The sequence below is a fragment of the Streptomyces anandii JCM 4720 genome (assembly GCF_014650655.1).
Lineage (GTDB): Bacteria > Actinomycetota > Actinomycetes > Streptomycetales > Streptomycetaceae > Streptomyces > Streptomyces anandii.
In genome coordinates, this window is the sequence record NZ_BMVJ01000013.1 from 138,259 (window position 1) to 186,259 (window position 48,001).

General features: G+C 73.3%; 41 protein-coding genes and 2 pseudogenes. 23 read left to right on the forward strand and 20 right to left on the reverse strand.

All coding sequences use genetic code 11. The annotated features are described in order from the left end of the window. On the forward strand, window positions 1-1,526 hold a 1,526-nt coding region (locus IE249_RS38265), incomplete at its 5' end, for an ATP-binding SpoIIE family protein phosphatase (RefSeq protein WP_229859087.1). A gap of 40 nt (window positions 1,527-1,566) precedes the next feature. Here the strand turns inward: IE249_RS38265 and IE249_RS23330 are convergent. The 3 genes and pseudogenes from IE249_RS23330 to IE249_RS40085 form a co-directional block, all read right to left on the reverse strand. After that, window positions 1,567-1,758: pseudogene (locus IE249_RS23330) on the reverse strand (condensation domain-containing protein); the annotation flags it as partial. Between the two features lie 6 nt (window positions 1,759-1,764). Next, window positions 1,765-2,535 (reverse strand): hypothetical protein, encoded by a 771-nt coding sequence (locus tag IE249_RS23335; RefSeq protein WP_229859095.1) that lies wholly within the window; start codon window positions 2,533-2,535, stop codon window positions 1,765-1,767. A gap of 102 nt (window positions 2,536-2,637) precedes the next feature. Further along, window positions 2,638-2,964 (reverse strand): MFS transporter, encoded by a 327-nt coding sequence (locus IE249_RS40085; protein WP_373304432.1) that lies wholly within the window; start codon window positions 2,962-2,964, stop codon window positions 2,638-2,640. A 229-nt stretch (window positions 2,965-3,193) separates the two neighbouring features. On the opposite strand from IE249_RS40085, the pseudogene IE249_RS38270 reads away from it, so the two are divergent. The 4 genes and pseudogenes from IE249_RS38270 to IE249_RS23355 form a co-directional block, all read left to right on the forward strand. Then, window positions 3,194-3,334 (forward strand): annotated as a pseudogene (locus tag IE249_RS38270) (LysR family transcriptional regulator); the annotation flags it as partial. Between the two features lie 152 nt (window positions 3,335-3,486). Beyond that, window positions 3,487-5,166 (forward strand): aa3-type cytochrome oxidase subunit I, encoded by a 1,680-nt coding sequence (gene ctaD, locus IE249_RS23345; protein WP_189707512.1) that lies wholly within the window; start codon window positions 3,487-3,489, stop codon window positions 5,164-5,166. After that, window positions 5,163-5,537, forward strand: coding sequence for a cytochrome C oxidase subunit I (locus IE249_RS23350; RefSeq protein ID WP_189707514.1), 375 nt, complete (start codon window positions 5,163-5,165; stop codon window positions 5,535-5,537). Before ctaD ends, IE249_RS23350 begins: the two co-directional genes overlap by 4 nt. A gap of 187 nt (window positions 5,538-5,724) precedes the next feature. Then, window positions 5,725-5,961, forward strand: coding sequence for a response regulator transcription factor (locus IE249_RS23355; protein WP_229859097.1), 237 nt, complete (start codon window positions 5,725-5,727; stop codon window positions 5,959-5,961). On the opposite strand, the gene IE249_RS23360 is transcribed toward IE249_RS23355, so the two are convergent. Next, window positions 5,962-6,429 (reverse strand): hypothetical protein, encoded by a 468-nt coding sequence (locus tag IE249_RS23360; RefSeq protein WP_189707516.1) that lies wholly within the window; start codon window positions 6,427-6,429, stop codon window positions 5,962-5,964. It abuts the gene before it with no gap. 95 nt (window positions 6,430-6,524) lie between these two features. Here IE249_RS23360 and IE249_RS23365 point away from each other — a divergent pair, with 95 nt between their 5' ends. Beyond that, a complete protein-coding gene (locus tag IE249_RS23365) occupies window positions 6,525-7,232 on the forward strand; it encodes a GPR1/FUN34/YaaH family transporter (RefSeq protein ID WP_189707518.1) in 708 nt (235 codons plus the stop codon). A 35-nt stretch (window positions 7,233-7,267) separates the two neighbouring features. On the opposite strand, the gene IE249_RS23370 is transcribed toward IE249_RS23365, so the two are convergent. The 3 genes from IE249_RS23370 to IE249_RS23380 form a co-directional block, all read right to left on the reverse strand. Further along, on the reverse strand, window positions 7,268-7,462 hold the full coding sequence (locus IE249_RS23370; protein WP_189707520.1) for an antitoxin: 195 nt from the start codon (window positions 7,460-7,462) through the stop codon (window positions 7,268-7,270). Between the two features lie 89 nt (window positions 7,463-7,551). Then, window positions 7,552-8,127, reverse strand: coding sequence for a TetR/AcrR family transcriptional regulator (locus tag IE249_RS23375; RefSeq protein WP_189707522.1), 576 nt, complete (start codon window positions 8,125-8,127; stop codon window positions 7,552-7,554). A gap of 95 nt (window positions 8,128-8,222) precedes the next feature. Beyond that, window positions 8,223-11,126, reverse strand: coding sequence for an ATP-binding protein (locus IE249_RS23380; protein ID WP_229859099.1), 2,904 nt, complete (start codon window positions 11,124-11,126; stop codon window positions 8,223-8,225). Window positions 11,127-11,350: 224 nt separating this feature from the next. On the opposite strand from IE249_RS23380, the gene IE249_RS23385 reads away from it, so the two are divergent. Beyond that, window positions 11,351-12,025 (forward strand): hypothetical protein, encoded by a 675-nt coding sequence (locus IE249_RS23385; RefSeq protein WP_189707524.1) that lies wholly within the window; start codon window positions 11,351-11,353, stop codon window positions 12,023-12,025. Window positions 12,026-12,042: 17 nt separating this feature from the next. Here IE249_RS23385 and IE249_RS23390 read toward each other — a convergent pair whose 3' ends face one another. Beyond that, entirely contained in the window at window positions 12,043-12,582 is a 540-nt protein-coding gene (locus IE249_RS23390; RefSeq protein ID WP_189707526.1) for a copper-binding protein, read from the reverse strand. 195 nt (window positions 12,583-12,777) lie between these two features. Here IE249_RS23390 and IE249_RS23395 point away from each other — a divergent pair, with 195 nt between their 5' ends. The 4 genes from IE249_RS23395 (at window position 12,778) to IE249_RS23410 (ending at window position 19,600) form a co-directional block, all read left to right on the forward strand. Then, on the forward strand, window positions 12,778-16,077 hold the full coding sequence (locus IE249_RS23395; protein WP_189707528.1) for an AfsR/SARP family transcriptional regulator: 3,300 nt from the start codon (window positions 12,778-12,780) through the stop codon (window positions 16,075-16,077). A gap of 127 nt (window positions 16,078-16,204) precedes the next feature. After that, window positions 16,205-17,617: an FAD-binding oxidoreductase gene (locus IE249_RS23400; RefSeq protein WP_189707530.1), complete on the forward strand. Its 1,413-nt coding sequence runs from the start codon at window positions 16,205-16,207 to the stop codon at window positions 17,615-17,617. A gap of 63 nt (window positions 17,618-17,680) precedes the next feature. Next, window positions 17,681-18,130, forward strand: coding sequence for a hypothetical protein (locus IE249_RS23405; protein WP_189707532.1), 450 nt, complete (start codon window positions 17,681-17,683; stop codon window positions 18,128-18,130). Window positions 18,131-18,349: 219 nt separating this feature from the next. After that, window positions 18,350-19,600 carry a PP2C family protein-serine/threonine phosphatase gene (locus tag IE249_RS23410; protein ID WP_189707534.1) on the forward strand — a complete coding sequence of 417 codons (1,251 nt, stop codon included), beginning with the start codon at window positions 18,350-18,352 and terminating at the stop codon, window positions 19,598-19,600. Window positions 19,601-19,633: 33 nt separating this feature from the next. Here IE249_RS23410 and IE249_RS23415 read toward each other — a convergent pair whose 3' ends face one another. Continuing rightward, window positions 19,634-20,428 (reverse strand): polysaccharide deacetylase family protein, encoded by a 795-nt coding sequence (locus tag IE249_RS23415; protein ID WP_189707536.1) that lies wholly within the window; start codon window positions 20,426-20,428, stop codon window positions 19,634-19,636. A gap of 263 nt (window positions 20,429-20,691) precedes the next feature. On the opposite strand from IE249_RS23415, the gene IE249_RS23420 reads away from it, so the two are divergent. From IE249_RS23420 to IE249_RS23440, 5 genes are all read left to right on the forward strand, one after another. After that, complete coding sequence (locus tag IE249_RS23420) at window positions 20,692-24,066, forward strand: pyruvate carboxylase (RefSeq protein WP_189707538.1); 3,375 nt, start codon at window positions 20,692-20,694, stop codon at window positions 24,064-24,066. Window positions 24,067-24,127: 61 nt separating this feature from the next. Continuing rightward, a complete protein-coding gene (locus IE249_RS23425) occupies window positions 24,128-24,394 on the forward strand; it encodes a hypothetical protein (RefSeq protein ID WP_189707540.1) in 267 nt (88 codons plus the stop codon). 160 nt (window positions 24,395-24,554) lie between these two features. Beyond that, window positions 24,555-24,998: a Fur family transcriptional regulator gene (locus IE249_RS23430; protein WP_189707542.1), complete on the forward strand. Its 444-nt coding sequence runs from the start codon at window positions 24,555-24,557 to the stop codon at window positions 24,996-24,998. 24 nt (window positions 24,999-25,022) lie between these two features. Next, window positions 25,023-27,254: a catalase/peroxidase HPI gene (katG, locus tag IE249_RS23435; RefSeq protein WP_189707544.1), complete on the forward strand. Its 2,232-nt coding sequence runs from the start codon at window positions 25,023-25,025 to the stop codon at window positions 27,252-27,254. Window positions 27,255-27,355: 101 nt separating this feature from the next. Then, the gene (locus tag IE249_RS23440) at window positions 27,356-28,741 is read left to right on the forward strand and encodes a hypothetical protein (protein WP_189707546.1); all 1,386 of its coding nucleotides are present in this window, start codon (window positions 27,356-27,358) and stop codon (window positions 28,739-28,741) included. A gap of 18 nt (window positions 28,742-28,759) precedes the next feature. On the opposite strand, the gene IE249_RS23445 is transcribed toward IE249_RS23440, so the two are convergent. The 7 genes from IE249_RS23445 to IE249_RS23475 form a co-directional block, all read right to left on the reverse strand. Then, a complete protein-coding gene (locus IE249_RS23445) occupies window positions 28,760-29,431 on the reverse strand; it encodes a potassium-transporting ATPase subunit C (RefSeq protein ID WP_189707638.1) in 672 nt (223 codons plus the stop codon). A 21-nt stretch (window positions 29,432-29,452) separates the two neighbouring features. Then, a complete protein-coding gene (gene kdpB, locus IE249_RS23450; RefSeq protein WP_189707640.1) occupies window positions 29,453-31,552 on the reverse strand; it encodes a potassium-transporting ATPase subunit KdpB in 2,100 nt (699 codons plus the stop codon). Window positions 31,553-31,581: 29 nt separating this feature from the next. Further along, window positions 31,582-33,246 carry a potassium-transporting ATPase subunit KdpA gene (gene kdpA / locus IE249_RS23455; RefSeq protein ID WP_189707548.1) on the reverse strand — a complete coding sequence of 555 codons (1,665 nt, stop codon included), beginning with the start codon at window positions 33,244-33,246 and terminating at the stop codon, window positions 31,582-31,584. A gap of 9 nt (window positions 33,247-33,255) precedes the next feature. Beyond that, the gene (kdpF, locus tag IE249_RS23460) at window positions 33,256-33,345 is read right to left on the reverse strand and encodes a K(+)-transporting ATPase subunit F (RefSeq protein WP_009326374.1); all 90 of its coding nucleotides are present in this window, start codon (window positions 33,343-33,345) and stop codon (window positions 33,256-33,258) included. 178 nt (window positions 33,346-33,523) lie between these two features. Further along, on the reverse strand, window positions 33,524-34,447 hold the full coding sequence (locus IE249_RS23465; protein WP_189707550.1) for an oxygenase MpaB family protein: 924 nt from the start codon (window positions 34,445-34,447) through the stop codon (window positions 33,524-33,526). A 109-nt stretch (window positions 34,448-34,556) separates the two neighbouring features. Further along, window positions 34,557-35,210: an acetate uptake transporter gene (locus IE249_RS23470; protein WP_189707552.1), complete on the reverse strand. Its 654-nt coding sequence runs from the start codon at window positions 35,208-35,210 to the stop codon at window positions 34,557-34,559. A 158-nt stretch (window positions 35,211-35,368) separates the two neighbouring features. Then, window positions 35,369-35,524, reverse strand: coding sequence for a DUF6131 family protein (locus IE249_RS23475; RefSeq protein ID WP_189707554.1), 156 nt, complete (start codon window positions 35,522-35,524; stop codon window positions 35,369-35,371). A gap of 205 nt (window positions 35,525-35,729) precedes the next feature. Between IE249_RS23475 and IE249_RS23480 the strand changes: the two genes are divergently transcribed. Continuing rightward, window positions 35,730-36,506, forward strand: a complete 777-nt coding sequence (locus IE249_RS23480) for a polysaccharide lyase family 7 protein (RefSeq protein ID WP_189707556.1) — start codon at window positions 35,730-35,732, stop codon at window positions 36,504-36,506. Between the two features lie 19 nt (window positions 36,507-36,525). Here IE249_RS23480 and IE249_RS23485 read toward each other — a convergent pair whose 3' ends face one another. Next, a complete protein-coding gene (locus IE249_RS23485) occupies window positions 36,526-37,422 on the reverse strand; it encodes a YhjD/YihY/BrkB family envelope integrity protein (RefSeq protein ID WP_189707558.1) in 897 nt (298 codons plus the stop codon). Between the two features lie 84 nt (window positions 37,423-37,506). Between IE249_RS23485 and IE249_RS23490 the strand changes: the two genes are divergently transcribed. Continuing rightward, a complete protein-coding gene (locus IE249_RS23490; RefSeq protein WP_189707560.1) occupies window positions 37,507-38,358 on the forward strand; it encodes a DMT family transporter in 852 nt (283 codons plus the stop codon). Between the two features lie 29 nt (window positions 38,359-38,387). After that, the gene (locus tag IE249_RS23495; protein ID WP_189707562.1) at window positions 38,388-38,774 is read left to right on the forward strand and encodes a nuclear transport factor 2 family protein; all 387 of its coding nucleotides are present in this window, start codon (window positions 38,388-38,390) and stop codon (window positions 38,772-38,774) included. A gap of 29 nt (window positions 38,775-38,803) precedes the next feature. Here IE249_RS23495 and IE249_RS23500 read toward each other — a convergent pair whose 3' ends face one another. The 3 genes from IE249_RS23500 to IE249_RS23510 form a co-directional block, all read right to left on the reverse strand. Further along, window positions 38,804-40,132 carry an MFS transporter gene (locus IE249_RS23500; RefSeq protein WP_189707563.1) on the reverse strand — a complete coding sequence of 443 codons (1,329 nt, stop codon included), beginning with the start codon at window positions 40,130-40,132 and terminating at the stop codon, window positions 38,804-38,806. Window positions 40,133-40,188: 56 nt separating this feature from the next. Beyond that, window positions 40,189-40,827 carry an ArsR/SmtB family transcription factor gene (locus IE249_RS23505; protein WP_189707565.1) on the reverse strand — a complete coding sequence of 213 codons (639 nt, stop codon included), beginning with the start codon at window positions 40,825-40,827 and terminating at the stop codon, window positions 40,189-40,191. A gap of 113 nt (window positions 40,828-40,940) precedes the next feature. Continuing rightward, window positions 40,941-43,295: a GH92 family glycosyl hydrolase gene (locus IE249_RS23510; RefSeq protein ID WP_189707567.1), complete on the reverse strand. Its 2,355-nt coding sequence runs from the start codon at window positions 43,293-43,295 to the stop codon at window positions 40,941-40,943. A 200-nt stretch (window positions 43,296-43,495) separates the two neighbouring features. Between IE249_RS23510 and IE249_RS23515 the strand changes: the two genes are divergently transcribed. The 4 genes from IE249_RS23515 to IE249_RS38275 form a co-directional block, all read left to right on the forward strand. Next, complete coding sequence (locus IE249_RS23515) at window positions 43,496-44,938, forward strand: chloride channel protein (RefSeq protein ID WP_189707570.1); 1,443 nt, start codon at window positions 43,496-43,498, stop codon at window positions 44,936-44,938. A gap of 277 nt (window positions 44,939-45,215) precedes the next feature. Next, on the forward strand, window positions 45,216-46,010 hold the full coding sequence (locus IE249_RS23520; RefSeq protein WP_189707642.1) for an SDR family oxidoreductase: 795 nt from the start codon (window positions 45,216-45,218) through the stop codon (window positions 46,008-46,010). Window positions 46,011-46,053: 43 nt separating this feature from the next. Further along, window positions 46,054-47,538: a cytochrome ubiquinol oxidase subunit I gene (locus IE249_RS23525; protein ID WP_189707572.1), complete on the forward strand. Its 1,485-nt coding sequence runs from the start codon at window positions 46,054-46,056 to the stop codon at window positions 47,536-47,538. Beyond that, on the forward strand, window positions 47,535-48,001 hold a 467-nt coding region (locus tag IE249_RS38275), incomplete at its 3' end, for a cytochrome d ubiquinol oxidase subunit II (protein ID WP_229859101.1). The genes IE249_RS23525 and IE249_RS38275, both read left to right, overlap by 4 nt.

The following is a 48,001-nucleotide window of genomic DNA, read 5'->3' on the forward strand; positions in this document are numbered from 1 at the left end:
GCGGAGTGCGCGACGACCACCCGCTCTACGAGAAGGGCCGGCTGATCGACTTCCTGCCCTCCACCCCCCAGGCCCGCGGCTACGGCACCGGACGCTCCGAACTCGTCACCGACCTCTCCAGCGCCACCGGCTGGCACGCCCAGGACCCCGAACGCGCCGGACGGATCGTGGACTACGGCATCCACTCCCTCATCTCCGCCCCGATCAAGGCCCGTGGAGCGGTCCTCGGCGTCGCCAACTTCTGGCGCACCAAGGAACACGGCCCCTTCGACGAGGAGGAGCTGTCGCTGGCCGAGGAACTGGTCGCCCGGGCCGCGGTCAGCATCGACAACGCCCGCCGGTACGCCCGCGAGCACGCCACGGCCGTCACCCTGCAGCGCAGCCTGCTCCCGCGCGCCCTGCCCGAGCAGGGCGCCCTCGAGGTCGGCTACCGGTACCTGCCCGCCCAGTCCGGCGTCAGCGGGGACTGGTTCGACGTGATTCCGCTGCCCGGCGGCCGGGTCGCCCTGGTCGTCGGGGACGTCGTGGGTCACGGTCTGCACGCCGCCGCCACCATGGGCCGGCTGCGCACCGCGGTGCACAACTTCTCCACCCTCGACCTGCCGCCCGACGAACTGCTCAGCCACCTCGACGACCTGGTCGGCCGCATCGACCAGGACGAGGCCTGCACCGAGGTCGCCGCGGCCATCGTCGGCGCCACCTGCCTGTACGCGATCTACGACCCCGTGACCCGCCGCTGCGTCATGGCCCGCGCCGGGCACCTCGCCCCCGCCCTGGTCAGCCCCGACGGCGACGTCGCCTTCCCTGACCTGCCCTTCGGGCCGCCGCTCGGCCTCGGCGGGATGCCCTTCCGCTCGGCCGAGCTGGACATCCCCGAGGGCACCCAGCTCGTGCTCTACACCGACGGGCTCATCGAGGACCGCGACCGCGACCTCGACGAGGGCATGGAACTGCTGCGCCAGTCGCTCGCCGGCCATCCCGACCGGCCGCCCGAGCAGAGCTGCCAGGCCGTGCTGGACACGCTGCTGCCCGCGCGCCCCAAGGACGACGTGGCCCTGCTGATCGCCCGCACCCGGCCGCTGCCGCCCGACCGCATCGCCGACTGGGACGTGCCCTCCGACCCGGCGGCCGTCGCCCGGATGCGCGACGCCGCGTGCCGCAAGCTCGACGAGTGGGACCTGTCCGAGCTGTCCTTCAGCCTGGAACTGGTGCTCAGCGAACTCGTCACCAACGCCATCCGCTACGGCTCCGAGCCGATCCACGTCCGCCTCATCCTCGACCGCACCCTGATCTGCGAGGTGGCCGACGGCAGCAGCACCTCCCCCCACCTGCGCTACGCCGCCACCACCGAGGAGGGCGGCCGCGGCCTGTTCCTCGTGGCGCAGATGACCGAACGCTGGGGCACCCGCTACACCCCCACCGGCAAGGTCATCTGGGCGGAGCTGCCCCTGTCGGAGTGCTCCGGGGAGAAGGCCCTGACCCTGGCCCTCGCCGACGCGGACCTCGATCTCGACCTCGGCCTGTAGCGCCCGCGTCGCCTCAGCGCCGGGCCACTCTCACGCTCGGCCGGAGCATCCAGCCGCGCAGCGCCTCCTGCAGCACGTCGAGGTCGAGCCGGCCCGGATGTCGAACGCTGTGCCCGGCCAGGTCGGCACGAACAGGACGCCCTCGCACCGTCCGGACAGCCGCCGGATCGAGCGTCCACTCGACGAGCGGGCCGGGCCGGACCTCGCGGCGCTGGATGTCGGTCATGCGCAAGGACGGTCACCGTATGGACAACCGGTCGTAGGTGCGGAAGGTGTACGAGGCGTCGTAGCTCAGCAGGTTCCCGGCCGGTGCGGGCAGGCCGAGCCGCCGGTTCAGCGGGCCCGTCAGGGGGCCGCAGTCCTTGGCGGCGGGCGCGGTGAAGACGTCGTCGTAGGCGGAGAACTCGATGACGGGCGGGTCGGTGGAGATCCAGCGGGAGGGGCCCGAGCGTTTCAGCGCGAAGTCGACCGGGGTGTCCGACCCGACCAGGCAAGTGCGCGGCAGCAGGGGGTTCAGCAGCCGGAAGCGCAGGCTGAACCGGCCGGTGTAGAAGTCGGACCGGCCGCCGTACTCCGGCAGCAGGGCCAGCGCGAGGGGTCCCCTGCCGGCCGGCGCCCGGCCGGTGAGACCGCCCGGAACCGCGGTCGGTGTGGTGTGCATCGCGCCCCACACCTGCCCGGCGGTGCCGTCGGGGAGCGTGCCCTCGGCGTGGGTCATGGTGATCGGCGCGAGCGTGACCGTGACGGCCCCCATGGTCAACCGCGGGGCGGCGGTGTGCACTTCGCATCTCCAGCGGGCCGGGTCGGCTCCGGCGGGCAGGGTTGGGCAGTCCTCGAAACCGGCCGGGAGGCCGCCGGCGGACGCGCTCCCCGCGGAGGCGTCCCGCGCCGAGGCGGCCGGGACTCCCACCAGCCCTGCCAGGACGGCGCCTCCGGCGAGGGCGAGGGCCGTGCGGCGGGCGAGGCGGGCGAGGGAGGAACGGGACGGGCTGGTGCTGGTGTTCGGCATGGGACCAGACTGCCGAACGGCACGGGGACGTCACCATCGGTGACGTCCCCGGCTCGACCCCGAGCGGACCCTGACGCGGTGTCAGGGTCCGTCCCGCAGGCGCTACTCGAAGGCCGCCGGTACGCTCCCCGCGGCGCGCGGCAATGTCAGCACGGCGAGGAAGCCGAGGACCGCGACCGCGGCGAAGAAGCAGAAGCCCCAGGGTTGGCCGATGCCGGCGGTGACCAGGGCGCCGGTGATGGACGGTCCGACGATGGAGCCGATCCGGCCGATGCCCGAGGCCGGCCCGAGCGCGGTACCGCGCACGGAGGCGGGGTAGTAGTGCGTCACGTAGGCGTAGACCAGCACCTGGGCCGAGAAGACGAACACGCCGGTGAAGAAGACCACGATGTCGGCATGAGGTCGCTGTGCATCTTCACGCTCAGGCACGCCGGCATCAGCACCGAGACGCCGAACCAGCCGAGCGTGGTGCCCTTGATGCCTCTGCGGTCGGCGACGAAGCCGCCGAGCACCAGTCAGGCGACGCCGCCGACGTTGAGGATGTGCCGTAGACCAGGAGCAGTCCCACGAAGGAGGCGACCCGGACGCCGATGCCCGCGCGCAGGTAGGCCGGCTCGAGCAGTCGGGTGAACGCGACCCGGCGGACCTCGGGGGCCTGCTGCCGTTCGACACCGAGCCGATCGAAGTGGCGCTCTACGCCCGGCACGAGTCCTCGCGCAGTCCCTCCCAGCGCCGGCTGGTGCGGTTCATGACCGAGGTCCTGGGCGAGCGGGTGAGCCCCGCCCAGCTCCCGCCTACGCCGATCGGGTGCATTGAGCGCGCCGTTGCTCCATACCGGCTAAGCGAGCCGTCACTCCGGGTGCGTCAGGCGCAAGGATGGTGCCGAGCCCTGCGGGACACCGCGTGGAACTCACGTACCCATCTCTTGAGAGAAAGCGTGTGACGGGCCGCATGACAGACGTTCAGCACATCACTCGGGAGACCGCCGCCCCCCGGCGACCGCTGCGACCCGGCGCCGTGGTGGTGAACTGGGTGACGACCACCGACCACAAGAAGATCGGTTCGCTCTACCTGACCACCTCCTTCGCCTTCTTCCTCTTCGGCGGCATCCTGGCGCTGGTGATGCGGGCGGAGCTGGCCCGTCCGGGTCTGCAGATCGTGTCCACCGAGCAGTACAACCAGGCGTTCACGATGCACGGCACGGTCATGCTGCTGATGTTCGCCACCCCGCTGTTCGCCGGCTTCACCAACTGGATCATGCCGCTGCAGATCGGCGCCCCGGACGTGGCCTTCCCGCGGCTCAACATGCTGGCCTACTGGCTGTACCTGTTCGGCTCGCTGATCGCGGTGGCCGGCTTCCTCACCCCCCAGGGAGCGGCCGACTTCGGCTGGTTCGCCTACACCCCGCTGTCCGATGCGGAGCACTCGCCGGGGCTCGGTCCCAGCCTGTGGATCATGGGCCTGGCCTTCTCGGGATTCGGTACGATCCTCGGCTCGGTCAACTTCATCACCACGATCATCACCATGCGCGCACCGGGCATGACCATGTTCCGCATGCCGATCTTCACCTGGAACGTGCTGCTCACCAGCGTGCTGGCGATCATGGTCTTCCCGGTGCTGGCCGCCGCGCTGTTCGCGTTGCAGGTGGACCGCATGTGGGGCGCCCACATCTACGACGCCGCGAACGGCGGTCCGCTGCTGTGGCAGCACCTGTTCTGGTTCTTCGGCCATCCCGAGGTCTACATCATCGCGCTGCCTTTCTTCGGGATCATCACCGAGATCATCCCGGTCTTCGCGCGCAAGCCGGTCTTCGGCTACATGGGCCTGGTCGGCGCCACCATCTCCATTGCGGGGCTCTCCGCGACGGTGTGGGCGCACCACATGTTCGTCACCGGCGGGGTGCTGCTGCCGTTCTTCTCCTTCATGACGTTCCTGATCGCGGTGCCGACCGGGGTGAAGTTCTTCAACTGGATCGGCACGATGTGGAAGGGCTCGCTGTCCTTCGAGACACCGATGCTGTGGGCGGCGGGCTTTCTCGTCACTTTCCTCTTCGGCGGCCTGACCGGAGTCATCCTGGCCTCGCCGCCGCTGGACTTCCATGTCTCCGACAGCTACTTCGTGGTGGCCCACTTCCACTACGTCGTCTTCGGCACGGTCGTCTTCGCGATGTTCGCGGGCTTCCACTTCTGGTGGCCCAAGTGGACCGGAAAGATGCTGGACGAGCGGCTGGGCAAGATCACGTTCTGGACCCTCTTCGTGGGCTTCCACACCACGTTCCTGGTCCAGCACTGGCTGGGCGCCGAGGGCATGCCCCGGCGGTACGCCGACTACCTCGCCGCGGACGGCTTCACGACCCTCAACATGGTCTCCACCATCGGCTCCTTCCTGCTGGGCCTGTCGATGCTGCCCTTCCTCTACAACGTCTGGAAGACCGCCAAGTACGGACCCAAGGTGGAGACCGACGACCCCTGGGGCTACGGCCGCTCGCTGGAGTGGGCGACCTCCTGCCCGCCGCCGCGGCACAACTACGTGACCCTGCCCATGATCCGCAGCGAGTCCCCGGCGTTCGACATGCACCATCCGGAGGTCTCGCTGACGGACAAGCGGGAGAACCTGGGCCTGCCGGGATGACGGGCGCGGCGGGGCACCGCGACGGCAGGCCCGCCGGGGCCGCGGACGTGGTCAACCAGGTCGAGGGCTACCTGCTGTGGCAGGCCCGCGTCGCCGAGGCCGAGGAGCGGGCCCGGGCCTTCACCGAGCCGATGGAGTGGCTGACCGGCGCGCAGCGCGAGGAGATCGAGGAGCACTACACGCGCGACTGCCTGCTGCGGGCGCGGTCCGACCTGCAGCGGGTCGCCGACCGGTGCCGGGCGCTGCGCGGCGAGTACGAGGAGCGGTACCGCAGGCTGCGCGCACGCTGCTTCGCCTGCGTCCTGGCCGCCCTGGCCCTCCTGGCCGCCACCGCCGTCGCCACCCTGGCCGTCGCCTCCACCCGGCTCTGACCGCCGGGCAGCCGTCGGCTGTCGGCTGTCGCTGGGACGGTCCTGTGACATTCGGAGGACATCGCTGTGAAGCGGTGGGGTCAGGCTTATTGGAAACGGACATACCGAACCTTTCGGGTCATCCGTTCCGCTGCTTCCGAGGGTGCGAGCAGACACGACCGGGCCGATCTCGCCGGAGGAGAAACCCATGAGCCTGACTCTCACCCTCGCCACGCCGTCCACCGACACCGAGGCCCCCGCGCTGGCCCCGCGCGAGCGCGAGACGCTGCGGCACATCGCCGCCGGCCGCACCTACGTGCAGACGGCCCGGCACATGGGCCTGTCCCGCCACACGGTCGACGAGTACCTGCGCCGCATCCGCGCCAAGTTCAACATCACCAGCACGGCGGAGCTGACCCGGGTCGCCATCGCCCTGGGCCTGTGATCAGGCCCGGCGGGCCGCCGCCTGGACCACCCCGTAGGTCGCCAGACCGTACAGCACATGCGGCACCGCGTCAGACGCCCAGTCCTGCGCCGACCACTGCCTGGGGTCGCTGACACCCATCCGCGCCATGGGCAGGTCCGTGGCCGCCATGGCCAGGGCGCCGGTGACCACACCGCCCGGCAACCACGGCATCCGGAAGCCGGCGCGGTGCAGCACGGACACCGCGACGCCGATGCCGCAGCCGACCGCGATCCCCGACAGCGCCCCGAGCCCGGAGAGCCGGTTCTCGCGCTTCTCACCGGAACCGGGCACCGGATGACCGGCGGCCTTGGTCATCTTGTCCACGGCCTCGGCCGGAGTCCCGCTCGACGGCCTGCCGCGCAGCGCCATGTCGGCGTAGGTGGCGGCGTTCAGTACGGCGGTCCCCGCGGCGCCTGCCACGCCACCGCGTACGAGGGTCTGGATCATGCCGGGACGGGTTCCCGCGGGCGCCCGCCCGAATCACCGGCGCCCCCCAAGGTCACCCTCCGTTTCCGGCACCCGCCCACGGGTACGCGGCACCCATGTCGGGCACGCCCTCCGCCGGCGCGGACAGAACCGGGGACCGGTCCGGCAGGGAGACGGCGACGGTCGTGGTCCGGCCGTACGCCAACCCCCTGCCGCTGGGCTTCTTCTCCTTCGGCATCGGCATGGCCCTGCTGGCCGGCATCGGATTCGGAGCGGTCGACGGCGGGCAGGTGCGCGCGGCGGGCGTCCTGCTGGCGGTGTTCGTCTTCCCGCTGGAGTTCCTGGCCGCGGTGATGGCGTTCCTGACCCGCGACACCGGCGCGGCGGCCGCGCTCGGGCTGTTCGCCACCTCCTGGGCCGCCCTCGGGGCCCTGCACATCGTCAGCCCCGCGCGGCAAACCAGCGTCGCCGTGGGCATCTACCTCGCCGCGTTCGCCCTGATGCTCGTGCCCATCGCGGCCACGGCGTTCCTGGGCAAGCGCCTGCTCGGGCTCGTCCTGACGGTGTCCATCGTGCGAGCCGCGTTCGCGGCGGCGTACCAGCTCGGCGCGCCGGGGGCGCTGGAGACGGCCGACGCGGCGGCCGCGCTGCTACTGGTGGCGCTGGCCCTCTACGCCGGTACGGCCTTCCTCGTGGAGGACCTGCGCCGGCGCACCGTGCTGCCTCTGCTGCGGCGCGGTGACGCCAGGCAGGCCGTCGAGGACGACCTCGGCGGGCAGGGCGACGTGCTCCCCCGGGAACCGGGCGTCCGCCGGCAGCTGTGACCGTGCGCGGGCGGAAGCCGTTGGTCCGGGCGGTGTCACCGGGGCGGCTCGTCCTGGCCGCGGTCCATGGAGTCCATCTCGTCCCTGAGCCGTTGCTGAGCGGTGTCGACCTGGCCGCTGTACTTGTCCTGCGTGCGCTGGTCGACGTAGTCCCCGCCCTTGTCGATGCCCTTGCCGGCCTGCTCCTCGTGGCCCTTCAGCAGCCCCTTGATCTTGTCCATCATGCTCATCGCGTACTCCTTCGCGCGTTGTCCTCCCCCTCAGAATCACCGACCCCCCTGCGGCCTGCATCCGCAACGGCGCGGCGGCGGAGCGCAGGTCACGGCGCGGGCGCGGGCCAGTCGCGCAGCAGGGCGTCGAGGGCGTCGACGATCCGGACCCAGCTCGTCCCCGGGTCGGGGGCGCTGTGGCTGAAGCCGCCCGCCAGCTCCAGGCTGACGTAGCCGTGGAAGACGCTGCCCAGCAGCCGGACCGCGTGGGTCTGGTCCGGCTCGGCGAGGTCGTAACCGCGCAGGATCGCCCGGATCATCAGGGCCTGCCGCACCCCCGCGCTGGCCGCCGCGGTCTCCGGGTCGAGCCTGAACCGGGCCGCGGCGTAACGGCCGGGGTGCTCACGGGCGTAGTCGCGGTAGACGTCCGCGAAGGCGGCCAGGGCGTCCTTGCCGGCCCGGCCGGCCAGCGCGTCGGCGGCCCGGTCGGCGAGTTCCTCCAGGGCCAGCAGGGCGATCCTGGTCTTCAGATCCTGGGAGCTCTTGAGATGCGAGTACAGGCTCGCGACCTTCACGTCGAAGCGGCGGGCGAGCGCGGAGACGGTCACCTGGTCGAAGCCGACCTCGTCGGCGAGCTCCGCGCCCGCCCGTGTCAGACGCTCCACCGACAGCCCTGCGCGCGGCATGCCTCTCCCTCCCCTTCCGGTGCACCGATTATGTGGATGCCTAAACCCCTTAGGCAAATGCCACGCCGGCTCACCGCCCCCGGCCACGGGCGCCGCTACGGGCTCCCGTTCCCGGCGCGGGCCATGAAACCGGCCAGCGCCGAACGCGAGGGCACGGACAGCTTGCGGTAGACCGAGGACAGGTGGGTCTCGACGGTGCGGCGGCTGAGGTGGAGCCGGGCCGCGATGTCCTGGTTGCTCAGGCCCTGCGCCACCAGCCCCGCCACCTCCCGCTCCCGGACCGTCAGTTCGGCCAGCTCGGCCGGCACCCTCGGGCCCTCGGCCGATGCCTCCGGCCGGATCAGCTCCGCCAGGTCCACCAGCAGCCGGGCGCCGCCGTCCACGGCGAGCCGGTGCGCGCGGTGCCACATCGCGGCGGCCCGCGGACCCTGCCCGGCCCGCCGGGTCAGCGGCGCGGCCCGCAGCAGGGAGTACGCCTCCCACAGGGTCTGTCCGCAACGGGCGTACTCCTCGGCGGCCGACTCCAGCAGACGTACGGCGCGTGCCGTGTCGCCGCGGTGCTCGGCGAGCGCGGCCTGCGCCCGCAGGGCCGCGGCGCGCTGGCCCCGCAGGCCCAGCCGACCCGCCTCGCGCGTGGCCTGCGCGACCCAGCGCGCGGCCCGGTCGGGCTCGCCGGCGGCGAGGGCCGCGCTCGCCAGGGTGTCCAACTGCCCTGGGCGGATGGACGGTTGAAGCAGCGGCAGATCGGGGCCGCCGCCGGCGGTCGTGATGGCCTCCTGCGCGCGGTGCGGATCACCGTCCACGAAGGCGGCGTGCCCGAGCATGCACCAGGCCAGCGCCGACCACCAGCCCCGGCTCCCGCTCGCCGCCGCGACGGCCTCCTCGCCGGTGGCGAGCGCGCCGCCGTCCCCGAAGGGCCGCGCGAGCAGCAGTACCACCGTCTTGATGGCCAGCGTGAACGCCAGCAGGTCGCTGCTGCCCGCGGCCCGTGCGATGGACTCCGCCTCCTCGGCCGCCTCCAGCGCCGAAGGCAGCCGGCAGGTGTTGAGGTGCACGAAGGCCCGGCTGGTCAGCAGGTGCGGCAGCACATGCAGCTGTCCGGCGCGGCGGGCGATGTCCAGTCCCCGCGTGATGTGCCGTTCGGCGTCGGCGTAGCGCTCCAGCAGCACCTCCGCCCAGGCCAGCCACACCAGCGACTCGCACAGGTCCGTCAGCCCCGGGTCGGTCAGCGCGTCCGTGAGGCCGCGGGCCGCGTCGGCGAAGCGTTCGGCCGCCGCGATCTCGCCCTCGTACGCCTCGCCGAGCGCCGACAGCGCCAGCGCCGCCGCCTCGCCGGTGGCGTCGTCGTCGCGGCGCGCCACGTCGAGCGCCTCCGCCACCTCGGCCCGCACCTGCGGATACGACCCGGTCAGCAGCGCGGACATGCCGAGCGCGAGCCGCAGGGAGACCGCCTGGCCCGGCGGCGGCCCCGGCAGGCGCGACAGCTCCCGGCGCAGCAGCGCGGTGGCCTCGGGGCAGTGGCCGAGGTGCCGTTCCATCACCGCGCACTGCGCGATGGCTTCCGTGCGCAGATCGGGATGGTCCTTGCCCGCCCACTCGATCAGCGTGTGCAGCAGGTCCCTGCTCTCGCGCAGGTTGCCGCCGACGCCCAGCGCACGCGCCCTGGCCAGCAGCAGTTCGCCGCGCCGCCGGGCGTGGCCCGGGGTGTCCGGCATACGGGTGAGGACGACGTCCAGCAGATGGGCGGCGATGGCCGGTGCGGTGGGCAGGAACCGCGCGGCGGCCTCGCTCAGTACGGCCGCGGCCTGCGGGTCCCAGCCGGTCAGCGACCGTTCGACGTGGTGGGCACGCTCGGTGACCGGGGCGCCGGCGCGGGCCAGTTCCCGCGCGGCGATGCGGTGGACCTCGGCGCGGCGCCGCGGGGAGGTGTTCTCGTAGACCAGGGCCCGCACGAGGGGGTGGCGCAGCGTCCAGCGGCCGCCCGGCCCGGGGCGCAGCAGGTCCTGTCCGGTCAGGGCGCCGGTGTGTTCCTCGACCTCGTGCGCGGCGACCTCGGCCGTCGCGCCCAGCATCGCGGTCGTGGCGTGGTCGCCCAGCGCCGCCACCGCCTCCACGATGCGCCGCTGCGGTCCGGTGAGCGCGGTGAGCTCCTCCAGCAGCAGCGCGGCGAGCCCACCGGGCACTCCGATGGCGTCCGTCGCCTCCTCCTGGGCGGTGATGGTGCGCAAGGGGGCGCCGGCCCGGTAGGCGTGCACCAGCGAGAGCAGATACAGCGGGTTGCCCTCGCTGGCGGCGTAGAGCCGGTGCGCGTCCTCCTCGGGGAGGTCGCCGGCCAGCACCCGTACGGACTCCTGCTCGGGCAGCGGTTCCAGGGTGAGGTGCAGCACCGCGCCGCTGTCGGCGCCGCGGGCGAGCGCGGCCGTCAGCGAGGTCGGGGTCTGCCGGGCCCGCCGGGCCACCAGCAGCAGGACGCGGCCGCGCGCCGGGTGCCGGACCAGGTGGTCCACGAGTTCACGGGAGGCGGGGTCCGCCCAGTGCAGGTCGTCCAGGGCGAGGACCAGCCCCGCCTCGCCCAGACGACCGAGACGGGCGCCGATCGCGCGGTGCAGCCCGAAACGGGCGGCGGTCGCGGCGACGGTCCCCGGCCCGTCGCCGGACGGGTGCAGCACACCGTTCAGGACCGCGCCCGCGTCGGGCACGGCTCCGCCCGGCGCGCAGGCGTCCGCCGACGGACCCCGGTCCGGAGCGGCGTCGGCGAGCGCGTCGGTGAACGCCTGGAAGGGCACCTGCTGTTCGTACTGCGTGGCCCGTCCCCGCAGCACCGTGAGCCCGGCCCGCCGGGCCCGCGCGCACACCTCGGCGAGCAACCGGCTCTTGCCGATGCCCGGTTCACCGGCGATGTCGACCACCGCGGGCACACCCGGCTCGCCCAGGGCGGCCAACACGGCGTCCAGCCGCGCCAGTTCCGCCGATCTGCCCACCAGTTCCGCCACGCTCACGTCCCCCACCCGCAAACCCGCCCGCCCGGTCGATCTCCGTCCCCGCCGCCCGCCCACCGAGGGCCGGCCGCCGACACGCCGGTGCCCACGGGTCGTTGGACCCGCGGCGGCCGGGGCGCGGGCACGCGTCGGCGCGTGCCGGGACTACGTATTTTCCCCGATGTCCGAGGCCACCGGTTAAGGCAGCATCGTCCCCCGCGCCCGCAGGAAGGCAGGACACCCGTATGACGACACGACCACCGGACGAAGCGCCGCTCACCGGTGCGCAGGACGACGGGGACGCGCCCTGGGTGTCGGTCAGGCCCGACAGCAGAACCGTCAAGAGCCCGCTGATCGCCGCCGCTCCGCTCATCGCGATCGGCGCGCTGCGCATGGGCCTGATGATGGACCGGGGACGCGGCACCTCCGAGGGGTCGGGGACGACGGGGTTCGTGGTGGGGCTGCTGGCCGTGGCCTTCCCGCTGGTGCTCGTCGGGGTGCTGACGGCACTGCGCTGGGCGAACGCCGGGATCCTGCTGGAGGACGGCGTGCTGACCGTGCGCGACCGCTGGAACCGCAAGGTCCTGCACGCCCCGGTGTCCGAGCTGACCGGCGTGCACACGCTGCGCGCCCCGGTCGACGGCCCGCACGGCGGCCGCGTCGTGCTCACCTCGCGCACGCGGCGGCCGGTGCTGGTCGACCCCCGGCAGTGGAACCCGGAGGCCCTCGCGCGGCTGTGGCGGGAGCTGGCCCTGCCCGCCGAGGACCACGGCTTCGTCACCTGGCCCGTACTGAGGCAGCGGTTCCCGGGCATCCGGCCGCCGTGGCGCCACGTCCACGTGGTGCAGTTCGGGCTGCTCGCCGCCGTGGTGACCATCGGCTACATCGCGCTGGTCGTGAACCTGCCCTTCTTCCTGTGAGCCCCGGGGGGCAGGTCCTAGTAGCCGCCGCCCGAGGAGTGCGTGGCGGACGGGGTCACCGACGAGGTCCCGCCCGCGCCGCCGACGGTGATGTCGGTCCTCATGCCGAGCTCCCTGTGCTGGTCCACCGGGCAGAACAGGTGGTACGTGCCGTCCTTGAGCACCACCCGGACCTGCCCCGACTGACCCGGTCGCAGGCCCTGCGGCAGACGTACGTCGCTGCCCTGGCCCTGGATCTCCAGCGAGTGGAGGGTGTGCCCGTCGTTGGTGGCCACGAACGTGTAGTCACCGGCCTTGAACGTTTTCGCGGACAGGTCCAGCTTGTACTCCGTCATCCGCACCGTCACCGTCGTGGCCCTCGCCCCGCCGCCCGCCGGCGCGGGCGAGGTGACCGACCCCGCGCCGCCCTGGCTCCCCGAGCCGCCCGACCCGCCCGACCCGCCCGAGCCGTACGACCCCGAACTCCCGCAGGCCGCGAGCAGGGCGGCCAGCATCACCGCGCCCGCCGCGCCCGCTCCCGCCGCCCATCCGCTCCGGCTGAGCCGTCGTCCCGCCATGGCCGCGCCTCCTCACCACCGACGTGCCCGGCCGCGCCGGGACGTCCCGCCGTGGATCCGCCACCAACCGATACGGCTCGGAGCCGCCGATGGATTGCCCCGGCCCCCGGTCCCCGGCCCCCGGCCCCCGGTCCCCGTTCCCCGGACAGCCGGGCCCGGGCACCCGTGCGGCGGTAGCCTGCTCAGGAGGCAGCCATGGCCGACGACGTACGCATCCGGCTCCTCGGCGGTTTCCACGTGGCGGTCGGGGACCGCCCTGTCGCCGCCGGGGCGTGGCGGCTGCGCAAGGCGCGCAGCCTGCTGAAACTGCTGTGCCTGGCACCGGGCCACCGGATGCACCGCGAGCGGCTCTACGACCTGCTGTGGCCCGACCTGGACCCGGTGGCCGCGGCCAACAACCTCCACCAGGTGCTCCACGCCGCCCGGCGCGCGCTGACGGCCACCGGGGCGGCCGGGGACGTCGTCGTCCTGCGCGACGACCTGGTCCTGCTCGCCCCGGACGGCGGTGTGCGCATCGACGTGGACGAACTCGACGAGGCGGTCCGGCGCACCCGCCGCGACGGCGCCGCCTCCGACTACCGCGCCGCACTCGCCCTGGCCGAACCGGGACTGCTGCCCGAGGACACCTACGAGCCCTGGGTGCGCGAGGCGGCCGTGGCCCTGGAGTCGCGGCGGACCGCGCTCAGGCTCGGGCTCGCAGAGACGCTGCGGGGCGAGCGGCGGACGGCCGAGGCGATCGACGTGCTCGGCGAACTCGTCACCCAGGACCCCCTGCACGAGCCGGGCCACCGGGCGCTGATGCGGGCCCTGGCCGACACCGGGCGCCGCCGGGAGGCGCTGGCCGTCTACGAGCGGCTGCGCGACGCCCTGCGCGGCGACACCGGCGCGGATCCCGACCCGCGGACGCGCCGCCTGTACCGAACGCTCCTCACCGACTCGGTCGAGCCCCGGGGAGACGGGACGCCACAGGACGAAACCTCCGTGCGGCAGGGCGAACCACGGCGGCGCTCCGGCCACGCGCGGCACAACCTGCCCGTGCCGGCGACCGCGCTGATCGGCCGGGAGCGCGAGACGGCCGAGGTGGAGAGCCTGCTGCTGCGCAGCAGACTGCTGACCCTCACCGGCGCGGGCGGCTGCGGCAAGACCCGGCTCGCGCTCGCCGTGGCCGCCCGGCGCGTCGACGCCCACCGCGACGGCGTGTGGTTCGTGGACCTGGCCGCGCTCACCGAACCCCGGCTGGTGCCGGACGCGGTCGCCGCCGCCCTCGGCCTCCAGCTCGCCCCGGCGCAGGAGAGCCGGGACGCGCTCGTGGGGCAGCTGGCGAGCCGGGAGCTGCTGCTGGTGCTGGACAACTGCGAGCACCTGGTCGACGCGTGCGCCGCCCTCGCCGCCGCGCTGCTGGCCCGCTGTCCCGGCGTGGTCGTGCTCGCCACCGGCCGGGAGCCGCTGCGCAGCTACGGCGAGCGCACCTTCCGGGTGCCGTCCCTGGCCCTGCCGGACCCGGACCGGCTGCCCGCCCTGGACGAGCTGGGCCGGTTCGCCTCCGTACGGCTCTTCGTGGAGCGCGCCGCCGACGCCGCGCCCCGCTTCCGGCTCACCGAGGACAACGCGCCCGCCGTCGCGCAGATCTGCTTCCGCCTCGACGGCATGCCGCTCGCCCTGGAACTCGCCGCCGCCCGCACCCCCGTCCTCTCCCCGCGCCAGATCGCCGAACGGCTCGACGACGCGCTCGCCCTGCTCCGGCGGGGCAGCAGGCACGGCGCCACCCGGCAGGAGACGCTGCTGGCCACCCTGGAGTGGAGCCACCGGCTGCTCGACGGGGAGGAACGGCGTCTGCTGCGCCGCCTCGCCGTCTTCACCGGCGGCTTCTCGCTGACGGCGGCCGAGGAGGTGTGCGCCGAGCCCGCCGCCCGGGCCCCGGTGCTGGACCTTCTCGGCCGGCTCGCCGACAAGTCCCTGGTGTGGGTGGAGAGCCCCGAGCCGCCGCACGACGAAGCCCGCTACCGGCTCCTCGAACCCGTCCGGCAGTACGCGGCGGAACGGCTGCGCGCCGCCGGGGAGGGCGAGGCCACCGAGGCCCGGCACCGGCGCTTCTACCTCGAGCTGGCCGAGGCCTGGGACCGCGAGCCGCCCACCGGCACCGGCCGCGCCACCTCCCTGCAACTCGAGGCCGACTACGGCAACCTGCGCGCGGCCCTGCGGTCGTGTCTGCGCCGCGACCCGGACAGCGCGCTGCGCCTGGCGGCCGCGCTGCGCTGGTTCTGGGCCGAACGCGGGCGGCTCGCCGAGGGCTGCCGCTGGCTCGACGACGCCCTGGCCGCCGCCCCGGAGCCGACCCCCCAGCGCGCGACCGCGCTGATGGGCCGTGGCGTGCTCGCGATCCGTCTCGGTGACGCCTCACCGCTGGAGGACGTCGGCGCGCAGATCGTCGCCGTGCACGAGCGGCGGGCCGACCCCGCCGGTCTGGCGTACGGCTGCTACCAGCAGGCCGTGCTGCGCTGGATGGGCGGAACCTGGGACGACTCCCGCACCGCGCTGGACCGGGCCCGCACGCTCGCCCGCGAGGCCGGCGAGCCCTCGGTGCTCGCCGCCGTCGCCTACCACGAGGGCGTGCGGGCCATCTGCCGGGGCGAGGGCGCCGCGGCCAGGGAGGCCTGCACGCAGAGCCTGCGGCTGCTCGACCGGGTGCGGGAGGGCACCAGTCCCTTCTTCCCGGTCATGACCCCCGGGTACGCCGTCGAAGAGGACCCGGAGGGGCGGATCTCACTGTTCTTCGAGGAGACCGTGCTGGTGGGCCGCACGGTCGGTGCGGCCCGGGCGCGCGGCTACGTCCTGGTCAACCTCGCCTGGGCGGCCCGCCTCGAGGGCGACACGGGCGCCGCGACGGTGGCCGCCGAGCGCGGCGCCGACTGCTTCCGCGCGCTCGCCGACCCGTACGGGGAGTCCCTGGCTCTCAACACCCTGGGCAACATCTGCAGGACCCGGGGCGAGTACGGTCCGGCGCGCGAACACCTCGAGGCCGCCCTCGCGATCAGGCGCCGGCTCGGCGACCGCCGGGAGGAGGGCATCACCCTCGGCTGTCTCGGCCTGCTCCGCCTGGCGGCCGGGGACACCGAGGGCGCGCGGGCCGTCGTCACCGAGGCCCGCGCGGGCTTCGAGGAGACCGACGACGTGCCGGGCACCGTCAACTGCCTGCTCCACCTGGGGCTGATCGCCCGCGCGGACGGGGACCGCACCGCGGCCCGCGCCCTGCTGACCCGGGTCCGGCGGCTGGAGCACATCGCCGGATCGGTGTGCGCCTCCGGGTGGGTGGCGCTGATGCTGGCCCGGCTGGCCGAGGAGGACGGCGACCAGGAGGCCGCCGGCGCCTCGGCGGGACGGGCGGCGGAACTCTTCGCGCGCCTCGGCGACGTCCGCGGACCCCGGGCGCTGGCGCGGCTCACCCGGGCCGGGGAGCCGCGGAGCCGGGGACCGGGTGAGTGCAAAGACGGATGAGGACCAATGCTGAGTGAGTGCTAAGAGAGCGTGCCTACGGTCGTGGACGTCCACTCGTGGATGCCGCCCGGCGGACACCGCGCCCGGCCCGGCACCCGCACACGCCCACCCCATCAAGGAGCCGACCATGTCGATCGACACGGCGAAGGGCGTCCTGGGAGACGCCACCGTAGCCGAGCTGGAAACGGGCCTGCGCGGCACCGTCGTCCGCCCCGGCGACCCCGCCTACGACCAGGCCCGCGCGGTCTGGAACGCGGCCCACGACAAACATCCCGCCCTCGTCGTGCGCTGCGCCGGGACCGCGGACGTGATCCGCGCCGTGGAGTTCGCCCGCAGCCAGGACCTGCTCGTCGCGGTCCGCGGCGGCGCCCACAGCATCGCCGGGTTCTCCACCTGCGAGGGCGGCATCGTGATCGACCTGTCGGCCATGAAGGGCGCCGTCGTCGATCCCGTACGGCGCAGGGTCGTCGCCCAGGCCGGGATGACCTGGGGCGACCTCGACCACGAGACGCAGGCCTTCGGCCTCGCCGTGACCGGCGGGCTGGTCTCCTCGACCGGGGTCTCCGGATTCACCCTCGGCGGCGGAGTGGGCTGGCTGCTGCGCCGGCACGGCCTGGCCTCCGACAACCTGACCGCGGCCGAGGTCGTCACCGCCGACGGCCGCGTGGTGCGCGCCGACGCGCGGGAGAACCCCGAGCTGTACTGGGCGCTGCGGGGCGGCGGCGGGAACTTCGGCGTGGTGACGTCGCTGGAGTTCCAGCTGCACCCCGTCGGCCCCCAGGTGCTGGCCGGCCTGATCTTCTACCCCGCCGACCAGGCCCGGCAGGTGATCACCGGCTGGCGCGAGCTGACCGGCGGCATGCCCGACGAGCTGACCACCCTGATCAACCTCACCACCGCGCCCCCGCTGCCCTTCCTGCCGGAAGAGGTCCACGGCACCCGGATCGTGGCGCTCGCCGGCATGTACGCGGGCGCCCCCGAGGACGGCGAGGCGGCCGTGGCCCCCCTGCGCACCCTGGGCACGCCCGTCGCCGACCTCATGGGCCCCATGCCCTACCTCGGCATGCAGTCGCTGCTGGACCCGCTGTGGACGGCCGGCGCCCACAACTACTTCACCTCCGCGTTCATCGAGCCCTCCGACGACGCCGTCGACGCCGTACTGCGCCACCACGCGATGTCTCCGACACCCTTCAGCGAGCTGCATCTGCACCAGCTGGGCGGCGCCTTCGCGCGGGTGCCCGCCGACGCCACCGCCTTCAGCCAGCGTGACGCGGGCGTGCTGTGCAACGTCATCGCGCGCTCCGCCGACGGGACGGGCTTCGACGCGCACGTGGCGTGGGCCCGCGCGGCCCGCCAGGAGATCGCCGGGCACGGCAGGGGCACCATGTACGTCAACTTCACCGGCGACGCGGCCGAGGACAGGGTCCGCGCCTCCTACCCGGACGCGGTCCACGAACGGCTGGTGCGGGTCAAGGACGCCTACGACCCCACCAACATGTTCCGCCTCAATCAGAACATCCGCCCGTCCGGCGCCAGTTGACGTCGGATCACTCCCGTGTCACCGGCCGGGTTTGCCGCGGACGCGAGGGGCAAGGCGGTCTGCATGAGTGAACCGAACGGCAGCACCCATCAGAACCCCGAGTCCGGGCGGACGGCCGCGGCGAAGGCCCGGCGCACCGCCGGCAAGGCGACCGCGCCGGCCTCACGGGCCGCCACGGGCGCCGCCGCCAAGGTGGACGAGGCGGCCTCGACGGCCGCCTCGGGCGCCACAAGCGCCGCCGGCACGGCCAGTGGCCTCGCCCACGGCGCGGCCAAGGGCGTGGAGGCCGGCCGTCAGGCGGTCGTGACGGCCTCCGGCCAGGTCGCGGCCACCGCCAGGACGGCGGCCGCCACGGCGAAGACGGCCTGGGCGGCCCTGGCGCGGCGCAAGCTCGTCGCGGCCGGCCTGGGCGGCGGCATCGCCGCGATCGGCGCCGCGTCGTACACGGCTGGCCGCCGGGCGGGCCGCAGCGCGCAGGGTCCGCTGACCCGCCTCACCGGCGGCCGGATCTGACCCACCGATCGGCCGGCCCGACCGACGCCATGACGGCGCGTGTCGGGCCGGCCGAATCGCGTGGTGGCCCGCCGAACGCGCGCGGTGGACACCAGGGCGGCGGTCGCCGGCGGTGCACCATCAGCGCCCCGCGAACCCGAACGGCCGACACGGGGAGGCGGTCCGCGGCCGCCGGGCCTAGATTGAGCTGTGCGGGCGACGACGGCTGGACGGACGACGATGACACCGCAGGTGGATCACGCCGCACTGTTCGCGGCGACTCCCAGTCCCTACCTGGTCCTCGGCCCCGACCTGGTGATCGTGGACGTCAACGACGCCTACCTGGCGGTGACCCGGCGGACGCACGAGGAGCTGGTCGGCCTGCATGTCTTCGAGGCGTTCCCCGACAACCCCGCCGACCCCGACGCCGACGGCGTGCGCAATCTCGGCACCTCCCTGCGCCGCGTGATCGCCACGGGCCGCCCGGACACCATGGCCCTCCAGAGGTACGACATCCCCGTCCCCGGCACTCCGGGCGCCTTCGAGGAGCGGTGGTGGTCCCCCGTCAACACCCCCGTCCTCGGCAACGACGGGCAGGTGGCCTGGATCATCCACCGGGTGGAGGACGTCACCGCGTACATCAAGGCCCATCGCGCCGCCCGCCCCGGCGCCCCGACAGGCCCCCGCCTGGAGACCGCGCAGACCCTCGAGGCCGAGCTGTACTCGCGCGCCCGTGAGCTGCAGCGGCTGAACGAGGAGCTGCGCGGCGCCCACGCCCGCGAACGGGAGGTCGCCGTCACCCTCCAGGAGGCCATGCTGTACGCCCCCGACCTCGCCCACCACCCGCACGACCTCGCCGTGCGCTACCTGCCCGCCACCGGCTCGCTGAACGTCTGCGGCGACTGGTACGACGTCGTCGACCTGCCCCCGGACCGGCTGGCACTGGCCGTCGGCGACGTCATCGGCCACGGTCTGCGGGCCGCCGCCGTCATGGGCATGCTGCGCAGCGCGCTGTCCGCCGCGATCCGCGCCCTGGAGCGGCCCGCGCAGGCGCTGGAGGTCCTCGGCCTGTACGCGCGCTCGGTGGAGGGGGCGCTCGCCACCACCGTGGTCAAGGCGATGGTCGACACCCGCAGCTGTCTGATCACCTACAGCAGCGCCGGACACCTGCCGCCCGTGCTCACCCACACCGACGGCACCTTCGAGCTGCTGGACGCGGCCACCGATCCACCGCTGGGCGCGCGTCCGCAGCACGTACCCCGGCCCCAGGCCAGCATCCACTACAAGCGGGGCGACACCTTGCTCCTTTACACCGACGGCCTCATCGAGCGCCGCGGCGAGGACATCGACGCGGGCCTGGAGAGGCTGACCCGGGCCGCGACGGACTGCGCCCGCCTCGGTACCGAGCAGATCGCCGACACCCTGCTGGCCCGCCTCGGCGTCGCCGGCGGCGGCCGCGACGACATCGCCCTCATCGTGGCCCGGCTCTGACGAGGCGTCATGAACGGGGCGAGCGAGCGAGGTTCAGCGGACCGGGAAGCCGAAGGAGTACCCCTGCTGCTTCAGCCAGGGCAGGACCTCGCGCAGCGCTGCCACGGTCTGGGAGCGGTCGCCGCCCGCGTCGTGGAAGAGGATCGTCGGCCCGCCCGCGACCTCGCGGTGCACGGTCGCGACGATCGCCGCGGTGCCGGGGCGCTCGAAGTCCTTGGAGTCCACGTTCCAGCCCAGCGGCCGCATCCCGTGCGAGGCCGCGAGCGTGCGGCTGTACGGCGTGAAGGCGCCGCCCGGAGCGCGGTAGTACTGCGGCTTCACCCCGCCCGACGCCCGGGTGATCATGCCCTCGGCGTCCAGGATCTGCTGCGACTGGTAGGCCTCGGACTTCTTGTCCATGGTGGTGTCGTGGGACACCGTGTGGTCGCACAGCCGGTGCCCGGCCGCCACGACCGCCTTCACCAGGTCCGGGTGCGCCTGGGCCTGGGTGCCCACCATGCAGAACGTGGCCTTCACCCCGTTGTCCGCGAGCACCCGCAGCACCTGGGGCGTCCAGACCGGGTCCGGGCCGTCGTCGATGGTGATGTTCACGCCGTGCGGGCCGCGGTCGGAGGCGTGCGCGATCGTCACGGGCACCCGCGCCGCCGGCTCGCCGCCCCCGGCGGCGCCCGCCGCGGACGGGGACGCCGAGACACTGCCCCGCGCCGCGTGCCCGGCGGACGGATCGGCCTGCGCGGTCCACACCGAAGTGGCGGCGGCCACCGCCGTCACTCCGACCGCCGCCGCGAGCACCCGCCCGTGCCACCCTCGTCCGCCGTGCCGCACCATGTCCGCCCCGATTCCTGCGCTGTTCCTGGGTCCGTGCACTCGTCAGGACGGGGAAAAGCCCGCGCCGGATCCCTCCGTTACAGATCACGGACAATTCCAGGGGGAGTTGGCGACAGCGCGGCCCGGCGGCGGCGCCGGAGGGCGCGTCGCGGCGCCCGGCGCACGCGCGGCCCGCACCGGCGCGAGTGGCCCGGCTCACATGGCGTGACACGGGTGTCGCCGACACCATGGTCCTCGTCACCGGCAGGCCGAAGGGATCCAGGATGTTCCGCAAGGTACTGGTCGCCAACCGCGGCGAGATCGCGATCCGCGCATTCCGCGCGGGGTACGAACTCGGTGCGCGCACCGTGGCCGTGTTCCCCCACGAGGACCGCAACTCGCTGCACCGGCTCAAGGCCGACGAGGCCTACGAGATCGGCAGGCCGGGGCATCCCGTGCGCGCCTACCTGTCCGTGGAGGAGATCGTGCGCGCCGCCCGCCGCGCGGGAGCGGACGCCGTCTACCCGGGCTACGGCTTCCTGTCGGAGAACCCCGAACTGGCGCGCGCCTGCGCCGAGGCGGGCATCACCTTCGTCGGGCCCGACGCCGACACGCTCGAACTCACCGGCAACAAGGCCCGCGCGGTGGCGGCCGCCCGGGCCGCCGGAGTGCCCGTGCTCGGCTCCTCCGCCCCGTCCACCGACGTCGACGAACTGGTCCGGGCCGCCGAGGGCGTCGGCTTCCCCGTGTTCGTCAAGGCGGTCGCCGGCGGCGGCGGACGCGGCATGCGCCGGGTCGAGGACCCCGCCGCGCTGCGCGAGTCCATCGAGGCGGCCTCGCGCGAGGCGGCCTCCGCGTTCGGCGACCCCACCGTCTTCCTGGAGAAGGCCGTCGTCGAGCCCCGCCACATCGAGGTGCAGATCCTCGCCGACGGGGAGGGCAACGTCATCCACCTCTTCGAGCGGGACTGCTCCCTCCAGCGCCGCCACCAGAAGGTCATCGAACTCGCCCCCGCGCCCAACCTCGACCCGGAACTGCGCGAGCGGATCTGCGCCGACGCCGTGCGCTTCGCCCGCGAGATCGGCTACCGCAACGCCGGCACGGTGGAGTTCCTGCTCGACCGCGACGGCAACCACGTCTTCATCGAGATGAACCCGCGCATCCAGGTCGAGCACACGGTCACCGAGGAGGTCACCGACGTCGACCTGGTGCAGTCACAGCTGCGCATCGCCGCCGGCGAGACCCTCGCCGACCTCGGGCTCTCCCAGGACACCGTCCGCCTGCGCGGGGCCGCGCTGCAGTGCCGCATCACCACCGAGGACCCCGCCAACGGCTTCCGCCCCGACACCGGCCGCATCAGTGCCTACCGCTCACCGGGCGGCTCGGGCATCCGCCTCGACGGCGGAACCACCCATGCCGGCACCGAGATCAGCGCCCACTTCGACTCCATGCTGGTCAAACTGACCTGCCGGGGCCGGGACTTCAAGGCCGCGGTCGGCCGCGCCCGGCGCGCGGTGGCCGAGTTCCGCATCCGCGGCGTCGCCACCAACATCCCCTTCCTCCAGGCCGTGCTCGACGACCCCGACTTCCAGGCCGGGCGCGTCACCACCTCGTTCATCGAGCAGCGGCCCCACCTGCTGACCGCCCGCTCCTCCGCCGACCGCGGCACCAAGCTGCTCACCTACCTCGCCGACGTCACCGTCAACAAGCCGCACGGCGAACGACCCGAACTCATCGACCCGGTCACCAAGCTGCCGCCGCTGCCCGCCGGCGAGCCGCCCGCCGGATCCCGGCAGAAGCTCGTCGAGCTCGGGCCGGAGGGCTTCGCCCGCCAACTCCGCGAGTCGCCCACCATCGGCGTCACCGACACCACCTTCCGCGACGCCCACCAGTCGCTCCTCGCCACCCGGGTGCGCACCAAGGACCTGCTGGCCGTGGCCCCCACGGTGGCACGCACCCTGCCGCAGTTGCTGTCCCTGGAGTGCTGGGGCGGCGCCACCTACGACGTCGCCCTGCGCTTCCTCGCCGAGGACCCCTGGGAACGGCTGGCCGCGCTGCGCGAGGCGGTGCCCAACATCTGCCTGCAGATGCTGCTGCGCGGCCGCAACACCGTGGGCTACACGCCGTACCCGACCGAGGTCACCGACGCCTTCGTGCAGGAGGCCGCGGCCACCGGAATCGACATCTTCCGCATCTTCGACGCGCTCAACGACGTCGGTCAGATGCGCCCCGCCATCGAGGCCGTACGCGAGACCGGCACGGCCGTCGCCGAGGTCGCCCTGTGCTACACCGCCGACCTCAGCGACCCCTCCGAGCGCCTCTACACCCTCGACTACTACCTGCGGCTGGCGGAGCGGATCGTCGACGCGGGCGCCCATGTGCTCGCCGTCAAGGACATGGCCGGACTGCTGCGCGCCCCGGCCGCGGCCAAGCTGGTCTCCGCGCTGCGCCGCGAGTTCGACCTGCCCGTCCACCTCCACACCCACGACACCGCGGGCGGCCAGCTCGCCACCTACCTCGCCGCGATCCAGGCCGGCGCCGACGCGGTGGACGGCGCCGTCGCCTCCATGGCCGGCACCACCTCCCAGCCGTCGCTGTCGGCGATCGTCGCCGCCACCGACCACTCCGACCGCCCCACCGGCCTGGACCTCCAGGCGGTCGGCGACCTGGAACCGTACTGGGAGAGCGTCCGCAAGATCTACGCCCCCTTCGAGGCCGGCCTCGCCTCGCCCACCGGCCGCGTCTACCACCACGAGATCCCCGGCGGCCAGCTCTCCAACCTGCGCACCCAGGCCGTCGCGCTCGGCCTCGGCGACCGGTTCGAGGAGATCGAGGCGATGTACGCGGCCGCGGACCGCATCCTGGGCCGGCTGGTCAAGGTCACCCCGTCCTCCAAGGTGGTCGGCGACCTGGCCCTGCACCTGGTGGGCGCAGGCGTCGCACCCGAGGACTTCGAGGCCACCCCGGACCGCTTCGACATCCCCGACTCCGTCATCGGCTTCCTTCGCGGCGAACTGGGCACCCCGCCCGGCGGCTGGCCCGAGCCGTTCCGCACCAAGGCGCTCAAGGGCCGCTCGGAGGCCAAGCCCGTCACGGAACTCACCGCAGAGGACCGCGACGGCCTGGAGAAGTCCCGGCGCGCCACCCTCAACCGGCTGCTGTTCCCCGGCCCGACCCGCGACTTCGACACGCACCGCCAGTCCTTCGGCGACACCAGCGTGCTGGACAGCAAGGACTTCTTCTACGGGCTCCGTCCCGCCAAGGAGTACGCCGTCGACCTCGAGCCCGGTGTGCGCCTGCTCATCGAGCTCCAGGCCGTCGGCGAGGCCGACGAGCGCGGCATGCGCACCGTGATGGCCACCCTGAACGGCCAGCTGCGCCCCATCCAGGTGCGCGACGCGGCGGCGGCCTCCGACATCCCCGTCACCGAGAAGGCCGACCGGACCAATCCGGGCCATGTGGCGGCCCCGTTCGCCGGCGTGGTCACCCTCGCGGTCGCCGAGGGCGACGAGGTGGACGCCGGCGCGACGGTCGCCACCATCGAGGCGATGAAGATGGAGGCCGCCATCACCGCGCCGAAGGCCGGCCGGGCCGGCCGGCTCGCCATCAACCGCATCCAGCAGGTGGAGGGCGGCGACCTCCTCGTCGAGATCGTCTGAGAACGCCGTCCCGCAGGCGGCCCGGGGTCCGTTGTCAGTGGTGGCTGCGACCCTGGGCCGCATGGATGAGCTGGAGTTCATGCGGGGGCGGGTGTACGGCGCCGACCACGAGGAGGCCGGCCCCCGGCCCGGCCGCACCTACGCGCAACTGGTCGGCGGCCCCCTGGACGGGCTGCTGCTGGACGTGACCGACCGGGCCGGGGCCGCCTTGGCCGAGCAGGTGGCCCTTCCGACGGAACTCGGCCGCTACGGCCCGGGCGGCCGCGCCTGCTACGCGCCACGGCCCCGGGACACCCGCCGCTGGGACTGGCGCGGCGACACGCCCTGACCTGACCCGACGCCCCGGCACGCCCCGACACGCCCTGTCACGTCCGCCCGGCCGCGTCGCGGCCCGTGGACCCGCCGTCCCGCCGCCCCGTGCGACGCGTCCAAACTTTGACCGCTCGCTTTCTTGAATCCTTCGTGTTTACGGGGATAGGTTCGGCGCCATGACCGCGTCCCAGAGACCGAACCCCGCCGAGGAGCTGCGTGGTGCCGGCCTGCGGGTGACGGCCGCCCGTGTCGCGCTGCTGGAGACCGTCCGGGGCGGTGACCACCTCGGTGTCGAGGCGATCGCCGCCGGCGTGCGCGACCGCGTCGGCCACATATCCCTGCAGGCCGTCTACGAGGCGCTGCACGCGCTCACCGCGGCGGGACTCGTGCGCCGTATCGAACCGGCCGGGAGCCCGGCCCGGTTCGAGGGACGGGTGGGGGACAACCACCACCACGTCGTGTGCCGGTCCTGCGGCGCCGTCGCCGACGTCGACTGCGAGGTCGGCGAGGCGCCCTGCCTGACGGCCTCCGACGACCACGGGTTCTCCATCGACGAGGCCGAGGTCATCTACTGGGGCCTGTGCCCCGACTGCTCCACCGCCCCCAGCACAGCACCGTGATCCGCGCAGTTCGGAAGGATTTCCATGTCTGAGAACCACGATGCAATCGTCACCGATCCCAAGACGGACGAAGCAGGTGGCTGCCCGGTCGCGCACGGGCGTGCCCCCCACCCGACGCAGGGTGGCGGAAACCGTCAGTGGTGGCCGGAGCGGCTCAACCTGAAGATCCTTGCCAAGAATCCCGCCGTGGCCAACCCCTTCGGCGAGGAGTTCGACTACGCCGAGGCCTTCAACAGCCTCGACCTGCCGGCCGTCAAGCGGGACATCGCCGAGGTGCTGACCACCTCCCAGGACTGGTGGCCCGCCGACTTCGGCAACTACGGCCCGCTCATCGTCCGTATGGCCTGGCACAGCGCGGGCACCTACCGCATCAGCGACGGCCGCGGCGGCGCCGGCGCCGGCCAGCAGCGCTTCGCCCCGCTCAACAGCTGGCCGGACAACGCCAACCTCGACAAGGCCCGCCGTCTGCTGTGGCCGGTCAAGAAGAAGTACGGCCGCAACCTGTCGTGGGCCGACCTCCTCATCCTCGCCGGCAACGTCGCCCTGGAGTCGATGGGCTTCAAGACCTTCGGCTACGCCGGCGGCCGCGAGGACGTGTGGGAGGCGGAGGAGGACGTCTACTGGGGTCCCGAGACCACCTGGCTCGGCGACGAGCGCTACACCGGCGACCGCGAGCTGGAGAACCCGCTCGGCGCCGTGCAGATGGGCCTCATCTACGTCAACCCCGAGGGCCCGAACGGCAACCCGGACCCGATCGCGGCGGCCCGCGACATCCGCGAGACCTTCCGCCGCATGGCGATGAACGACGAGGAGACCGTCGCCCTGATCGCCGGCGGCCACACCTTCGGCAAGACCCACGGCGCCGGCCCCGCCGACAGCGTCGGCCCCGACCCCGAGGCCGCCGGCCTGGAGGAGATGGGCCTGGGCTGGCGGAGCACCCACGGCACCGGCAAGGGCGGCGACACCATCACCAGCGGTCTCGAGGTGACCTGGACCAACACCCCGACCACCTGGGACAACAGCTTCTTCGAGATCCTCTTCGGCTACGAGTGGGAGCTGTTCAAGAGCCCCGCCGGCGCACACCAGTGGCGGCCGAAGGACGGCGCGGGCGCGGGCACCGTGCCCGACGCCCACGACCCGTCCAAGAGCCACGCGCCGTCGATGCTGACGACCGACCTGTCGCTGCGCTTCGACCCGGTCTACGAGCCGATCTCGCGCCGCTTCCTGGAGAACCCCGAGGAGTTCGCGGACGCCTTCGCCCGCGCCTGGTTCAAGCTGACCCACCGCGACATGGGCCCGGCCGCCCGCTACCTCGGCCCGGAGGTCCCCACCGAGACGCTGCTGTGGCAGGACCCGCTGCCCGAGCGGACGTACGAGCTCATCGACGCGGCCGACGTCAGCGATCTCAAGAGCCGCATCCTCGACTCGGACCTGTCGGTGTCCCAGCTGGTGTCCACCGCGTGGGCGTCGGCCTCCACCTTCCGCGGCAGCGACAAGCGCGGCGGCGCCAACGGCGCCCGCATCCGCCTGGAGCCGCAGCGCGACTGGGAGGCCAACGACCCCGACCGGCTCGCGACGGTGCTGCGCACGCTGGAGGGCATCCAGCAGTCCTTCAACTCCGGCCGGTCGGACGGCAAGCAGGTCTCGCTGGCCGACCTGATCGTGCTGGCGGGCGGCGTCGGCGTCGAGCGCGCCGCCAAGGAGGCCGGCTACGAGGTCCAGGTGCCCTTCACCCCGGGCCGCGTGGACGCCGCGCAGGAACAGACGGACACCGAGTCGTTCGCCGCGCTCGAGCCGACCGCCGACGGCTTCCGCAACTACCAGGGCAAGGGCAACCGTCTGCCGGCGGAGTACCTGCTGCTCGACCGGGCGAACCTGCTCACCCTGAGCGCCCCCGAGATGACCGTCCTGGTCGGCGGCCTGCGCGTGCTGGGCGCCAACCACCAGCAGTCGCAGCTCGGCGTGTTCACCACGACCCCCGGCTCCCTCACGAACGACTTCTTCGTCAACCTGCTCGACCTGGGCACGGAGTGGAAGCCGACATCCGAGGACGCCAACACCTTCGAGGGCCGTGACGCCGCCACCGGCGAGGTCAAGTGGGCCGGCACCCGCGCCGACCTGGTCTTCGGCTCCAACTCCGAACTGCGCGCGCTCGCGGAGGTCTACGCGAGCGACGACGCGAAGGAGAAGTTCGTGCACGACTTCGTCGCGGCGTGGACCAAGGTGATGGACCTGGACCGGTTCGACCTCGTCTGACCGGCGCGGCCCGCACCACGGCGTCCGGGCCGGCTCCCACCGGGGGCCGGCCCGGACGGCCGCCGTGCAACCATCGTGCACCTCCCGCGGTCTGATGGGACATGAGCCGACGACGGGCGGGCAGGAGGCTGACGTACGCGGCCGTGGCGTGCGGGGTGGCCCTGGTGGCGGCGGGCGCGGGCGCCACCGCGTTCAGGACCGGCCACCCGTCCACGCCGCCTGCCTCCGCGCGGGCCGTGCTCCAGCTCCGCTCCGCGCTCAACGTCTTCTACCTGCCGCGCTACAGCGCGCCCGCCGGGGCGCCCCTGGCCCCCGAGTACCACGTCGTGCTGCGGGCCCCGCAGCGGACCGTGAGGAAGGCCGACATCTCCTTCGACCTGTCCGCCTTCAAGGGGAAGGCGGACATCTACGGCGTGCACAAGGGCTACGGCTGCGTCCGCTCCGGCTTCCAGGTGAACTGCGCGCTGGGCGACATCAAGGGCGGGGAGGGCGCCGACTTCCTGCCGTTCTACGTCAAGCCGAAGCCGGACACCGCCCCCGGGCCGGCCGGAACGGTCACCATGACCGTGCGTGGCGCCAACGCGCCCACGATCCGCCACACCACTCAAGTGATCGTCGGCTCGCCCTACCTGACATCCCGTCAGGGCTACCGGAGACTCACCGGGATACGACCCGGCGGCCCGGTGAGCATCACGCCGGCCTTCGGCAACAAGGGCGACACCGGTGTGACGGGCGGCGTCACGCTGATGCTGAACACCACCGAGGCGACTCTCCCCCTGCGCTACCGCAACTGCCGCTACGACAAGGCGGTCGGGGCCACCAGGGCACAGTGCGACCTGCCCGGCCCGCTGCCGGCGGGCGCGGCCTTCGAGACCGTCGGCCCGGTCACCGCCGTGGCCGACCGCACGGCGAAATCCGGCATCCTCGGTTACAGCCTCCGGCGCACCGTGGACCTCGACCACCTCTCCCGGCTGCCCGCATCGGCGCCGCGCGGCACCGGAGAGCCGCTGCGGCTGCGGCCCGTGGACGGCGGCGCGTTCACCGGCATCCTCGCGCGGCGCAGCGAATCGGCCGGGGCGAGCGTGGAGTTCGACTCCACCCGCAAGTACGACGTGGAGGCCGTGGGCTTCACGATCGAGGGCAGGGTGGGCCAGGTGGTCGACACCCAGGTGCCGTATCCGCGCGGCTACGGCTGGGGCGCCGCCGGCGGGTACGACAACCTGTGGGTGACCCTCCCCGAGGGGGTCAGCCTGGTCGAGGTGGCCCCGGAGAGCCACTCCGGCGACTTCCTCTACTGCCGTGAGGGGCCGAGGAAGGACGGGCCGGTCGCCTGCCCCGGCCCGGAGGCCGGGGGCACCCTGATCCGCGTACGCATCGACCGGCGCGTGGAGGGAGCGCGCGGCAGTGTCACGGCGCCCTCGGACCGGTCCGCCGACCCGGACCAGAGCAACAACACCGCCCCGGTCGCCGTGCGCTGCCTGCCGTGATCGGCAGGTCGTCGGTGGTCAACTCCCCTCCGTCACCAGCTTGCTGAGCGCGATGTTCAGCTCGAGGACGTTCACCCGGGGCTCGCCCATGAAGCCGAGCGTGCGGCCCTCGGTGTGCTTCTCGACGAGCCACGCCACCTCCGGGACGGGCAGCCCGTTCTCCGCCGCGACCCGGTGCACCTGGATGCGCGCGTACTGAGGCGATATGTCGGGGTCGAGGCCCGAGCCGGAGGAGGTGACCGCGTCGGCGGGGACGTCCGAGGGCGCCACGGTGTACCCCGGCACGGAGTTGTCCTTCACCACCGCCTTTCTGGCGTCCTCGACCTGCTGGATCAGTTCCGCGCTGTCGGCGGACAGGTTGGTGGCTCCGGACACGAGCAGCCTGTACCGGGTGTTGACGCTGTTCGTGCCGAGCCCGTCGGCCGGACGCCCCTGGAACCACTTCAGGTCGGCCTCGGGGGCCCGCCGGCCCTTCTTGAGCGGCAGGTCGTAGGACTGCCCGATCAGGGAGGAGCCGACGACCCTGCCGTCCGCCACGGTCTCGGAGCCGTTCGCCCGGCCGGGGAACAGGCCCTGGGCGACGCCGGTGACGGCCAGCGGGTAGACGACGCCGGTCACCAATGTCAGCACGAGCAGGGCGCGCAGGCCCGCCGCCAGCAGACGGCCCGTGTTCGTCAGGGAGTTGTTCATCGTGATCAGCACGCTTTCGGATCAGTGCAGCCCGGGGACGAGGGAGAGGAGCATGTCGATGAGCTTGATGCCGGCGAAGGGGGCGACCAGGCCGCCGAGGCCGTAGACGGTCAGGTTGCGGCGCAGCATCCGGTCGGCGCTCACCGGCTTGTACCGCACACCCCTCAGCGACAGCGGCACCAGCGCGACGATGATCAGCGCGTTGAAGACGACGGCCGACAGGATCGCGGTGTCCGGCGAGGACAGGTGCATGATGTTCAGCTTGTCCAGGCCCGGGTACACCGCCGCGAACAGCGCCGGGATGATCGCGAAGTACTTGGCGACGTCGTTGGCGATGGAGAACGTCGTCAACGCGCCCCGAGTGATGAGGAGTTGCTTGCCGATCTCGACGATCTCGATCAGCTTGGTCGGGTCGGAGTCGAGGTCGACCATGTTGCCGGCCTCCTTCGCGGCCGACGTGCCGGTGTTCATCGCCACCCCCACGTCCGCCTGCGCCAGCGCGGGCGCGTCGTTGGTGCCGTCCCCGGTCATCGCGACCAGCCTGCCGCCCGCCTGCTCCCGCTTGATCAGGGCCATCTTGTCCTCGGGCGTGGCCTCGGCGAGGAAGTCGTCGACGCCGGCCTCCTCGGCGATCGCCTTCGCGGTCAGCGGGTTGTCACCCGTGATCATGACCGTCCTGATGCCCATGCGGCGCAGCTCCTCGAACCGCTCGCGCATGCCGTCCTTGACCACGTCCTTGAGGTGGACGACGCCGAGCACCCGGGCGCCGCGCGTGTCCTCGACCGCGACCAGCAGCGGGGTGCCGCCGGCCGCCGAGATCCGCTCCACGACGCCTGCCGCGTCCGCGGCGACCGTGCCGCCCAGCTCCTCGACCCAGGCGACGACCGCTGCGGCCGCGCCCTTGCGGATCCGGCGCCCGCCGGCGTCCACGCCGGACATGCGGGTCCGCGCGGTGAAGGCCACCCACTCGGCTCCCGCGAGCTCCCCCTGGTGGCGCTCGCGCAGGCCGTACCGCTCCTTGGCCAGTACGACCACGGAGCGGCCCTCGGGGGTCTCGTCGGCGAGCGAGGACAGCTGGGCGGCGTCGGCGACCTCGGCCTCGGTGGTGCCGCGCACCGGGACGAACTCGGCGGCCCGGCGGTTGCCGAGGGTGATGGTGCCCGTCTTGTCCAGCAGCAGCGTGGAGACGTCGCCGGCGGCCTCCACCGCCCGTCCCGACATCGCCAGCACGTTGCGCTGTACCAGACGGTCCATACCGGCGATGCCGATCGCGGACAGCAGCGCGCCGATCGTGGTGGGGATCAGACAGACCAGCAGGGCCACCAGCACCACCATGGTCAGGTGGGTGCCCGCGTAAGTGGCGAACGGCGGCAGTGTGGCGCAGGCCAGCAGGAAGGCGATCGTCAGCGAGGCCAGCAGGATGTTGAGCGCGATCTCGTTGGGGGTCTTCTGGCGCGCGGCGCCCTCCACCAGGCCGATCATCCGGTCGATGAACGTCTCGCCGGGCTTGGTCGTGATCCTTATGACGATGCGGTCGGAGAGCACCTTGGTGCCCCCGGTGACCGCCGAACGGTCGCCGCCCGACTCGCGGATTACCGGCGCCGACTCGCCGGTGATGGCGGACTCGTCCACCGACGCCACGCCCTCGACGACGTCGCCGTCGCCGGGGACGATGTCGCCGGCCTCGCAGACCACCAGGTCCCCGACGCGCAGTTCGGTGCCCGGCACCCGCTCCTCGCGCCCACCCGCGAGCCGCCGGGCGACGGTGCCGGTCCTGGCCCGGCGCAGGGTGTCCGCCTGGGCCTTGCCCCGGCCCTCGGCGACCGCCTCCGCGAGGTTGGCGAAGACGACGGTCAGCCACAGCCAGGCGCTGATCGCCCAGCCGAACCGGTCGCCCGGGTCCGTCAGCGCGAACACCGTGGTCAGCGCCGAGCCGATCCACACCACGAACATCACGGGCGACTTCACCATCACCCGCGGGTCCAGCTTGCGGAAGGCGTCGGGCAGCGACCGCAGGAGCTGCCGCGCGTCGAAGAGGCCCGCGCCGACCCGCTTGTGGGCGGACCCGTGGCCGGTGGGCACGTCACTGTGCGGTGCCCGGGTGGGAGTGGCAGTGGACATCGAGTCCTCGTGTTCGCGTGTACGGACGGTCATGAGGCCAGCCCCTCGGCCAGCGGTCCCAGCGCCAGTGCCGGGAAGTAGGTCAGCCCGGTGATGATCAGGATCGCGCCCACGAGCAGGCTCGTGAACAGCGGCTTCTCGGTGCGCAGGGTGCCCGCGGTGACCGGGACCGGCTGCTGCCGGGCCAGCGAGCCGGCCAGCGCCAGGACGAACACCATCGGCAGGAAGCGGCCGAGGAGCATCGCAAGGCCGGTGGTGGTGTTGAACCAGTCGGTGTCGGCGTTCAGTCCGGCGAAGGCCGAACCGTTGTTGTTCGCCGCCGAGGTGAAGGCGTACAGCACCTCGGAGAAGCCGTGCGGGCCGGAGTTGAGCATCGAGTGCGGCGGGGTCGGCAGCGCCATGGACAGGGCGGAGAAGACCAGCACCAGCGCCGGGGTGACGAGGATGTAGCAGGCGGCGAGCTTGATCTCCCGCGCGCCGATCTTCTTGCCCAGGTACTCGGGCGTGCGGCCGACCATCAGGCCCGCGATGAACACCGCGATCACCGCCATGATCAGCATGCCGTACAGACCCGAGCCGGTGCCGCCGGGGGCGATCTCGCCCAGCATCATGCCGAGCATCGCGATGCCGCCGCCGAAGCCGGTGAAGGAGGAGTGGAAGGAGTCCACCGCGCCGGTGGAGGTAAGCGTGGTGGTCACCGCGAAGATGGCGGAGGCGCCGACGCCGAAGCGGGCCTCCTTGCCCTCCATCGCCCCGCCCGCGATCCGCAACGCGCCCTCGTGGTGGGCGAATTCGGTCCACATCATGAGGGCCGTGAAGCCGAGCCAGATGGTGACCGTCGTGGCGAGGATCGCGTACCCCTGCCGCACGCTGCCGACCATCACGCCGAAGGCGCGGGTCAGCGAGAACGGGATGACCAGGATCAGGAAGATCTCGAAGAGGTTGGTGAACGGGGTGGGGTTCTCGAAGGGATGGGCGCTGTTGGCGTTGAAGTAGCCGCCGCCGTTGGTGCCCAGCTCCTTGATGGCCTCCTGCGAGGCGACGGCGCCGCCGTTCCACTGCTGGGAGCCGCCCATGAACTGTCCGACCTCGTGGATGCCGGAGAAGTTCTGGATCGCCCCGCACGCCACCAGGACGACCGCGGCGATCGCCGCGCCGGGCACCAGGACACGGACGGTGCCGCGCACCAGGTCGGCCCAGAAGTTGCCCAGTTCACCGGTGCGCGACCGGGCGAAGCCGCGCACCAGGGCCACCGCGACGGCCATGCCCACGGCCGCCGAGACGAAGTTCTGCACCGCGAGCCCGGCGGTCTGCACCACGTGGCCCATGGCCTGCTCGCCGGAGTACGACTGCCAGTCGGTGTTGGTGACGAAGGAGGCGGCTGTGTCGAACGCCTGGGCAGGCTCGATGGAACGGAAACCCAGCGACAGCGGCAGGAAGCCCTGGAGGCGCTGGAGCAGGTACAGGAAGAGCACGCCGGCCGCGGAGAAGGCGAGCAACGCGCGCAGATAGGCGGGCCAGCGCATCTGTGTGTCGGGGTCGGCTCCGATGCCGCGGTAGATCCATCGCTCGACGCGCCAGTGCCGCCGCGCCGAGTACACCCGGGCCAGGTAGGCGCCGAGAGGGACGTGGGCGAGCGCCAGCGCCGCGAGGAGCGCGAGCAACTGGAGCACGCCGGCCAGTACGGGACTCATGGGCGCGGGTCAGAACCTCTCCGGGAAGATCAGGGCGAGGACGAGATAGCCCAGCAGGGCGACGGCCACGACCAGGCCGACGACGTTCTCGGCGGTCACAGCTTCGTCACCCCCTTGGCGACGAGGGCCATCAGCGCGAAGAGGGCGCATGTGGTGAGGACGAAGGCCAGATCGGCCATCGCGAACTCCTGGGGAAGGGCGGAATCCGGCCGTGACCGGATCGGACCCTTAGAGCAAACCCCTGTTCCGGCCCTGTTCCGGCCGCCGTTGACGGCTCTTATACGCCGCTTCCCCGGGCCTTGACGGCACCCTGACGTGCGGGGTCCGCCGGGTCGTCCGTACGGTCGGCGGGGGACGGCGGCGGTGGGTTCATAGCCCAGCGGATGGCCCACGTCAGCGCGTGCCCGGCGGGCCGTACGGCGACGTCCTCGACGAGCGGCACCCGCGGCAGCCACAGCAGGCCGCGCGCCCAGGGGGGAAGGAGCGAGACGGCGTTCGCGGCGAGCACGGCGTAGAAGGGCAGCGCGGGCGGCGGCACCGGCGGCCGGAGCAGCAGGAAGCGCGCGGCGGCCCGGGCCTCGGGGGTGGCGCGCAGCTCGGGCCGGTAGGCGTCCAGGCGCTCGGTCAGGGCCCGGCGGTCGCGCGGCGGATCGGCCACGCCCAGGGCCCCGGCGACCCGCGCGGTGTCGGCGACGTAGGCGTCGTAGCCGTCGGCGTCCAGTCGGTGGGCGCCGTAGCGCTCGTGGGCGCGCAGGAAGCAGTCGGTCTCGCACAGGTGCACCCAGGCGAGCAGGTGCGGATCGGCGGCGTGGTACGCCTCTCCGTCCGCGGTGGTCCCGCTGATCCTTGCGTGGATGCCACGAACACGGTCCACGGCGCGCTGAGCGTCGCCGGCGGTGCCGTAGGTCGTCACGGCCAGGAACGTGCTGGTGCGTTGCAGCCGCCCCCAGGGATCGCCCCGGTAGCCGGAGTGGGCCGCGACGGCCGCCATGGCGAGCGGGTGCAGGGACTGCAGCAGCAGCGCGGCGAGGCCTCCGGTGAACATGGCCGCGTCCGCGTGCACCGTGCGGATGGGGCGCTCGGGGCCGAACCAGCGCGGTCCCGGCGTGCCGTGGATGCGGGCGCGGCGGGCCGGCCCCTCCGGGCCCGCGACCCGGTGGAACAGACTCCTGCCCAGGCGGCCCCGCACATCCGGCAACACGAGCGCCTCCTGTCGTCCGGCCCGGATACCGGGGCTGTGTGCGGTGCGATGTCCGAGGCGGCGTCCGGCGCGGTGTCCGCCGCCGTGTGCGGTGCGGCCGCGTGGTGTCTCAGCCGCGGACGGCCCGCGTCCGCTCGGGGCCGCGTGGGCCCGTGGGCAGCACGGTCCGCGCGTGCGAGTCGTTGATCACGGCGGCCGCGGAGGCGTACCAGGCGACGAGCCCGGTGGCGATGCCGAACCAGCCGCCGACCTCGGTCCAGATGTGCGGCGGCGCCCCGCCCTGGAACTCACCTATGGCCAGCAGGATGTAGGTGATCGTCAGCAGGACGAACACGCCCAGCACGGCGAGGGTGGTGCGCAGCGCGGCCACGCCCATGTACGCGGTGAAGATGCCCCAGCCGAGCAGGTACAGCCCGATGGCGTTGTGCACGTCGCCGGCGGTGGCCACGTGCGTCACGATCCACCAGTAGCTCATCCAGAAGGCGCCGTAGGAGGCGAACGCGGTCGCGCCGAAGGTGTTGCCGCGCCGGAACTCGAACAGCCCCGCGACGAACTGCGCGATCCCGCCGTAGAACGCCGCCAGGCCCAGCACGGGCACGATCGCGCCGGTCTCCTTGAGCAGGTTGGTGTTGATGATGGACAGCAGCAGGGTGGTGAGCGCGAAGCCCGCCAGGCCCAGGGGCGCCGGGTCCGCCTGGGGCGCCGGGCGCACGTCCGCCGTGCGCGCCTCACCGGGTACGGGGCTGCTCTTGTCCTCAGTCATGACCGGAATCCCTTCGACCGAAGGTCAGCCTGTGTCTGTCCGGGTACCCCCGTGCACCGCCGGCAGTCGTCGCCCGGCCGTGGCCGTACGGCAGTTGGGGTGCGGGCTGTGCGCGGGGGCGGACGACGGTCGCGGCCGGCCGAGGGCGGGCCCGTGGATCACCAGTAGTGGCGGTGTCCGGCCACCGCGTGCCCCATGGAGCCGAGGATCCACAGGACGGCGCCGACCACGGCGAGGATGATGCCGATGGTCCACAGGATGGAGATGCCGGTGACGAAACCGACGATGAGCAGGATGACACCGAGGACGATCATGGCCGCCTCCCGTTGCGGTAGTGCTCCTTCCACTGTGCACCCAAACGGGCCGGACAGCGCCCCTGCGTGCATCCGTCCCCGCCGTCCCTCCCCACCCCTTGACGCCTTTGGTTCAGACCTTTAGGTTCACGGGTCAGCTCGTCATCCATACATGCGCACCGCGTTCACTCACGTGAACTCTCCATCGAAGGGTGGCCCCCCCCACATGACCCGTTCCCAGCTGCTCGCGACGGCGACCGTCGCGGGCCTCGCCGGCGCCCTCGCGGTCCTCGGCACCGGCAGCGCCGGCGCTGCCGATCCGAAGGTCGCGCCCGGCGGCAACTTCGACCTGTCGACCTGGCAGCTCCAGGAGCCCGTCGGCTCACCCGGCTCCCCGACCACCATCCCCTCGTCCCGGCTGCAGGGAGCCCACGGCTACCAGGACGCCTACTTCTACACCGACGCCCGCGACGGGGCGATGACCTTCTGGGCCCCCGAGAAGGGCGTCACCACCCCCAACTCGCACTACGCCCGCTCCGAGCTCCGCGAGACCAACCGCGACGGCAGCCCCGCCAACTGGGCGCTCGGCGGCTCGCATCGGCTGAGCGCCACCCTGCGCGTGGTGTCCGTGACGTCCAACGTGTGCGTGGGGCAGATACACCTCGGCACCGGCGGCTCCTCGACCAAGCCGCTCCTGGAGCTCTACTACCACGCGAACGGGGACATCGTCCTCGGCACCGAGAACTCGCCCTCCGGCGGCCAGACCCCGCACCCGGTCGGCCATGTGCCGGTCGGCAAGACGTGGAGCTACACCATCGCGGTCTCCGGCGGCGACACCATCGACCTGACCGTCAACGGCGGCACCACCCACTACTCCATCCCCTCGTCCTTCAAGCAGTACAAGCAGTACTTCAAGGCCGGCTCCTACAACCAGTCCTCCTCGGACAGCACCACCAAGGGAGCCCGGGTCGCGTTCTACGGGCTGAACGTCTCCCACGGCTGACCCGCCGCGCGGGCGCGGCTCACCCCGGACCGCGCTCGCGCAGGGGAGCGGGGCTGCCCAGCCGGCCGGCCAGGAACGGCTCCTGGGCGGCGACCGCGCCCGCGCTCAGCGCCACCGTGGCCGCCACGCACACCACGATCAGCCAGGACAGCAGCACGAACACCGACCCCACGGAGCCGTACTCGGCGAGGGTGCGGTTGAGTGCCCGCGGCATGTAGAGCCGCGCCGTCACCGACAGCGCGGTGAGCACCAGGGCGGTGAGCACGGAGCCCGGCAGCAGGGGCTTCCAGCGCACCAGCCCGCCCAGCAGCAGGTGCTGGGTCCACCACCACAGCAGCGTCTGCGTCACCAGCAGCAGCGGCACGCCGAGCCAGACACCCACTCCGAACCCGTTGTGCAGGGGCCCCTGCACGACCAGGGCCGCGAGCCACAGCAGCAGCCAGGCCAGCCACCGCCAGGGAGCGACCCTGGTGCCCGCGCGCGGGATCTCCCAGGCGCGCTTGCACAGGCGCTGCACGGCCCGGCTGACCGCGGTCGCCGACAGCAGCACCATCAGCCCGCCGACCACTCCGGTGGCCTGCCGCAGGTCGTCGGACACCGGCTGGAGGACCTGCTGGAGCTGCTCGGAGGCCGCCCCGGTCAGCCCGAACACCGATCGCAGTGAGCTGGCCATCTGACGCTGTACGGCCGCGGGCGCGTAGGCGGTGACGACGAACAGCAGCGGAACCGCCGTCAGGAAGCACTGCGCCGCCAGCCGGGTGGCGGAGTCGAAGATGTTCACCGACACCATGCGGTCCGCGAGATGGGTGATCACCGGGAACCGCGTCTCGGCCCGCGCATGGGCGGCCCGCGCGGAGGACACCAGCCGGGAGTACCGCGCGCGCCACCGCGACGCGTCCCCTCCGCTGCTCGGCATGACTGCTCCTTTCCTGCCACCAACAGTGGGGGAGAGGGCGCGTCGCGGCACGCCGGAGCGGCCGGTTCCGCGAAGGATGTGGGCATGGGGATCGTCCTGCCGGTGCTGTTCGCGCTCCTGGCCGCCTTCAGCAACGCCCTCGCCACCGTCCTGCAGCGCCGGGCCGCGCTGACCGTGCCGCAGTCCCGCGGCTTCCGGCCGGGGCTGATCCTCGACCTGCTGCGCCGGCCCGTGTGGCTGGCCGGGATACTCACGGTGATCGCCGCCGGTGTGTGGCAGGCGGTGGCGCTGGCGACCGGACCGCTGTCCCTCGTGCAGCCCCTGTTCGTCCTCGAACTGCCGCTCGCCCTGGTGCTCGCCGCGCTGCTGCGGCGCCACCGGCCCTCGGGCGCGCTGGTGCTGCGGCTCGTCGTGGTCGTCGCGGGACTGGCCATCGCCCTGCTGTCCGCCGCGCCCACCGGCAACCGCACCCACGTGTCCATCGACCGCTGGCTCCCCGTCCTGGCCGCCTGCGCGGGCGCCGTCGTCGTGCTGACCGCGACGGGGCTGCGCCGGCCGCCCGGCAGGTTCCGCGCCGCCGCCCTCGGCTCCGCGACCGCCGTCTGCTTCGCGCTGACGGCCGGCCTGATGAAGACGGCCGTGCACATCCTCACCGACGCCGGCCTCGGGGCGTTCCTCACCTCCTGGCAGACCTACGCCTTCGGGGCGAGCGGGGTGTGCGCCATGCTGCTCCTCGAACACGCCCTCCAGGGAGGCCCGTTGATCGCCTCGCAGCCCGCGCTCACCCTGGGCGACGCCGTGGTGAGCTTCCTGCTCGGCGTGCTCGTCTACGAGGAGCACGTACGCGCCGGCTGGTGGCTGCTGCCTGCGCTCTGCGGCATCGCCCTGGTCGTCGCGGGCGTGCTCGCCCTGGCCCGGCAGGAGACCGAGTCCTGAACCCCCCGTCCTTGCGCCAGGATGGGGGGATGAGTGACGAGACCGAGCAGGTTAACGCTGCCGTCGCGGCGGAGCTGCGGCTCATGGACCCCGCCGTGCGGGCCTCCCGGGAGCGGGCGACGGTCCTGCTGGACCCGGAGTTCGTGGAGGTCGGCGCCTCGGGACGGCGGTGGACGTACGACGAGATGCTCGCCGCGCTGCCGGACCTGGCCGGCGCGACCGGCCGGGGACCGCGCCACGAGCCGTCGCACATGAGCGGAGCGGTGCTGGCGCCCGGGCTGGTGCACCTCACCTACGAGACGGCGCTCGGCGGCCGGCGCGTCCGCCGCAGCTCGCTGTGGCGCAGAAGCGGCGACACGGGGGACTGGCGCATGTACTACCACCAGGCCACCCCGGTCCCGCCCGGCCGGCCGTAGTCCCTGCGCCGCTCCCGGCCCGGGGCCGGTCAGGAGCCTGCGGAACCGGGCCGCGCGGCGGCGGCCGCCCCGATCCCCGGCTCGCGCTCCGCGCGCGGGCCGGGGACCGTCCGCCCGCGCGCGGCGTCCATCTCGCGCCACTCCGGACGCAGCCCGGTCAGGTTCGTGGTGAGGAAGTACGCCACCCCGCCCACCAGCAGCACCGGCACGAGGCCCAGGGAGGCCACCGCAGCCCCGGCGATCAGCCCGCCGAGCGGGATGCCGGCCCAGGCGAGCGAGTCGCCGAGCGCGTTGACCCGGCCCAGCATCCGGCGCGGCACCCGCTCGAAGAGGACCGCGCCCAGCACCGGGTTGAGGAAGCCCCCGCCGAACCCGCCGATCGCGAACACCGTCAGCACCGCCCACATCGGCGCGCCCGCGGCCAGCACCAGGAACCTCGGCGCCCCGGCCAGCAGGAAGCCGGAGAAGAACACCAGCCGGCGCGGCAGCCGGTGCCCGGTCAGCGCGGCGACCAGGCTGCCGCACACCGCGGCGGCCCCCGCGGCGCTGCCCATCAGGCCCAGCGCGGCCGGCCCGTTGCCGGACTCCTTGGCCCACACCGGCATGAGCACCGTGGTGAAGGCGGCGTCCAGCAGATTGGTGACGCCCACCATGACGATCACGGTGAGCAGCAGCGGCTCGCCGCGCAGGAACGTGAACCCCTCGCCGAACCGCCGCCAGTAGCCCACGCCGCCGCCTTCGCCGGCCGCGCTGCCCGCGTCCTCCCGCACCGTCGGCTCCTCGGCCGCGTGTCCCATGCCGCGCGGCAGCGTCAGGCCGATGATCAGCGAACCGAGGGCGAAACAACCCGCGTTGACGACGAGTCCCGGCAGTGGGCCGAGCAGCGCCACCAGGGAGCCGCCGGCCGCCGGACCGACCGTGGAGGCCAGCCGCTCGGTCACGCCCGACAGTCCGGTGGCCCGCTCCAGCGGCACCCGGCCGCGCTCGGCCGCCTCGGGGACCATGACCTCCTTGGCCAGGTCGCCCGGACCGCGCGCCGCGCCGATCAGCGCGACCAGCACCAGCAACAGCGGCAGGGACAGCACATGCAGGGCGTGGCACAGCGGCACCGCGGCGGCCGCCGCCGCGCTGGCCAGATCGGTGGTCCAGGACACGGCCCGCGGCCCGATCCGGTCCACCACCGGCCCGGTGAACGCCTTGACCAGCACATACGGCGTCATCTCGCAGAAGGCCACCAGCCCGGTCTGCGTGGCGCTGCCGGTGGTGACGAGCACGAACCACGGCAGCGCGACGGCGGAGACCCGGGTGCCCGTCAGGGACACGGCCATCGCCGCCAGCACGCCGTACAGCGGCCGCATGGACCGCCCGCCGTCCGCCGCCCGCCCGGGGCGCCCGCCGGAAGGGACGGCCCCCGTCACGGCGTATCCGTCGGTGTGTCCGGCGCGGGCGCGTCCAGTTCGGGCAGGAGATGGCTGATCACGGCGAGTCGTGCCGCGCCCGCGGGCGCCGTCGCCGCCTCCTCCGGCACGTCCCTGCGATAGCGGGCGACCACGTCCCTCAACTCCCGCCGCAGCGCGGCGGCTTCCTCGGGGGTCAGGCGCAGTGCCCAGTCGCTCATGTCGAAGGTGTCACGCCACGCCCGGGGCATGGTCTGCAGTTCGTTCAGGGCCCGCTGGGTGCGCAGGGTGTAGGCGGCGGCGACGGACTGCAGATAGGCCAGCGTGGCCTCGGGCTCCCGCTCGGCCAGTTCGGGGTCGTCGAACTCCGTCGACAGGTGCACCGAACGCCACCAGCGCTCGCGCGCGTTGCCCCGTCCGGTGTCCTCCTCGACGAAGCCGGCCGCGCCGAGCTGGCGCAGATGGTAGCTGGCAGTCCCGGAGTTGACGCCCAGCCGCTCGGCGAGGCGGGTGGCCGTCGAGGGGCCGTACTTGCGCAGCAGTCCGACCAGTTGCACGCGGACGGGGTGGGCCAGGGCGCGCAGGCCCTTGGCGTCCAGCACGACCGCGTCCGTGCCCGGCGCCGGGTCCGCGGTCCGCTCCTCGGGATCAGTCATACCGAGCAGCGTAAACCGCGGAGAGATGTTTGCAAAGGGTTCTTCGCAAAGATTTCTTCGCGAAGAACCCTTTGCAACGTGTGACCGGGGTCCGGGCCCCTGGGGCGGCCGGGTCAGTTCAGCGCCGGCGGCCCCGCCTCCGCGCCCGTGCCCCACGCGGAGGGCTCGGTGCCGAGCGTGAAGGACAGCGAGCGGGCGTGGCGCAGGTCCCCGGTCGTCAGATACGTGCGCCCGTAGGAGGAACCGTCGACGCGGGCCGACTGGACGTAGCGGCGGGTGTCCGAGGTCCCGGGGGCCTTGATCGTGAGCGAGCCGTGCGGGTAGTAGCGCCGGTCGAGGGTGAGGTCGACCCGTTCGAAGACGGGCGTGGACAGGCCCCAGGTGGCGTAGCCGGGCTGGACCGGGAAGACGCCGATCGACGACAGCACGTTCCAGGCGGACATGGTGCCGAGGTCGTCGTTGCCGGTCATGCCGGTCGGGGTGTCGGTGAACAGGGTCAGCGCCGCGTGCACCACGTCGGTGGTCTTCCAGGGCTGCCCGGTCGACAGGTAGGTGTACGGGGCGATGAGGTCGGGCTCGTTCTGCGGGTTGTACTTGTCCGCGTTGTAGTAGTCGTAGGGGCCGTTCACCCACACCTCGCGGGCCGTCTTCGCCGGGTCCTTCACGAGCCGGTCGTAGGCGAAGAAGGAGTCCAGCCGGTCGTTGGCCGCCTGCTTCCCGCCGATCAGGCCGATCACGCCCGGCAGGTCCTGCGGCACCAGCCACTGGTACTGCCAGGACGTTCCCTCGTGGAACCCCTCGCTCCGCGCCGGGTCGGCGGGGCCGGTGAAGGCGCCGGAGGCGTCGCGTGCGCGGAAGAAGCCCGTGGCGGGGTCGAAGATCTTCCGGTAGTTCTGGGCCCGGGCGGCGTAGCGCGCCGCGTCGGCGTCGTGGCCGAGCCCGCGCGCCATCTCGGCGAGCATCGCGTCGGACAGGGCGTACTCGAGCGTCGCGGACGCGCCGTGGTCGTAGTCGGAGTCGCCGGGCTTGGCGTGCGGGCGGCCCTTGACGTACGGGGCGAAACCGCCCGCGATGTACTCCTTGTTGGCCTCGCGGCCCACGGCGGGCGAGCCGGCCGGCGGCACCCCGTCGGCGTTCTTCCTCAGGGCGCGGTAGGCGCGCTCCTCCCAGCCCTTGAGCAGCCCCTGCTGATAGGCGTTGGTCAGGAAGGGGGTGACCGGGTCGCCCGTCATGATGTTCGTCTCGACCGTGCCGTAGCCCCACTTGGGCAGCCAGCCGCTCTCCTCGTCGATCCTGATGACGGAGATGGCCATGTCCCGTGCCTCGCGCGGCGCGAGCAGCGACAGCAACTGGGTCTGGGTGCGGTAGGTGTCCCACAGGGACCAGTTCTGGTAGTACGTGAAGCCCCGGGCCCGGTGCACCTTCTGGTCCCACCCGGTGTAGCGGCCGTCCACGTCGCCGCCGATGTTGGGTGCGAGGAACGACCGGTACAGGGACGAGTAGAAGGTCCGGCGCAGGGTGTCGTCGCCGCCCCGCACCCGGACGTCGTCCAGCCGGTCCTCCCAGGCGCGCTGTGCCGCCGCGCGCACCTTGTCGAAGGAACGCCCGCCCTCCGCGCGGAGGTTGAGGGCCGCGCCACGGGCGTCGACGTACGACAGGGCCGTGGTCGCCTCGACGGTACGGTCCTTGGTGGTGTCGAAGCGGACGTAGGCGCCGTCTCGTCCGGTCCTGGCGCCGCCGGTGACAGTGGAGCCGTCCCAGGTGCCGTAGGCGGTGAACGGGCGGTCGAAGCGGGTGATCGTGTAGACCGTGTAGGGCTTGGTGTCCTGGCAGAAGCCGCTGCCGGTGATCGCGGTGCGCACCGTGCGGTTGTCGAGGATCTCCACCTCGGTCGAGATCGTCCGGTGCAGTGACTGGCCCGCGTTCAGCAGGACGTTGGCCTTGTCGGTGGCGGGGAAGGTGTAGCGCTGCACGCCGGTGCGCGCGGTCGCGGTCAGCTCGGCCTCGATGCCGCTCTTGAGGTCGGCCTTGTAGTAACCGGGGCTCGCCTGCTCGGTGTCGTGGCCGAACTCGGCCGCGTACTTCGCGTAGTCGGTCTCCGTGACGTCACCCGTGGTGGGCAGGACGGGCAGGTCGCCGCCGAGGCCGCAGCCGACGCCGGAGAGATGGACGAGCGAGAAGCCCCGGATGCGGTTCTGGGAGTGGTCGTAGCCGGTGTTGTGGCCGGTGTCGGGGGAGAACTGCACCATCCCGAAGGGCACGGCCGCACCGGGGTAGGTGTTGCCCTCGTTCTCGGTGCCGATGAACGGGTTCACCAGATCGGTGAGTCGGCCGCCACGGACGGCGGCCGCCGGATCCGCGCCGCCGGCGGCCGCCTGTGCCGAGGGTGCGGCCAGGGCGCCGCCGAGAAGCGCGCCCGCCGCCACCACCACGCCCAGGCCGCCACGTATCCGTCGAGTCCATCTCATGGGCGCCAGCCCCTCCCCGAAGCTTGGACAACGTTGTCAAAGAGCGCGCTCATTCTTCGGCCTCTGCGTGTACTCGTCAAGAGTCCGTGCGCGAGGGCCCTCGGTCGCGGTGCGAGGTCGCGGTGTGAGGTCGCGGTGCGAGGTCGTGGCGCGGGTGCTGCAATGGCGGCACGGCCGGCCCGGAGGGGAGATGAGTGAGCATGGGAGGAGCGGTCCAGGGCCCGGCGCCGCCGGCCGCGCCTTCCGCCGGTACGCAGCCCGAGGAGGCCGACCGGCTGCGGGAGTTGCTGAGACAGCCCGCCTACCTGAAGGCGCTGCTGTTCTCCGCGCTCATCGGTATCCCGGTCTCCCTGGCCGCCTTCTTCTTCCTCGCCGGGATCCACGAGCTGGAGCACCTGCTGTGGGCCGAGCTGCCCGCCGGCCTCGGCTGGAACACGCCCCCGTGGTGGTGGCCGCTGCCGCTGCTGCTGTTCGGCGGCCTCGTCGTCGGCGTCGTCGCGCGGTGGCTGCCGGGCGCGGGCGGCCATGTCCCCGCGTCCGGACTGCACGCCCCGGAGGCGACCTCGGCCGCGCTGCCGGGAGTGATCCTCGCCGCGGTCGCGAGCCTTCCCCTCGGGGCGACGCTCGGCCCCGAGGCCCCGCTGATCGCGCTCGGCGGCGGCCTGGCGCTGCTCTTCCGCGACCTGGCCCGGGCGCCGGCGACGCCGCAGGGCTCGGCACTCCTCGGCGCGGCCGGGTCCGCCGCGGCCCTGTCCGCCATCTTCGGCAACCCACTGGTCGGCGCGGTGATCCTGATCGAGGTCGCGGGGGTCGGCGGGCCGCAGCTCTTCGCCGTCATGCTGCCCGCGCTGCTGTCCAGCGGCGTCGGCTCGCTGGTCTTCACCGGGTTCGGCCGCTGGACCGGTCTCGCCACGGGGAACCTGTCGATGAAGCCCGGTGTGCCGTTCCCCCGGCTGGACGCCGGGGACGTGTTCTGGTCCGTGCTGATGGCCGTCGGTATCGCCGTCGTCGTCCACACCGTGCTGTCCGCCGGACGCCTGACCGCGGTGTTCGTCGCGCGTGGACCGGTCCTCCGTACGGCGTTGTGCGCCCTGTGCGCCGGTGTGTGCGCCGCCGTCTACGCCCTCGCCGTCGGCCGGTCGCCCGCGGACGTCGCGTCCTCCGGCCAGGCCACGCTGGCCGGGCTGGCCCAGCAGCCGTACGCCTGGGGCGTGGGCGCCCTGGTCGCCGTGCTGCTGTGCAAGTCGGCGGCCTACGCGCTGTGTCTGGGCAGCCTGCGAGGCGGCCCGGTGTTCCCCTCGCTCTTCCTGGGCGCCGCGGTCGGTGTCCTCATCGCTCCGCTGCCGGGCCTCGGCGTCGTGCCCGGCATGGCGGCGGGCATGGCCGCGTCCTCGGCCGCCGCGCTGCGGCTGCCGGTCAGCAGCGTGCTGCTGGTCGTGCTGCTGCTCGGCAGCGGCGCGATGATCCCCGTCGTGATCCTCGCCGCCGTGGTCGGCTTCGTCACGGTCGAACTCCTGCCGCCCGGCCGCGCGGTGCCCCCGGCCGGCGAAGCGGCCGCGCCCCCGCCGTCCGCCCCACCCGCCGCGGGAGCCGCCCCACCCGCCGCGGGCGCCGGCCGGGCCGGCGGAGGCGGTCCCATGTAGCGGCGACTCCAGTTCGACGTGCCCATGGCATGGCGGCCGTGGTCGCGGGCACCCGGCGTCGCGGGCGCCTGCCCGGCGCCTGCCGTGCGTCCGGCCGGGCGAAGGCGTCAGCCGGGCGGCCGAACCGGGGCCGCTCCGGCGTGCCGCCGCACCGGCGGGGTGATGAGGTGGCGCATGAGGCTTCCGGCCGGAGCCCGGCCGGCCGGTTCACGCAGCGGAGGAGACGGTCATCGTGGGTTCCAGCCAGGACGCACCTCGGGCAGTGGTCCCCGAGCACCTGCTCAAGGGGCAGAAGGCGCTGGTCACCGGCGCGAATTCGGGCATCGGCAAGGCCACCGCGATCGCCCTGGGCAAGGCCGGGGCCGACGTGGTCGTCAACTACGTGGCCGGCCGCGAGGACGCCGAGGCGGTGGTCGAGGAGATCGCCTCCTTCGGCGTACGGGCGGTGGCGCACGAGGCGGACGTGTCCGACGAGGGCCAGGTCGCCGCCATGATGCAGCGCACGGTCCAGGAGTTCGGCACCCTCGACATCCTGGTCGCCAACGCCGGCCTGCAACGGGACGCCCCCTTCACCGAGATGACCCTCGCCCAGTGGCAGAAGGTCCTGGACGTCAACCTCACCGGGCAGTTCCTGTGCGCCCGGGAGGCGGCCAAGGAATTCATGCGCCGCGGCGTCGTGCCCGAGGTCTCCCGCGCCGCCGGCAAGATCATCTGCATGAGTTCGGTGCACCAGGTCATCCCCTGGGCCGGCCACGTCAACTACGCGGCGTCCAAGGGCGGCGTGCAGATGATGATGGAGACGCTGGCCCAGGAACTCGCCCCGAAGAAGATCCGGGTCAACGCGATCGCCCCCGGCGCCATCAGGACCCCCATCAACCGCGACGCCTGGCAGACGCCCGACGCCGAGAAGGACCTCCTGCGGCTGATCCCCTACGAACGTGTCGGCGACCCCGAGGACATCGCCCACGCGGCCGTCGCCCTCGCCTCCGACCTCATGGACTACGTCGTGGGCACCACCCTCTTCGTCGACGGCGGGATGACCCTCTTCCCCGGCTTCGCCACCGGAGGCTGACTTCCCCCCAACCGCGCCGCGCCCGAAGGGGGAACACGCGCCCATGCACCTCGCGGTCCTGCTCCAGGCGGATGTGCCGGCGCAGATGCTGCCGGCCAGATCGCTGATGGCCTTCACCCTCGGCTCGCACATCGTCCTGGTACCCCTGGGCGTGGCGATGCCGCTGATCACGCTCATCATGCACGGCTACGGCCTGCGCCGCGGCGACGCGACCGCGCTGCTGCTCGCCCGGCGCTGGTCGGCGGTCATGGCGGTGCAGTTCGCGATCGGCGTCGTCACCGGCACCGTGCTGTCCTTCGAGTTCGGGCTGCTGTGGCCGGGCATGATGGGCCGCTGGGGAGACGTCTTCGGCATCGGGTTCGGCGTCGAGGCCTGGGCGTTCTTCCTGGAGGCCGTGCTCATCGCGATCTACCTGTACGGCTGGCGCAGACTCCCCGCCCGCGCCCACTTCCTGCTCGCGCTGCCGCTGCCCGCCGCCGCGCTGCTGGGCGCCTTCGGCATCCTCGCCGCCAACTCCTGGATGAACACCCCCCAGGGCTTCACCCTAGACTCCGCCGGCAACCCCGTCGACGTGAACGTCCGGCAGGCGGTCTTCACGCCCATGTTCGGGCCGCAGTACTGGCACTTCGTGGTGGCGATGCTGGTGACCGCCGGGTACGTCGTGGCCGGCGTCTACGCCACCGGCTGGCTGCGCGGCCGGCGCGACCGCTACCACCGGCTCGGCTTCACCGTGCCCTTCACGCTCGCCGCCGTGTTCACCCCGGTGCAGTTCGTGCTCGGCGACTCCATCGCCCGGCAGGTCTTCCACAAGCAGCCGGTGAAGTTCTCGGCGATGGAGATCGTCTGGAAGACCGACACGCACGTGCCCGAATACCTCTTCGGGCGGCTGCACCCGGACGGCACCGTCACGGGTGGCATCCGCATCCCCCAACTCGACTCCATCCTCGCGGGGTTCCGCGCCGACACCAAGGTGACGGGGCTGACCTCCGTGTCCGCGAGCGACCGGCCGACGGCCGCAGAGGCCACCATCGCCCACTGGGCGTTCGACATCATGGTCGGCATCGGCTCCGTGCTGGTGCTGCTCGTCCTGTGGTACGCCCTCGTATGGCTGCGCCACCGCAGGCTGCCCGCCTCACCGTGGTTCTTCCGCTGCGCCGCCCTGGCCGGGCTCGCCTCCGTGGCCGCCGTCGAATGCGGCTGGATCACCACCGAGGTGGGGCGCCAGCCGTGGATCGTCTACTGGAACATGCGCGTCGCCGACGCCGTCACCCCGACCGGCGCGGCCGGGGTGTGGACCATGCTCGCCGTGGTCGTCACGGTGTACGCGGTCGTCTTCGCGTCCTTCCTCGCCGTACTGCTGCACATGCGCGCCCGCTGGCGGCTCGCCGACGAGTCGGGCCGAAGACCGCCCGCCGGACACACACCCGAGACCTACGCGCCCTACGGGCCGCGCCCGGCGGCCGGCGCGGGGCAGCCGCCCGGCCCCGGCGGTGACGGCGCCGGCCCGCCCACCGGGGGCCGCGCGTGATCGCCGGGGTCATCGCCGCGGTGCTGCTGCTCGCCGTCACCGCCTACGCCTGCGCCGGCGGCGCCGACTACGGAGCCGGCTTCTGGGACCTGACCGCGGGCGGGGCCCGGCGCGGCCAACGGCCCCGCGAGCTGATCGACCACGCGATGGCCCCCGTGTGGGAGGTCAACAACGTCTGGCTGATCTTCGTGCTGGTCATCATGTGGACCGGCTTCCCGGTGCTGTTCCAGCGGGTGTTCACCGCCATGTGGCTGCCGCTGGCGCTGGCCGCCGTGGGCATCGTGCTGCGCGGCGCGGGCTTCGCGCTGCGCAAGCCCGTACGGCGACTGGCCGGACGCCGGCTGTACGGCGCGATGTTCGCCGTCTCCTCCCTGCTGACGCCGTTCTTCCTCGGCGCGGCGGCCGGGGGAGTGGCCTCCGGCCGGGCCGCGGCGGGCACCGGGGCGTCGGCGGACGCCTGGGC

Excerpts from the sequence above, each read along its gene's own strand:
- IE249_RS23440 (WP_189707546.1), top strand. The coding sequence starts at position 27,356 with ATGAGCCGACGACGGGCGGGCAGGAGGCTGACGTACGCGGCCGTGGCG.
- IE249_RS23370 (WP_189707520.1), bottom strand. The coding sequence starts at position 7,462 with ATGAGCATGATGGACAAGATCAAGGGGCTGCTGAAGGGCCACGAGGAG.
- IE249_RS23475 (WP_189707554.1), bottom strand. The coding sequence starts at position 35,524 with ATGATCGTCCTCGGTGTCATCCTGCTCATCGTCGGTTTCGTCACCGGC.
- IE249_RS23425 (WP_189707540.1), top strand. The coding sequence starts at position 24,128 with ATGGATGAGCTGGAGTTCATGCGGGGGCGGGTGTACGGCGCCGACCAC.
- IE249_RS23365 (WP_189707518.1), top strand. The coding sequence starts at position 6,525 with ATGTCGGGCACGCCCTCCGCCGGCGCGGACAGAACCGGGGACCGGTCC.
- kdpB (WP_189707640.1), bottom strand. The coding sequence starts at position 31,552 with ATGTCCACTGCCACTCCCACCCGGGCACCGCACAGTGACGTGCCCACC.
- IE249_RS23485 (WP_189707558.1), bottom strand. The coding sequence starts at position 37,422 with ATGCCGAGCAGCGGAGGGGACGCGTCGCGGTGGCGCGCGCGGTACTCC.
- IE249_RS23410 (WP_189707534.1), top strand. The coding sequence starts at position 18,350 with ATGACACCGCAGGTGGATCACGCCGCACTGTTCGCGGCGACTCCCAGT.
- IE249_RS23480 (WP_189707556.1), top strand. The coding sequence starts at position 35,730 with ATGACCCGTTCCCAGCTGCTCGCGACGGCGACCGTCGCGGGCCTCGCC.
- IE249_RS23390 (WP_189707526.1), bottom strand. The coding sequence starts at position 12,582 with ATGGCGGGACGACGGCTCAGCCGGAGCGGATGGGCGGCGGGAGCGGGC.
- IE249_RS23400 (WP_189707530.1), top strand. The coding sequence starts at position 16,205 with ATGTCGATCGACACGGCGAAGGGCGTCCTGGGAGACGCCACCGTAGCC.
- IE249_RS23405 (WP_189707532.1), top strand. The coding sequence starts at position 17,681 with ATGAGTGAACCGAACGGCAGCACCCATCAGAACCCCGAGTCCGGGCGG.
- IE249_RS23360 (WP_189707516.1), bottom strand. The coding sequence starts at position 6,429 with ATGATCCAGACCCTCGTACGCGGTGGCGTGGCAGGCGCCGCGGGGACC.
- IE249_RS23445 (WP_189707638.1), bottom strand. The coding sequence starts at position 29,431 with ATGAACAACTCCCTGACGAACACGGGCCGTCTGCTGGCGGCGGGCCTG.
- kdpA (WP_189707548.1), bottom strand. The coding sequence starts at position 33,246 with ATGAGTCCCGTACTGGCCGGCGTGCTCCAGTTGCTCGCGCTCCTCGCG.
- IE249_RS23335 (WP_229859095.1), bottom strand. The coding sequence starts at position 2,535 with ATGCCGAACACCAGCACCAGCCCGTCCCGTTCCTCCCTCGCCCGCCTC.
- IE249_RS23505 (WP_189707565.1), bottom strand. The coding sequence starts at position 40,827 with ATGACTGATCCCGAGGAGCGGACCGCGGACCCGGCGCCGGGCACGGAC.
- IE249_RS23415 (WP_189707536.1), bottom strand. The coding sequence starts at position 20,428 with ATGGTGCGGCACGGCGGACGAGGGTGGCACGGGCGGGTGCTCGCGGCG.
- IE249_RS23525 (WP_189707572.1), top strand. The coding sequence starts at position 46,054 with ATGCACCTCGCGGTCCTGCTCCAGGCGGATGTGCCGGCGCAGATGCTG.
- IE249_RS23495 (WP_189707562.1), top strand. The coding sequence starts at position 38,388 with ATGAGTGACGAGACCGAGCAGGTTAACGCTGCCGTCGCGGCGGAGCTG.
- IE249_RS23500 (WP_189707563.1), bottom strand. The coding sequence starts at position 40,132 with ATGCGGCCGCTGTACGGCGTGCTGGCGGCGATGGCCGTGTCCCTGACG.
- IE249_RS23420 (WP_189707538.1), top strand. The coding sequence starts at position 20,692 with ATGTTCCGCAAGGTACTGGTCGCCAACCGCGGCGAGATCGCGATCCGC.
- IE249_RS23350 (WP_189707514.1), top strand. The coding sequence starts at position 5,163 with ATGACGGGCGCGGCGGGGCACCGCGACGGCAGGCCCGCCGGGGCCGCG.
- IE249_RS23470 (WP_189707552.1), bottom strand. The coding sequence starts at position 35,210 with ATGACTGAGGACAAGAGCAGCCCCGTACCCGGTGAGGCGCGCACGGCG.
- IE249_RS23510 (WP_189707567.1), bottom strand. The coding sequence starts at position 43,295 with ATGAGATGGACTCGACGGATACGTGGCGGCCTGGGCGTGGTGGTGGCG.
- IE249_RS23375 (WP_189707522.1), bottom strand. The coding sequence starts at position 8,127 with ATGCCGCGCGCAGGGCTGTCGGTGGAGCGTCTGACACGGGCGGGCGCG.
- IE249_RS23355 (WP_229859097.1), top strand. The coding sequence starts at position 5,725 with ATGAGCCTGACTCTCACCCTCGCCACGCCGTCCACCGACACCGAGGCC.
- IE249_RS23515 (WP_189707570.1), top strand. The coding sequence starts at position 43,496 with ATGGGAGGAGCGGTCCAGGGCCCGGCGCCGCCGGCCGCGCCTTCCGCC.
- IE249_RS23385 (WP_189707524.1), top strand. The coding sequence starts at position 11,351 with ATGACGACACGACCACCGGACGAAGCGCCGCTCACCGGTGCGCAGGAC.
- IE249_RS23430 (WP_189707542.1), top strand. The coding sequence starts at position 24,555 with ATGACCGCGTCCCAGAGACCGAACCCCGCCGAGGAGCTGCGTGGTGCC.
- katG (WP_189707544.1), top strand. The coding sequence starts at position 25,023 with ATGTCTGAGAACCACGATGCAATCGTCACCGATCCCAAGACGGACGAA.
- ctaD (WP_189707512.1), top strand. The coding sequence starts at position 3,487 with ATGACAGACGTTCAGCACATCACTCGGGAGACCGCCGCCCCCCGGCGA.
- IE249_RS23395 (WP_189707528.1), top strand. The coding sequence starts at position 12,778 with ATGGCCGACGACGTACGCATCCGGCTCCTCGGCGGTTTCCACGTGGCG.
- IE249_RS23490 (WP_189707560.1), top strand. The coding sequence starts at position 37,507 with ATGGGGATCGTCCTGCCGGTGCTGTTCGCGCTCCTGGCCGCCTTCAGC.